The organism is Lentimicrobium sp. S6 (assembly GCF_013166635.1).
Classification (GTDB): domain Bacteria; phylum Bacteroidota; class Bacteroidia; order Bacteroidales; family UBA12170; genus UBA12170.
In genome coordinates this window covers 1-57,671 of the sequence record NZ_JABKBZ010000006.1, presented here as the reverse complement: position 1 = coordinate 57,671, position 57,671 = coordinate 1, and the positions used below count along the sequence as shown (strand labels likewise).

The window sequence follows — 57,671 nt, the reverse complement described above, 5'->3', positions numbered from 1 at the left end:
ATATTTGGACGAGTTTTTCTACCTTTTTCAACAGCAATCTTCATTAGGCTACCAACACCTGTTTGGTCAATAACTTGGAATGGATCTGCATCAAGAATTCCTTTGTCAAGATAAACAGGTAAGAATTTACCAGCATCATCTCTTGAATAACCAAAAGTCATCTGAGTTAAGTCATTAGTTCCGAAAGAGAAGAATTCTGCAGTTTCAGCAATTTCGTCAGCAGTTAAAGCAGCTCTAGGAATTTCAATCATAGTTCCAACTAAATAATCGATTCTATCATTTCTTTCTTCGAATACTTTTTCAGCAATAGATCTCACAATCTCTTCTTGCATCTTCAATTCAGCTTTAGTACCGATAAGAGGAATCATAATTTCTGGTTTAGCAGTAATTCCTTTAGCTTTTAGGTTTAAAGCAGCTTCGATGATAGCACGAGTTTGCATTTCTGTAATTTCAGGATAGGTATTTCCTAATCGACAACCACGGTGACCTAACATGGGGTTGAATTCGTGAAGATCTTCAACTTTTTGTTTGATATCTTCAACAGTAAGTCCCATTTCGTCAGCCATCTCTTTTTGGTTTTCTTCCTCGTGAGGAATAAACTCATGCAATGGTGGGTCGAGTAAACGAACAGTTACAGGAAGATCGTGCATCGCTTGGAAAATACCTTCGAAATCTTCTCTTTGAAGTGGTAATAATTTAGCAAGAGCTTCTCTTCTACCTGCTTCATCTTCTGAAAGAATCATCTCACGCATAGCTTTAATCTTATCACCTTCGAAGAACATATGTTCTGTACGGCAAAGACCAATTCCTTGTGCACCAAAGTCACGAGCTACTTTAGAGTCGTTAGGAGTTTCTGCATTAGTTCTAACTAACATTACAGAATGTTTGTCAGCTAATTTCATTAACTCACCAAAATCACCACTCAACTCAGGCTTGATAGTAGCAATTTTTCCTTCTAAGATTTCACCTGTTGTTCCGTTTAATGACAACCAGTCTCCTTCCTTGAAAACTTTACCATCAACAGTCATAGTTCTCTTCTTATAGTCGATACGAAGACTACCAGCGCCAGAAACACAACATTTACCCATACCACGAGCAACAACAGCAGCGTGAGATGTCATACCACCACGAGCAGTTAAAATACCATTGGCAACATTCATTCCTTCAAGATCTTCAGGAGAAGTTTCAATTCTAACTAAAACAGCGTTTTCATATTTTTCACATTCGTCAGCAAAGAAAACAATCTGTCCAGTAGAAGCGCCAGGAGAAGCTGGTAAACCTTTGGTAACAACAGTTCCGCTAGCAAGAGCATCTTTGTCAAATACAGGGTGAAGTAACTCATCTAATTTGTTAGCTTCAACTTCTAATAAAGCTTCTTTTTCAGAAATCATACCTTCTTTAAGCTTGTCCATGGCAATTTTAACCATAGCTGCACCAGTACGTTTTCCATTTCTTGTTTGTAGCATCCAAAGTTTACCATCTTGTACGGTGAACTCAAGATCCTGCATGTCTTTATAATGTTGTTCTAGTTTGTTTTGCAACTCATCTAGTTCCTTATAAATTACAGGCATTGCTTCTTCTAATGAAGGGAAGTTAGCAGCTCTGTCTTCTTCAGAAACACTAGCAAGAACAGCCCATCTCATTGAACCTTCTTTTGTAATTTGCTGAGGAGTACGGATACCAGCAACAACATCTTCACCTTGAGCATCAATTAAGTACTCGCCGTTGAAAAGGTTTTCACCTGTACCAGCATCTCTTGTAAAGGCAACACCAGTAGCTGAATTAGCACCCATGTTACCAAATACCATGGCCTGAACGTTAACAGCAGTTCCCCATTCAGCAGGAATATCATTTAATTTTCTATAGTAGATAGCTCTTTTTGTCATCCAGCTATCAAAAACAGCCATTACAGAACCCCATAGTTGTTCCCATGGATCATCTGGAAAATCTTGACCAGTTTGAGCTTTAACGGCAGCTTTGAAACGCTTAACCATTTCTCTCAAATCGTCAACGCTTAAGTCTTTATCGTCTTCAACGCCTTTTTCTTCCTTAATAGCTTCAATAATTTCTTCGAAAGGATCGATGTCTTCTTTAGATTCAGGTTTCATTCCCATAACTACGTCACCGTACATTTGTACGAAACGACGGTAAGAATCCCAAGCAAAACGATCGTTTCCAGATTTTTTTGCGATACCTTCAACAGCAGCATCGTTCAAACCTAGGTTTAAAACTGTATCCATCATTCCTGGCATAGAAGCACGAGCTCCAGAACGAACTGAAAGTAAACATGGGTTTTCTTTGTCACCAAATTTTGTACCCATCATTTCTTCTACTGCTTTAACAGCAGTCTCAACTTCTTCTTTGATTAGACTAACTACGTAATCACGACCTTTGTCGTTATAAAGGGTACAAACTTCGGTAGTAATAGTGAAACCAGGAGGAACTGGAACACCAATTAAATTCATTTCGCAAAGGTTAGCACCTTTACCACCTAATAGGTTTTTCATGGTAGCATCACCATCGGCTTTTTTATCTCCCCAGAGATAAACGTTTTTTTGATTTTTTTCTTTACCCATTATTATGTATTTTAAAATATATAAATTTCGTTTTTAGGACTGCAAATTTACAAAATTTATGCTTTCATTTGCGTTAAAATTTCATAAGGCAAATGATATTTTCGATTACTGAATTTCAAACGATTGCGGTGGTTTTTTGTGTTCTTATTTCATTTCTTTTTGATTCTATTGTTATCATTACTAATAAACACCACTACTTGTTCTATTGGTGGATGAAAAAAACACCGAATTTCATGTTTAGAGAGAAGGAAATAGTCAGTTGATTTGTGTGTTTAAGCCAAGAAATATTGTTCGGTGAACTTTTTTAAGCATATTGTTTTATTGGTTTATTCATATTTATGTGTTGAAAAGTAGCAATCTTTGAATTGTTCTATGAGTTGATTATTTGTATCTTGATGTACTTTTAAAAACCATTTCTATGATAACGAATATTAATGTTTTAGCCATATTTTTAATCGTTTTAATTACGATTTTGATCGTCTATTTGCTATTTCAATATAGGAAAATCAAGCAACTTCAAGAGGAGAAAGATCAAATCTTAAAAAGTGTAAATTCTACTAAAATGGAATTTTGGTCTTCCATTTCTCATGAGATTAGAACTCCAATGAATGGTATTTTGGGTTTAGTAGATTTATTGAAGAAAACAAAACTAGATAAAGAACAGGATGAATATTTGGTGGATCTTAATACCAGTGGAAGTAACCTATTAACAGCAGTTAATTCTCTTCTTGATAGAGCTCGTTTGGCTTCAGATACCATAGACTTGGATGAAGTACCATTTAATATTAATGATATTGTACACGGTGTTGCAGAGTATGTTCAACCGGAGATTAAAGAGAAAGAGATTGAATTGGTTGTTTATCTTGAACCTGGGATTCCTGAATTGATGTTGGGGGATCCTGTTAGACTTAAAGAGATTCTACTGAATTTTGTAAGGAATGCTGTAAACTATACTGTAAAAGGTGAAATAGTTATCTATGTGGAAACAGAATCGAGTCAACTAGATACGGTGACTTTAAAGTTTAGAGTAGAAGATACTGGTATGGGAATGAGTCCTGTTAAGCAAGAAGCGCTTTATAATACGGTAACCAAAATAGACAAAAAGCGATTCCTCGATTATAATGGCCCTGGATTAAGTTTGGCAGTTTCTAAGCGAATGAGTGAACTGATGGGTGGTGAAATGGGATTCAAGAGTGAGGAGGGTAAGGGAAGTAATTTTTGGTTTACTGCCCTATTTGTGAAAACCACAAACAAGATGGCTTTTAGTCATAGTAATTCTGGAATTACTTTTAGCGGATTGAAAGCCATAGTTATTGAAAAACATGAAATTAGCAGAAAGATACTCAAAGAATACCTACAAACCTTAAGTATAGAAGTCTTAGCTTTTACAAGTACTGGTGAGGTTATTGAGTATATGGAGAATAATAAGATTAGTGATGTTTTTGATTTGATATTACTAGAAAGACATTTTCAGGAAGTTACAGATAGGATGGAGATTAGAAGGTTGAAAGGAATGAGACCCTTAAATAGAGCTGAAATTATTTTAATATCAGCCTCAGCAAACCTTTATCATAAAGAAACTTTGCGTGAGGCAGGCTATTCAGGTTATCTAAACAAACCAATTGTCTTGTCGCATCTGGCCAATGAAATTGGAGCTGTTATTCCTGCAAAGTATAAGAAAGATATACTAATCACATCAAAGGGTTCAAAGGATTCTAAACTGAGGATTCTATTAGTTGAAGATAACCTGATAAATGAAAAAGTAGCTAAAGTCAGTTTAGACCGAATAGGTCATGAGGTAGAAGTAGCACGAGAAGGTAAAACAGCCATAGCTAAATATAGAGTTAAGGATTATGATCTCATTCTTCTCGATATTAAGATGCCGGGTATGGATGGTTTCGAAGTTGCAACGGAGATTAGGAACATCGAGAAAAACAATCCAAAGAAATCGGAAGTTAGAATTATTGCATTAACAGCTGAAGATTTTGAGGGTATAAAGACTAAATGTTATAAAGTTGGAATGAATGGTATGCTGCGTAAACCATTTAATTTTGCTGAGCTGTCTAATATTTTGAAGCAATAACTTAAAGCTTGCCTTGCTCTATTAACTGAACAATATATTCTAACTCTTTATCTCGTCCTTCTGGGTCGTAACGATCTTTTAAATTGAAGCCAAATAATCTGGCAGAACTTTGGTAGAATGTGGCCTTAAAACCTCCTCTCATATCTTTTACCAATTCATAACCCGATGTGTTAGTTTCTCTATCAATGAGTTTTAATAAGATTTCGCCTTGCATATAGGTGAGTTGCTTCAATTCATTTTCAAACTCCTCTTTTAATTCTTGCTCGGCTCGACGCATAATCTTTTTTCGATCTCGTTTCTTATCTGTTTTTTCGAGTATGGCTTCGTATTCTCTCATTTTTATTCCAGCTACTTTTGCATAAGGATATACCTTTTTTACATATCGAACGACTCTACTATATCGTTTAGCATTTCTTTTACTATCGAAAACCAATGGAGCTTTGACTTCAACTTCATTCAGAAACTCCACGTATATGGTATCTCCATTTTCAATATATGCAGGAATAACTCCATTTGTTTGAGAAAACAAATGAGAGTATCCAATGCTGAGAACGATAATAATGATAGCTCGAATCATAATTATTATTAATTGAAAACAAAACTAATCAAATTTTATACCATAAAAAAAGCTGCTTTCGTGTTAAAAGCAGCTTTTTGATAGTGTAAAATGATTTTTAGGCCACTTTATGTTTACTTATTCCATTTTCATTCAGCATGTCTTCAGCATACTTTTTTGTGATTTTAAGTTTGCTTTTGTCTTTTGAAGATGGAGCTTCAAACATGGCCTCTGTCATTATTGCTTCAATAATAGAACGCAAACCACGAGCTCCAATTTTGAACTCAATGGCTTTGTCAACTATATATTCTATAGCATCTTGGGCAAAACTAAGTTCAATGTCATCCATCTCAAAAAGTTTACCGAACTGTTTAGTCAAGGCATTTTTGGGTTCAGTAAGAATTCTTTTCAGTGCATCTTTATCCAAAGGATTTAAATAAGTAAGTATTGGCATTCTTCCAATAATTTCAGGAATAAGACCAAACTTCTTTAAATCTGTTGGAGAAACGTACTGTAAAAGGTTTTTCATATCAATTTGCTCTTTCCCTTTTTTAGCACCGTAGCCCAGCATATTGGTCCTTAATCGAGAGCCAATATGACGTTCGATTCCATTGAAGGCACCTCCGGCAATAAATAAGATGTTTCGAGTGTTGATTTTTACCATTTTCTGCTCAGGGTGTTTACGACCACCTTGTGGAGGAACGTTCACATCTGTTCCTTCGAGTAATTTTAGCAAGGCTTGTTGAACTCCTTCGCCAGATACATCTCTAGTGATAGAAGGGTTATCACTCTTGCGAGCAATTTTGTCCAACTCATCAATAAAGATGATGCCTTTTTCGGTAGAAGCTACATCGTAATCAGCGGCTTGTAGTAATTTTGATAGGATGCTTTCTACATCTTCTCCAACATAACCAGCTTCAGTTAATACTGTTGCATCAACAATGGCAAATGGAACTTTAAGGATTTTGGCAATAGTTCTAGCTAAAAGTGTTTTTCCTGTTCCTGTTTCGCCTACCAGCACGATGTTTGATTTTTCAATCTCAACATCTTTGTACTTCTTGCTTTCGGGCTGACCTATTCTCTTATAGTGATTATAAACCGCTACCGAAAGGATTTTCTTTGCTTCGTCCTGACCAATGACATATTCATCAAGAAACCCTTTGATTTCTTTAGGAGTAGGTATTTCTTCAGTAGGAATACCATTGTGGTCTCCTTTTACTTCCTCCTTAACTATAATATGTGCCTGTTCAACACAACTATCGCAAATATGACCTGAGAATCCAGCAATAAGAATACTAGTTTCTTCTTTTGGTCTTCCACAGAATGAGCACTTCTCTTCTGTTTTTTCTTTCTTTCCCATAATAAAAACTACCTTCCCAAAATTTCATCAATCATACCATATTCCTTGGCTTCCGCTGAAGTTAGCCAGTAATCTCGGTCGCCATCTTTTTCTATTTTCTTAATGGTTTGACCGCTATGACTGCTGATGATTTGGTAAAGTTCTTTCTTAAGTTTCAGGATTTCTTTAGCTGTGATTTCTATATCGCTAGCTTGTCCTTGTGCACCACCCATTGGCTGATGAATAAGAACTCTACTATGCTTTAAGGCTGTTCTCTTGCCTTTTTCACCTGCACATAATAGTACAGCTCCCATACTAGCAGCCATGCCTGTACAGATAGTAGCTACTTGAGGTTGGATATATTGCATGGTATCATAAATACCTAATCCAGCATAAACTGATCCCCCAGGGGTGTTTAAGTATATCTGTATATCTTTTTCAGCATCGGCACTTTCTAGAAATAGAAGTTGAGCTTGAATAATATTAGATACATAATCGTCAATAGGGACACCTAAAAAGATGATTCTATCCATCATTAACCTGGAAAAAACATCCATTTGGGCAACATTTAATTGGCGCTCCTCAATAATAGTAGGAGAGATATAATTCTGAACCATTGAAGTATAGCGATCCATGGTTAGGCTGCTAATACCCATATGGCCAGTGGCATATTTTCTAAATTCGTTTGGATTCATTCTCGTTGGTTTTTATGCCTGAGGAACTTCACTAGCTTTTTTAATGAAGTCTTCAAGAGGCATGGTTTCTATATCTAAAGATAATGATTCTTTAAATAGATTCAAAATTTTATTGTCGTAAAGTTGATCGTAGATTTTCTTTACTTCATCTTGATTTTTCAAGACATTATCAACAATACCATTCAATGAGCTTTCGAAAGCTTCGTTTTGTTCCATTCCGCCAAAATATTGACCACTAATGAAACCTCTAACATGATTTCTTATTTCCTCCTCACTAACCTGTAGATTATTGTCTGTAATGAGTTTGTTCTGAAGGATTTGCCATTTCAAAGAATTAGCATAGCTGTCATACTGAACTTCTAATTGTTCTGCAGTAAGCTCACCTTCGTTGTTTTCTAAAATCCAACGCTTCATGAACTCATCTGGTAATTTCATGCCAGCTTTTTCTATCAAAACATCCACAGCTTTTCCCATGAATAGTTTGTCACTTTCACCTGCAAATTGCTTTGAAGCATCTTCTTTAATGCGGTTTCTTAAATCTTCTTCAGTTTTAAGCTCTGCACTAGGATATGCTTTTTTAAATAATTCCTCGTTAAGTTCAGCAGGAGTAATATTAACTATTTCTTTTATTTCAACTTCAAATTCTGCTTTTAAATCTTCAACCATTAATTTAGCAACTTTAAGCATAGCTGCAACCTTGTTGGCATCTTTAAGAGCTCTCATGGGGTCTAACTTTACTGTTTCGCCAACAGCTTTTCCAACTAATAATTTAGTGATGGTTTTAAGTTTAATATCTTCTACAGCAAATGTAGCATCTTCAGAAGCTATTCCGCCTTCTATTGCATTTCCTTCTTCATCTAATTGTTTAAATGAAGCTGTAATTTTACTGTTTTCCTCTACATTTTCTGGATGAGTTTGTTCGCCAAAACGCTCGCGAATATCTGTCATATAATCATCCACCATGTTATCTGCTACCTCAATTTCACTGTACCCAACATGTATGTCTTTGTTTAACTCTAAATTGATTTCAGGAGAAAAACCAATATCAAAATGAAAAACAAAATCTTTTTGAGTATCAAAATTGATTTCGTCCTTTTGGTCAACACTTGGAAGGGGTTGTCCTAAAATATTTAGTTTGTTCTCAGTAATGTAATTGTTCAATGATTCGCCCAACATTTTGTTAACCTCATCTGCCAAAACTGATTTGCCATACATTTTATTCACAACGCCAAAAGGAACTTTTCCGGCTCTAAACCCAGGGATATTGGCTTTTTTTCTTAAGTCACCTAATGCTTTTTTTACGTTCTCTGCGTAGTCAAGCTCTGCAATTTCTACTTTAAGAACTGCTGTCAAATCTCCTGTGTTTTCTCTTGAGATATTCATGAATTTTCTTTTTATAAGTGTTTTATTTTCTTCAAATTAATTCAAAACAATACCTTCTTTATTTATTGTTTTGAAAGAGATCAAAGTCTCATCGATTTTTAGGGCTGCAAATATATAAAAAAAATCAATGTGGTATTGATGAAATTCGGTGTGTTTGACCTACTTAGCTAATTCTTTTTTTTATTCAGTAGGATTTAATGAGTTGTGAACATTTATTTATCATTTTTCGGATTTTTTTTTATCTTTATGAATGAAAAATTTAGATACTTTTGCCGCCGAAATAGTTCTTATCATAGAAAAAATGCCATGCTAAATAGAAGACATATCAGAATCAAGGTACTACAAGCCCTTTATGCTGCCATTCAATCTGACCAAACCGATGTATATAATGGACAAAAAAAACTAATGAGTAAGTTTGATAAATTATATGACTTGGCCATTTATCAAATGAGTTTTATGCTTGAAGTTAGAGACTTTTCTGAAAACCGTCTAGAAGAAGCCAAAAAGAAACATTTTCCTACAGAGGAGAATAAAAACCCAAACACTAGGTTTATTAATAATCCTGTTTTACTCCAGATTCGCGATAATGCAGATTTTAATCGCAGAGTTGATAATTTGGCCGTGAACTGGTCAACTGAGCCCGAAATGATTAGAAAAGTATTTATGAATCTTTTGGAAACTGAGTTTTATAACGATTATCTTCAGCTCAAAGATTCGAATTATAAGCAGGACAAAGAATTTGTTATTCGCTTTTTTGAAGAAGTAGTATTACCCCACGAAAGTCTTCATTCTTTATTTGCGGAGAAAAATTTGGATTGGACTGATGATTATAATTTAGCTGCAGAAGTGGTGATGATGATTATATCTAATTACAAACAAGGTTGGACTGAAGAAAGAAGACTTCCTCCCTTGTTTAAAGATGATAAAGAGGAGGGTAGAAGTCAAGATAGATCTTTCGCAAGAGATTTGTATAAGGAAGTTTTGGACAAGCAATTTGAGTATGATGAGTTGATTAAACCAAATATTAAAAACTGGGAAATTGAAAGATTAGCAACTATTGATAAAATTCTGATAAAGATGGCTTTAGCTGAGATACTTGAAATGCCAACTATCCCAATTAAAGTTTCTATGAATGAATACATTGACCTGAGTAAATACTTTAGTACCCCAAAGAGTAAAGTGTTTATCAATGGAATTTTAGATCACCTTATTGCTGAACTAAAAGAGCAAGGTAAAATTAAAAAGATAGGTAGAGGTTTAGTAAATTAAACTCTTTTCATAAATAAAAAAATGCCATCACTTTAATTAGTGATGGCATTTTTTTATGAGTAAAATTATACTAATCCTTGTAGATAGGCATCTTTACAATCTGAGCCTTTACTAAGTTTTTTCTAACTCTAATGTAAATTTCGCTACCAAATTTTGCATGAGCAGTAGCAATATATCCCATACCAATTCCTTTTTTCATCATTGGAGATTGAGTGCCAGAAGTTACTTCACCAATTACATTACCTTCTGCATCACAAATTTCGTAATGCTGTCGTGGAATACCTTTTTCTAACATTTCGAATCCACGTAATCTTCTGGTTACGCCATCGTCTTTCTGCTTTTGCATATAGTCACGATCGATGAAATCTTTGCCTTCAACAAATTTTGTAATCCAACCTAAACCTGCTTCAATAGGAGAAGTAGTATCGTTAATATCGTTTCCATAAAGACAGAATCCTTTTTCTAAACGTAGGGTGTCTCTAGCACCTAGACCAATTGGTTTGATACCATAATCTTCTCCGGCTTCAAAAATGGCTTTCCATAACTGGTCGGCATCTTTATTTGGAATATAGATTTCGCATCCACCAGAACCAGTATAACCGGTAGTGGATAAAATGACATTTGGAATGCCAGCAAACTCTATAACTTGGAAAGTATAGTATTCCATATCTACGATATTTACAGAAGTTAATTTCTGCATAGCCTCTAAAGCTTTAGGACCTTGAACCGCTAACTGCGCAATATTATCAGATGCATTTGTGATGTCTTTTCCAGCTTCTAAGCCCATGAGCTCTGCTTGTTTGGTACACCATTCCCAATCTTTGTCAATATTGGCAGCGTTAACCACTAATAAATATTTTTCAGCTTCAAAACGGTAAACCAAAAGGTCATCTACGATTCCGCCTTTTCCATTAGGAAAGCAACTATATTGGACTTTACCATCTTCTAAAGCAGCTACGTTATTCGACGTTATCTTTTGTAAATAATCAAGAGCTTTAGGTCCGTAAACCCAAAATTCTCCCATATGTGATACATCAAAAACACCAACAGAATTTCTCACTGTTTCGTGCTCAGTATTTAGCCCTTCGTATTGAATAGGCATTTTATAGCCTGCAAACTCCACCATTTTGGCGCCTAAACTCTCGTGGATGTGGGTGAAAGCTGTATTTCTCATTTTTAATATTTTTGAGTAGACATTATTTTATGCCGCGAAATTAATGATAATATAATTACAAATTTTCCATTTTGGTAATATTCAGTAAGCATGTCTCTTATTTAAACCAATTATAAAGTTGGATATTTAAAATTAGACATTTATATTATTCATGTATATTTGGAAACTCGAAAACACCTCAATGAAAGATTGGATTTTAAAATATAAAGTACCCCGCTGGACTGTATTTATTATTGATACGCTTATTATCGTTTTTTCTATTTTAACAGCCTATATGTTAAGGTTTAATTTCCGTATACCCGGAAGTGAAATAGCATATTTTAATATGGCTTTTGTCATTATTTTTACAGTTCGTGTATTCAGCTTTTTTGTGGCGAAAATGCATGCCGGAGTTATACAGTATACCAGTACTCGAGATGCCAGTCGGATTTTTATTATTTTGAGCAGCGGAAGTATTCTATTTGCAATCGCAAATATGATAAGTGTTCGTAGTTCTTTACAAATTCATTTAATCCCTTATAGTATTATTATATTGGAGTTTATTACTTCTCTTTTGTTCTTGGTAAGTTATCGTGTTTTTGTGAAGATAGCTTATATCGAGTTGTCAAAACCTCACTCTGGGTTTACAAAGGTAATGATATTTGGAGCTGGTGAGGCAGGTGTGATTACCAGCCGTGCGCTAGAGGCAGAGATTAATTCCAAAGTAAAAATCATCGGTTTTTTCGATGATGATAAATCTAAAGCTAAAAAAAGGTTGGGTGGAACTAAAGTCTATTCTGGCGATGATATTCGAAAGATACTTGAGGAAAAAAATATAGAGCAACTGATATTAGCAGTGCAAAGCCTACCTAATAACAGGAAACAGGAATTGATAGATATTTGTATGGAATTGAATGTGGTAGTTTTAAACGTTCCACCCGTGCAAACCTGGATTAACGGTGAATTGAGCTTGAAGCAAATTCGTAGTGTTAGAATAGAAGATTTATTGGGAAGGGATGAGATAAAACTTTCAGAAGCTAAGGTTAAAGGGGATTTACGCGATAAAGTGGTTCTGATAAGTGGAGCTGCAGGAAGTATAGGAAGTGAATTGGTAAGACAAGTGAGTCGGTTCAAGCCCAAAAAGCTCCTTTTGGTAGACCAAGCGGAGAGTCCTTTATTTCAACTAGAAATAGAGCAAAGTGCAACATTCCCAAACGTAGAAGCCCGTTATATATTAGCTGATGTAGCAAATACGGATAGAATGAAAGCTGTATTTGCTCGATTTAAACCCCATTATGTTTTTCATGCTGCGGCTTATAAACATGTCCCCATGATGGAAAAAAATCCTATGGAAGCCATTAGAGTGAATGTGCTCGGAACAAGGAATATGGCCAATCTTTCTGTGGAGCATAAAGTGAGCAAGTTTGTGATGATATCCACTGATAAAGCTGTAAACCCAACCAATGTAATGGGAGCCAGCAAGCGATTTGCTGAAGTTTATGTACGTTCCTTAGCATCAAGTTCTAAAACTCAGTTTATCACCACTCGCTTTGGAAACGTTTTGGGATCTAATGGTTCTGTTATTCCTTTGTTTGAAAAGCAAATAGCAAATGGGGGGCCTGTTACTGTAACTCATAAAGACATTACTCGCTTCTTTATGACTATTCCAGAAGCCTGTAGATTAGTTTTAGAAGCAGGCAGTATGGGGAAAGGAGGGGAGATATTTGTCTTTGATATGGGGAAATCAGTAAGAATTGTTGACTTAGCTAAAAAGATGATACGCCTTTCTGGTCTTGAGCTTAATAAAGATATTGCTATTGAATTTACTGGTTTACGACCCGGTGAAAAACTTTATGAAGAATTGTTGGCTGAAGAAGAAAATACAAAACCAACTCATCATGAAAAAATATTGATCGCCAATGTGCAGGAGTCTCAAATAGAGGAGATTAATAACACGGTCATGGCTTTTCAAGAAGCTTTAGCTCAACAAGATGTATTTGAGTTGGTTAAGCTCCTCAAAAAGATGATTCCAGAATATAAGAGTGAGAATTCCGAGTTTTCAGTTCTCGACTAAATCAATCCAATTGGTTATAAGACAATTGCTCAGGACAATGTTTCATAGCCATTTTATATAGTTTATGATTAAGCACCTCTTTTTTAAAAGGCTTACTCACCAAATCATTCATGCCTTGGTCAACCACTTTCTTTTTTGTTTCGGGAAAAGCATCAGCAGTTAGCGCAATGATTGGAATTCTGATATTGTTGATTCCGGCATTACCTTGCCTTATTCTTTTGGTGGTTTCATAACCATCCATTACTGGCATTTGTAAATCCATCAAAACTATATCAAAGGATTCTTTGGCCATTTTACCGATTCCAATCAAACCATTATCAGCCAATTGAAATTTACAACCCCATTTCAGTAGAATTTGAGATATTACTTTTTGATTGATCAGGTTATCTTCAAAAACCAGAATGTTTAAACCTGCTAAACATTTTTCTGAATAGTTGATGGCATCAAATTCTTTTGTGGCTGACTTGCTGATGGTGAAATCCAAATCGAAGAAAAATTTAGATCCTTTTTCTAATTCACTCGTTAACTGTATTTGGCCTCCCATAAGCTGGATGAGCTGTTTAGTGATGGAAAGTCCCAAACCTGTGCCTCCGAATTGTCTGGTGATATTAACGTCGGCTTGTGTAAAGCTCTCGAAAATTTCTTTTTGGCGATCCTCCGAAATTCCAATTCCAGAGTCCTCAACAGAAAAGTGAATACTGACTTGGTCTCCCACTTTTCTGTTTAATTTCACTTTAATATCCACATGACCTTTGTCGGTGAATTTTATGGAATTGCTGCAAAGGTTCAGGATGATTTGATTTAGGCGAAATGGGTCACCCAATAAAAACTCAGGAATATCACTATCAATAATTAAATTAAAGTCTAAATGCTTCTGTTGGGCTTTGAAAATCATGGTCTTTTCAATATGCTCCAATTGATAGATAAAGTTAAAGCTCGTTTTCTCAATTTTTACTTTTCCAGCTTCAATTTTAGAAAAGTCTAAAATGTCATTGATTACAACCAATAAATTATCGGCAGAATGTTTTATGGTTTTTAAATTATCTTTCACTAACTCAGTTAGAGGCTCTTGCAAAACGATGTCGGTTAAGCCAATAATCGCATTCATTGGAGTTCTGATCTCATGACTCATATTAGAGAGGAACTCTGCTTTAATTTCCAAAGCTTTTTCGGCTACTTCTTTGGCATTGGCAGATTCTTCTTCTACTTTCTTGAGATTAGAGATATTAATAGTTGTTCCAATAATTTCTTTTACATGTCCATTTTTATGTCTACTGAAAATAGAATCTTTATTGAAAAACCAAACCCAGTCTCCTTTGGAATTCTTCAATCTGAACTCCAGTTCGGAATTTTGATAATCGGGATTTTCAGCAATTTCCTGCATATATTTAAAAGCAGCTTGAGCATCTTCTTTATTCATTTGCTCAATAATAGATTGATAGCCTGAAACCTCATCCTCAGAAATTTCAAAACCCAAGTCATTTAAAATATTTCTATTGGCATAGGTGAATTCTCTTTGTTCCATATTAAAAATATAGATGATGTTAGGAGAGGACTGGGTAATGCCTTGGAGAAATAGTTTGTGCTTTTGTAGTGATTTCTCTACTTGTGATTTTTCATTTTGGATTTCATTATATTGCAATATTGAATTAATTTTTTTCCTCAATTGCTCAGCTCTCACCTCTGACTTTGGGAAATAGTCAAAAGCGCCTTCCTTCATTATCTCCACAGCTAGTTTTTCATCTCCGTGGGAGGTGATTACGCTTACAGGAATAGATATGTCTAATTCATTTATTTGTCTTAGTAATTGTAAGCCATCAACACCTGGTAATAGGTAATCAATGAAGATACAATCATAGTTTGTTTTATGCTCAGTAAGGTGAATTAGGGCTTCTTTGGCATAAGTAAAGGAGGTGATGGAATGTGAAATTTCAGCTTTTTTAAGTGCTCTCTTAAAAGCCATAATATCAATCTCATCATCGTCTACCAATAATATTCTTATTTGTTCGGCGTCTTTCATTTGGTTTAATTTGGTGGGAATTCGCAAAGCTTCCAATAACTCTTTAAAGTGGAGACAGCGTGGATAAACTGATTCATTGAAAGAGGTTTAAGTATATAGCCTGCAACATTTAGGTTAAAGGCTTTTAGTTTATCACTTTCCTCATTACTGGTAGTCATAATAAAAACGGAGATGGTTTTAAGCTTCTCGTCTTTTCGCATTTCCTCTAGAAACTCTAATCCTCCCATACGTGGCATATTTAAATCTAGTAGGATAATGCGAGGAAAATGGATTTTTTGTTCGTGGGTTCCCCTGAGTTTTTCTAATGCTTCCACTCCATCGTGGGCTATGTATAGTGGATTCTCAATATTGTTTTTTTTGAATGCTCTTTTCACATTCATGATGTCCACTTCATCATCTTCTATAAGTAGGATGTTAATAATTGTATCTGTCATGCGTTAAAATATTTCGTTTTTTATAATAATGGGCCAGCTAAATTTGAAAGTACTTCCTTTCCCAATTTCACTGTTTACAGTAATTTCTCCACCTTTGTCTTCAACTATCTTCTTTACTATGGCTAAGCCTACACCGGTGCTTTCAATTTTATCACGGGCTTGGAGTGTTTGGAAAATAACAAATATTTTCTCCAAATACTCTTCAGCTATTCCGGGGCCATTATCTGTTACACTAAAATAGTAAAATGGAGGATTGATTTCAAATCTAATTTTTACTTTAATCGATTCGCTGATGTTGTATTTGATGGCATTGCTAATGAAGTTTTGTAGGACTTGATATAAAGTGACCCGCTCAGTATGAATGGTTGGCATATTCTGAGGAATGTCAAATTCAATATGTTTCTTGGTTTGGTTGGCTTCTTTTAATTCATGGAAAAACCGATTGAGTTCTACATGTGAAATTTTTGCTTTGATCCTACCCACCCGGCTGTATTCTAGTATTCCATTAATAAGGCCTTCCATTCTTGTAACACGCGAGCGTAATAAGTTCATGTTGTTCTTCGTATCTTCATCCATGGCCTCTTCCATGTCTTCTTCAATCCATTCCGAAAGATTATTAATGGCACGTAAAGGTGCTTTTAGATCGTGTGAAACCACATAGGCAAATTGGTCTAATTCTTTGTTGATTTTCTCCAGGTTTTTAGCATAAGCCATGGTTTCTTGTTCAGCATCTTTAATCTTTGAAATATCAATTTTAAAGGTGATATATTTTGTGGGTTTACCAGCTGAATTTAAAAATGGAACAATGGTGGTATCTGTCCAAAAGTATTTACCGTCTTTTGTAATATCTCTAATTTCACCTTTCCAAACATTCCCGTTAATAACGGTTTTAGCCATTTCGTCATAAAATACAGAGCCATGATAATTGCTATTGAACTTCTGATTTCTTTGGCCAAATAATTCACTCTTATCATATCCTATAGCTTCAATAAAGTTATCATTTGCAAAGGTGATGACTCCGTGAAAATCGGTAATAAAAACCATAGATGTTTTGCTAATAGCATTTTTGAAATCGCTTAATTCTTTAAAGGATTCTTTAGCACTAATTTCTAAGGTTCGTTCTAATTGCTGATAATCTGAATCAAAATTTTTATAGGCGGTATTTACTGCTTCAATAAAATCATCGAGCAGACCTGATTCATTCAGATCTGCTGACAATGTTTTTTTGATTTGTCTTTTTAATAAACGGTGCATTGAGTAATTTGAGTTTTATGGGTTCTATTCAGCAAAAGTGGTAATGGTCATGGTTTGGTTGTGAAGCTCACATTTTGCACCTTCGAGGAAAGGGGCCATTTCTCCATAGGAATAAAAACCTGTGAGGATGGCGTTTTCGCCAACTACTTCTTGAACAGCTTCTACTTCTTCTTCTACCATTTGCTTAAGAACAAGTTTTCGCCCAACACAACTAATTAATATAGCCAATTGTGCTGTTTTATCAGTCAATGGATTTACGCTCACCTCAGCAGCATTTTCTGCACCATTGATGAGTCTGTCAATATTGGCTTTCATTAGTTTAATAAAGGATCCTTCAGGAATATCACCAGCAAAAGTCAGACTTTGTTTTTCTTCATCAACGGCAAGTATGGTTCTTACAACAGGCTCAGCCCCAGCCTCAGTTCGCATGCTGAGTGGAAAGAGTAGGCCAGAAGCAGGTAAGTCTTTCGCTTTTTCACCTAAGAAAGATTTGTATAACTCTAAAGCTGGAAGATTGTCAATTTCGTATAAAATATTTCCATCCGATTTGGTCACTGAACGTTCGATTCCAAAGCTATCCCAGCCCCCGAGGCTTCCATAACCTATTTGAATGTCTTTCCCATAAAATCCGATGGCAGTAATCAGACCGCTTTTAACTTCACCGGAATTTGAAACCACTACAGTTTTTTCAAATAAAGCACCATCTCCAGCCAAGCCTCCTGTGGTATTTATGCCTTCTGGTAATCCGGCTCTTACTCCATTTACTAATTCTGTCCCGTTTACTTGCAAACCTTCAGATAATACAAATACATGCTTCAAGTCTTCGGCTACTAGTCCTTGAACTAAATGGGTGCCAGCCTCAGCAGAACTCTTGAAGTCGCCAATATTTACCTCGCTATATTTTAGTTTTGTTTTATCAAATTTAATTGCAGTTGCAGTCAGACTATTGTCATTTACATTGACTCCATTAATTTCACCACTAGTGCTACAACCAGTGATGATAGCTTTTGGATAAGCTTTTTTGAGCATATTCACCAATGGAGTATCAGCAAACATGGACCTACTGGCAAAGATTAAAATCAGATCAGGGTAGAAATTAAATTTTTGAATATTGCATTTGGCTTCTTGTCGTGGGAAGTAAATAAATTGTTGAGTCTTCATTTTATGTCATTTTATATCATATCATCTATCTAGATTGTATGACTGTGGTTATAGGTGAATAACTTGTTTAATAATTGTGGATCTAATATAAGGTTTTCTGTTTTAGTAAGCAAGGAGTATAAATGCATTTAACACTTAAGGCAGTATTCTGAACATAAAAAAAGCCGACTTCATAGTGAATTCGGCTTTCAAAATATATTATTTCTGGTTTTATCCAACCACTTCTTTTACCAATCGAGCAGCATCTTCTAAAGCAATAGCTGAAGATACTTTTAATCCTGATTTGTCGATGAGTGCTTTACCTTCGGTAGCATTAGTTCCTTGTAATCTTACAATGATAGGAACTTTAATATCACCAATATTGGCATAAGCATCAACAATACCTTGGGCTACTCTGTCGCAACGAACAATTCCACCAAAGATATTAACCAAAATAGCTTCTACATTGGGGTCTTTTAAAATGATACGGAATGCTTCTTCAACACGTTTTGCATTTGCGGTTCCTCCAACATCAAGGAAATTGGCAGGGTCACCACCGCTCATTTTAATCATATCCATAGTAGCCATTGCTAGTCCAGCTCCATTTACCATACAACCTACGTTACCATCTAGTTTCACATAGTTAAGGTCGAATCGGCGCGCTTCTACTTCAATAGGATCCTCCTCTGTTTCATCGCGTAGTTCTTTAAAATCTTTATGACGGAATAATGCATTATCATCTAGAGTTACCTTAGCATCAACAGCAAGAATTAAATTATCTGAAGTCTTTAAAACAGGATTGATTTCAAACATGCTAGAATCAGTTCCTTCGTAAGCAGCATATAATGCATATACAAATTTCACCATTTCTTTAACGGCACCACCAGTGAGGCCTAAATTAAAAGCAATTTTTCTAGCTTGAAAAGCTTGAAGACCAACTTTAGGATCAATTTCTTCTTTAAAAATAAGATGAGGAGTCTTTTCAGCAACACCTTCAATGTCAACACCACCTTCTGGGCTGTACATGATGATATTTCTTCCAGTATCTCTATTGAGTAATACGCCCATATAATACTCTTGAGTTTCAGATTCTCCAGGATAATAAACATCTTGGCCCACTAAAACTTTTAAAACTTTTTTGCCCTTTGGACCAGTTTGGTGTGTGACCAACTGCATTCCTAGTATTTGATCTGCAATTTGTTTAACCTCATCTAGGTTTTTAGCAAGTTTCACTCCACCGCCTTTACCACGGCCACCTGCATGAATTTGAGCTTTAATCACCCACCAGCTAGTTCCTGTTTGCTTTTGTAATTCTTTGGCGGCTTCTACTGCTTTGTCGGGAGTAGCAGCTACAATACCTTCTTGTATTCTAACGCCAAAACTTTTCAGAATTTTTTTTCCTTGATACTCGTGTATATTCATTTGTTAGGTTTTTTTGATACTTGTATAGAAATACGACTCCAAAATTAAAAATATATTCGCAGAAAAGATAGTTTCTTAAAAAATATTATGTTTAGAGAGTTTAAATCTAAATAATGATAAAAATGTGTTAATATATAAGTGTTTATTGAGATTCTATATACTTTTGTGTGAATAAAATAACAATAATGGTCGCAGAAATATTTGTAGAAAACATAAAGTGTAATGGTTGTAAAAATACCATTATAAAAGAGGTGAAGAAGCAAGAAAAGGTGAGCCAAGTTGAAGTGGAAATTGAAACTGGCAAAATCACTCTTGAGTTTGAAGGGAAAGATACTGTAGCGCGAATTAAGTCGAAGTTAAAGAGAAAAGGTTATCCTGAAAAAGGAAAAAATAATATAAAAAGCACTGTTGTTTCTTACGCAAGCTGTGCCATTGGAAGAATAAATGGTCCTACCAAATATCAGGTTAAGAATTTTGATGTGGCAGAGGATTAGAACATATATTATTTAATCCGCTTTTCTGATTCATAGTTCTATTAGATTTTTAGAATCTTAAAGATTTCTGAATGACCCTCTTTATTATTAAGCTGAATCATATAAACTCCATTTTCTTGAGGAAGTTCAAGCTTTACTAATTCTTGATTAGTAAGCTGAATGTTTGAAATAAATTGACCATTGGAATGGTAAATATCGATTTGCTCCCAATTTTGATTATTCTCAATAAAGACATAGCCTTGGCTTGGATTAGGGTAGAACTTGGGGAGGTTTTCCAACTTATTTATAGTAGTTTCAAGACTGATAATTTCTTTTGTTCCCATTAAAACTGGACTTTTATCTGAAGCTTCATACATTCCTTCAAATAGGTCAATATCTTCACTGCTTTCATTAAACATATCTTCCAGCCATTTGGAGCCTACCGTTTGATAATAAACTTTTGCCGTGACCTTTAATTGGCCTTGATATTGCTGGGTTGGAATATGGTATTTAATCAAATCTCCACCTTGTTCTGAAGGGTTGAATGTTTCATCTGAAGCTGCAAGACCAGCAATAATAGTCGTATCGTAGCTGGGGTGACTGGTGCTAAAGCCCATTGGAGGAAGTCGATTGTCCTTTAATGGATATGCGGCATGAAGCAAGGTTGTAGTTACCTCATCTTCTACATTGGCCATTACGGTTTGATAGATTTGTACTTGGTTTTCATTATTGATCATGGAATAATGAGGTTCATATTCCTCATCTTCGTTTATTATTTGGAAGTTCTCGTCTAAGCCACCACTCAAGAAAATAGTTTCATAGGCTTCATTTTGTACCTCCAATTGCACAAATACTTGTCGACTCGGATAACCACTTGGGACTTTATGACCAGCATAATTGAGGATTCTTAAAGATAAGTATAGGCTATCTTGGTCACGCTCCTCTATATTTAATTCTAATTGTAGGCTGAGTTCTTGAAGTTGATGGAGGGTACGAGAAATACTAGCATCAAAATCTTCTGCTCCTGCTGTGAGTTCTAGCTCATCAATATTATCGCGCAAAAGGCGAAGCATAAAAACATTTCCACCAACTAATTCATGCTTTCCAAAAGGTGTTTGCCCAGTTAGCCATGGAGGCATAGTGCTGATCACAATGGACTCATCAATCTCTGGTAAATGACAGTCTTGGCAACTGACACCATTGGTAAAGGACTCCGAATTTTTCCATTCTTGATAAACCGATTGTTCTACAAATTCACCTCCTGTAAGCTGACCATTTAAATCTACGGTAGGAGTGAGGAGGGTGTGGCAATTAGCACAGAGCTCCGAATCTTTAATATGAGTGCTATAAGTAGGGGTATAGCCAGTCGTATTAATCATGGGATTTGGGAAGATATCAGAATATGGGCCGTATATTTCATGTGCGCTATTAAATTGAATGTTTCCACTGAAATTGCCATGAGACTCTTCCATTATTTGATGACAGGTTGTACAAGATACACCATCTTTTGCTAATGGATCCATATTCAACTCTGCTATACTATAATGTGTTTGCCCATTATGTTGAGCTTCAAAGTTTCCTTGTGGAGCGTGGCATCTGGTACAAGTGGTCTCAATCTCTTCTTGTAAACCTGGGTTGATGATGGTTTCAAAGCTTACCTTGGCTTTCCAAAATGGATCTTTGGAAGCATTCCCCATCATCGTTGATTTCCATGCGTCTAATATCCCAATATTATTTCCATCGGAATCTATCATAGAATTATGGCATTGCAAGCATTCGCCAGAACCTGCAAATAGGGTGTTATAGCCTGTGGGCAGGGGAAGCTCTTCAGTTTGACTTGGGGATTTTGTTTTTGAGGAATCTTCTGCTTGGGCAATAGTTAAGCCTAAAAATAAGGAAATAAATAGGAGAGTTCCGAATAGGAATTGATGACTTTTCATGGGTGTTTATTTGGTTTTTCTGGGTAAAGATAGTGAAAAATAATTTATTGAACGGTGTTCAATAAATTGAGAGGTTTGGGTGACGTGTCGGGCTTTCAGCCCTTAGGCTTGCCTTGGCTTTGCCAAGGTCTTGCCCCCTCACCTGCGCTTTGCTTGTTGAGGGTTTTGACGTGTCGGGCCTTTGGCCCATGTATAGATCAAAGAAACCGGAATTGACTTTGTCGATTCCGGTTTCTTATTTCTTTTTCTTGATTAGAATGGCAAATCACCAAACTCTTCTTCTGCTGGTGCATCACCGGCTGGAGGTGGCGGAGGAGTTGATGAAGAACTAGCTTGTGGCGCTGGAGCTCCTGCTGAAGCTCCTTCAATTTTCCAAGCATCTAGGTTTACGAAATAACTCGTTTGACCATTTTTCTCCCATTTATTACCTCTAATATTGAAAGCAACATTGATATCGTTGCCCAATTCGTAGCTGTCTAATAAATTACACTTGTCTTGTGTCAATTGGAATTTGATAGTATCAACAAATTCAAATCCATTAGGGCTGGATTCTTTTTTCTCGATCACAAATTCTCTTTTCTTAAATCTATCGCTAATCACTTGCGTGTCGTTTTTAACGATTAATGTTCCTTGTATTTCAAAATTCATCTCTAATTGTTTTTGTCCATTTTCCGAGGCAAGTGGGATGTGTAAGTGCTTCATTGAGGATAGATAAAAAGTCTTCTCGGGCAACGTTTTGTGCTCCTAAACTGATTAAATGTGCTGTTTCAACTTGTCCGTCAATAAAATGAAAGCCCCATTTGCTTAATTCTTGGCAAAGATAGTAAAGAGCTACTTTAGATGCATCTCTTTTTTTAAAAAACATACTTTCACCACAAAAATATTTTCCTAAAGAAACTCCATAAAGTCCTCCCACCAACTCGTCATGCTCATAAACTTCTACACTATGCGCAAGTCCACGCTCATGCAATTTCATATAAGCCTCTTTCATCTCGTTAGTGAGCCAAGTTCCTCCTTGGTCTCCTCTAGGTACTTTTGAGCAGGCTTCTATCACTTCAGTAAAACGATGGTCGAATTTAACCACGAATTGTTTCTTTTTTATCACTCTTTTTAGTGATTTTGATAGCTTGAATTCTTGCGGTAATAATATCAATCTTGGATCTGGCGACCACCATAAAATAGGATCTTCTTCATTAAACCATGGAAAAATTCCTAATCCATAGGCTGTTAGTAGCCATTTGACGCTTAAGTTTCCTCCCGTTGCTAGAATTCCGTCTTCATTGGCTAAATTTGGATCTGGAAAACCTGGTTCCGCATTTTCTTCTAAATAATAAATCGCCATTATTGATCCATATATTCTTGAAATAATACTTGAAGAAATGCTTTTCCTTCATTGCTTATACTATCTTTTGCAGTTGGAGGAGTCGTATTATAGTGTAGTCTATCGAATCTTTTCTCATAGGAAATTGATCCAATAGGTCGTTTCCAAGCAAAGCCTTCTTCATAGGAAGTGTAGGCAAATTCTGGAGCATAGTGATTTAATAGGTTTTTACTCCAAGGATATGCTGTGGCATCCATATTTAATTGTCCCAATAGCGTTGCTGGAATATCTGTTTGGATACCCAAATGTGAAACCGTTTTTCCGCGCCAAGCACTGTCAATCACATTTCCATAAAACAGCAATGGGATTTTTTGATATTCAGGATTGCTCATGGCTAAATTCTTATAACTATTATGGGAGTGATCGGCCACAAAAATGAAAAGAGTATTCTCAAACCAAGCTTCATTTTTTGCTTCATCAATAAATTTACCCATGCTATAATCGGTGTAGTATGCAGAATTTAAATATTGCTGCTCATTCTTTCCCCAGCTAATTTTTTCCTCCATAGGTTGGTCGTAGGGAGAATGAGTGCTCATGGTAAATAAGGAAGCAAAGAAAGGTTGTTGATCTTTACTTAAATCTTCTTTCATTTCATGCAAAGTATATTCATCATGAATTCCTAAACTGCCTTGAGGTAATTCTTTATTAAAGTCGTATACTTCTTTAATTCTATCAAACCCATTGAAAATAATAAAGCTCTTTATATTTCCATAAATCAATTGTCCACCAAAATAAAAAGAGGAGGCATAACCCTTGGCTTTAAAGTCTTTTACCATACTGGGAAGCTTCTGGTATTTGTCAGGCTGAACAGTGATGGATGAGATGGGGTGAGCAGGAAATCCACTAAAGATACTTGCCATTCCTTGTTCGGAGCGTGGTCCTGTGGAATAAATATTATCAAAATATACCCCATCTTTCATTAATTCATGAAAGCGAGGGGTAACTACTTTTTCATCTTCTGGTGTGAATATTAAATCAGCCGACCAACTTTCCATAATGATCAATACAATATTTGGTGTTTTCTGATTCACTATTTGGGTGGTGCTGTCTTGGCTAGTTTTGTATATGTTGGCGACGATTTGTTTTGCTTTAACATCCTCCATTTCTTTAAAAGGGTTCTCGTTTAAACTCTTTTGGTTCTCATGAAAACTAATATAAAGGTTGAAAACAGAATTGGTCGCCGCTGTATTTAAAATGGCATGTTTGCTATAAAAGCTCTGGCTTTGATTAATAGGGATTTCTTGTAATCCACCTCTTGCTCCAAGTACTAATAGGGGAGGCATAATGATAAAAAATAGGAGGCTAAGAACAGGTGGGGTATGTATTCTAATTAGCTTAGAGTGAAAGAATCTATTATAGAACCAAATTCCAAAAAGACTAAGTAATATGGTGAGTAGTGAAAAACCGATGATTTGATTGGTTTGCGCCGTATTCATCACCTCTGAAGGGTTCTGAAGGTATAGAAGTGCTTTATAGTTTATTTTGGTTTTCCATTCTGCATATATGCCTAATTCACTACTAATTAAAGAAGAGTAGGCTATGATAAGTATGCTTTGGTATATCTGATTGATTCTACTTATAATAGGGGCGCTATAAAATATGGTGACTAAATGCAAGACAAAAGGAAACATCATAAAATAGCAAGTGGTGGCTAAGTCAAGCTGAAAACCATTGGAGAAACTCATCAGGATTTCACTAAAAGTATCAGCGGCCGTTAAAGCTTCGCTTCCATAATAGATCAGAAAAACCGCTCTGCCTAGAGCAAAGAACAAGAGCCAGAATAGTGCTTGCTTAAAAAACGATGTATAAAGTCTTAGCATAGGATTAAATTCAAAGGAAGCACAAAAATAAGAATCTTTTTGTGATGCTTACTGATTTTGTAGGAATTGGATGAGTTTGGCAACAGCACGTCCTCGATGACTGATTTTGTTTTTATCATCAAGACTCATTTCAGCAAAAGTGAATTCATTCCCTTCTGGTGCAAAAATCGGATCATAGCCAAAGCCATCTGTTCCACTTGAAGTTTCTGTAATACTGCCATCCACTCGTCCTTCGAAAAAGAATTCTTGGCCATCTATAATTAAGGAGATAACTGTTCTGAAATTGGCATTTCGATTTTCTTTTCCTTTGAGCTCCTCTAAAAGTTTGTTTACATTGTCTTGGAAACTGCAATCAAGGCCTGCATAACGAGCTGAATAAACTCCAGGAGCACCACCGAGGGTGTCAACCTCTAGTCCAGTATCATCAGCAAAGCAGTCGAAACCAAAACGGTTAAATATGGTTCTTGATTTGGTTTGTGCGTTTTCTTGCAGGGTTTCGAAGGGCTCTGGGATGTCTTCGTTAAATCCGATGTCTTTTAAACTTAATATCTTGTATTGCCCTTTAAGGTAGTGTCTAACTTCTTCTAATTTGTGGGCATTATTGGTGGCAAAAACTATTCTTTTTAAACTCATACAGCTTGTTGGTCATACATGTTAAATGCTTTTTTCTTAGTTCTAAATTTACTAATGAATTTACCGATATAACCAATAAATCCAAAAATGTAAATGAAGGCCACAAAGCTAAAAATATTTAAAAAGTACCAAACGTCACCATTTGAAGAAAAGGAAAAATTTCCATTAGAAAAAAAAACAGGGTTGATAACGAATATAGTAATCAGTAGAAATGCCATAAACAGCAGGAAAATAATCAGCTTATTATAGAAGCTAGAAGATCTTAAAGAAAAACTTGGTTTCTTATTTAAGTTATTCCATGTTTCTAATTCCCACTTTTGTTTATAAATAGCAATTTTTTTAAATTTAAAATCGCGGCTTTCTAGGATTCTCGCGGCAAGGTAGCGCTCCTCCTTGGGTCGATGAATAGGGTATCCACAATATATGTGGAATAACTCCTTATCCGACATGGTGGATAATTCATCTTTGCATTTGTATAAACGAACCATTTTGACTTTTGTTTTTGATATTATTCTAACGAATGTTAAAGCGATTTTATTGTGTAGAATTGTTACAATAAATTCAAGAAACAATAACGCTACTATAAACCTATAGACCTAAGTTTCATAGAAACAGTTGTCTATGCTTTGTAAAATATTTTAGAAAGTTTTGAATGTTTATTTGAAAACTCCCAGTTAGAAGATGATTATTTACTTTTTTAAGTTCGTTTTTATATTTATAATTCAATTCTAAGTGCTTCTTGAATCATGAGGTCAAATATTTCACGAGTACTTGAGCCGAATTCTCTAATCTGTTGTGGAATAAGGCTTTCGGCAGATAGACCAGGTACGGTATTCACTTCTAGAAAATATAATCCATTTAAACTATTGATATAATCAAAACGCACTACACCTCTCAAGTGTAGAACCTGATATAGTTTAGTGGAAACCTCCTCAATTTGTTGTTTCAAACTGATGGGAATTTGTGCTGGTGTGATTTCTTGATTTAATTCAGGATTGTATTTGGCCTCAAAATCGAAGAATTCTTTTTTACTGATGATTTCAGTTATCGGAAAGGTGATGATTTCATCATTTAGTTTTATGGTTCCTATGGTTAACTCTCTGCCTTCAATAAACTCTTCCACCAATACTTCTGTATCTTCGGCAAAAGCTTTTTTAAGTGCAGGAAGAATTTCATCTTCAGTTTTAACCTTACTCATTCCTACACTCGATCCTCCTTGATTAGGTTTAACAAAACAGGGGAGGGTAATATTGGTTAATATATCCTTTGTCGTATAGGTTTGTTCTTTGAAAAGGTGCATAGAGTTGGCCACATTAAAACCTGCATTTTTCACCACTTGATTACAGAATGCTTTATTAAAGGTGAGTGCGGAGCTGATAGAGCCAGTTGAAGTAAATGGGATTTTCAGCATTTCAAGAAATGCTAATATTTTACCATCCTCACCAGGTGTGCCATGAATCGCATTAAAAACCACATCAAAACTAATTTTTTTATCATTTATAGTCAATGAGAAATCGTTTTTGTCAATATTGATTTTACCTAGTGATTCATGACGATAAATCCAATCGCTACCTTTAATCTCGATTAAATAAACCTCATATTTCTCTGAAGGAATATTTTGAGCCACTATGGATGCGCTTTTAATTGAAATCTCATATTCTCCAGAATCACCACCTGCTATTAAGGCCACTTTTTTCATAGTATTTTTTTTATCAAATTTCAATAATTTATCATTCTTTATACCTTCATATTCTATAACTTTTTCACAAATTTTTGGTGAAAATCATAATGGAATTTTAAAATTTAGTAAATTGGTACCCAAATACTAATAAAGCTAAATGAAAAAGATTATTATTCAAAAAAGAAAATGGCTAATCCTTGTTAGTTCTTTTCTAATTTCCATTTTTATTATTCCTGTTTCAAATGCTGTGAATACTGATAGTTTGGAGTTGATAGTGGAAGATTTAAGTGGAGAGCAAAAGATTAAAATACTTTCCGATTTGTGTTATTATCTCAGTTATTCTGATGTGGAGAAATCGGAGAAATATGGTTTGCAATGTTTAGATTTGGCTCTAAATCATGGGGATTCTGTACTTATTGCTAATGCTTATAATGATTTAAGTATCCTTTATACCTTAAAATCGGATTATAAAAAAGGCTTAGAATATAATATTGAAGCCTATAAAATCAGGAAAAACCTTAACAATCCTGCACAGTTATTATCGAGTTTAAGTAAGCTTGGAGTTTGTTATTCTGAGTTAGGAGAATTTGAGGATGCTACCAAATATCTTCTAGAAGCCATAGAGATTGTAGAATCTAATCATTGGGAAGAAAGATATTTTCAGGTTTATGATAATTTAGGTGGTGTTTTTAAGGAAATGAATCAATATGAGACGGCATTGATTTATCATCAGAAAGCCTATGATTATGCTCTAAAATCGAATAATACTCGAGCACGATATACCATCTTGGTGAATGTGGCGGGCGCGCATCGGAATTTGGGTAATACTAAGAAATCGATTGATTTACACAAGGAAGCAGAGCAAGGAATTAAAGAGGCTAAAGATTTTCGTGCTTTAGCTTTGGTCTATTCTAATCTTGCCTCTTTATATTCTATGGAACATGAATTTGATAAGGTATTATTCTATTCTAGGAAATCTATAGATATATACGAGGAGCTTCAAAACATAGATGGTTTGTCCTTAGCCCATAATAATATTGCTCTATTCTATTTGGAGAATCAATTGTTGAATGCTGAAAATGCAAATGATGTAGAGAATGAATTAGAATTAGCCCAGAAATATGCCTTGGAGTGTAAATCAATGCCAAGACAATTACAAAATTATGATGCCTACTTTCAGTTTTATCTGGTTTTGGGAAATTATGAGGATGCTATGAATTATAAGCTTAGAGCCGATTCTGTTTCTGATCAATTATTTACACTGGAGAATAACAAAATGGTTGAAGAGCTGAAGACCCAGTACGAAAGTGAGAAAAAAGAGAAAGAACTTATTCAACAAGAATCTAAAATCCGACAGAAGAACTATCAATTAATTATCAGTCTTGGAGTTTTGCTTTTTATCATTATTGGAGCTATTGAGAACTATCGAAAGTTCAGATATAAAAGAAAGAAATTACAAGAAGAAATTCAATTGAAAGAAGAATTAGCAGAGGTTAAAATAAAGAGTCAGGTGCAAGAGGAACGTTTAAGAATCAGCCGAGATTTGCATGACAATATTGGTTCCCAATTAACTTTTATCATTTCTTCTCTCGATATGGCTCAATATGTGGCACAAAAAGAGGATGTAATTGTATTGGGAAAAAAGCTCAATGAAATTAAAGAGTTCTCCGCATCTACCATCGCAGAATTTAGAGATACCATTTGGGCTTTAAATAAAGAGAATATTACACTGAAAGATTTAGAATTAAAACTCACTTCCTTTATATCTAAAGCAAAAAGTTTAGTTCCTAATATTTCATTTCAGTTGGATTTTCTGGCTAAGCAAGAGTTAGTATTGGATAGCGAGAAAGGAATTAAGGTGTTTCGTATTATGCAGGAAAGTGTGAATAATGCCATAAAACATTCTGAAGCAGATAAAATTATTTTATCATTTATTGATATAGAGGAGGCCATTATGATCAAAATAGAAGATGATGGAAAAGGAATGGACATTGATGATTTAGAGCGTAAGAATGGATTAGCTCACATGGAAGTAAGAGCGGAAAAAGCAGGAGGGAATTTGAGGATTAGCAGTGAGCTCAATAAGGGTACACAAGTTTGTTTGACTCTTCCAGTTCAGTAAATGTTTATTAGTCAAACGCCGTATTGTTCCTTCAAATAAGATACTATAATTTTGTCGAGATGACTCAGAAACTAAAAATAGCCATAGCAGAAGACAACAGCTTTTTGTTGCAAAGTATTATAGATAAACTATCTTTTTTGGATAATGTTCAGATAAAACATTGTTCCGAAAATGGAGAATTATTACTTAAAAAACTAGAGGAATATTCCCAAATCGATGTGGTATTGATGGATATTCAAATGCCTAAGATGGATGGAATAGAAGCCACCTCTATTTTAAAGTCAAAGTATCCTCAGATAAAAGTGGTGATGTTGACTATTTTTGATGATGATGAAAATATTTTTAAAGCCATTCAAGCTGGAGCCGATGGCTATTTGCTCAAAGAAACGGGCCCCGCTGAGTTGGATAAAAGTTTAAAAGAAACTATAAATGGAGGAGCACCCATGACTCCCATTATTGCCAGTAAAGCCTTGCAACTGCTTCGCTTTACTCCAGAATCTTTCCTGAAAAAAGAAGAAAACCCACTCAGTAATCGAGAAACTCAAGTGCTTGAACAACTCTCTAAAGGACTCAATTATCAAGAAATAGCAGAGAATTTAATTATTTCACCCTCCACCGTACGCAAGCATATTGAGAATATCTACAAAAAACTTCAAGTCAGAAATAAAATGGAAGCCGTAAATAAAGCAGATAAAAATGCTTGGTTAAAATAAGCTCATTTGCTCACTCGTGGAACTTTAAACATTGAACTTTAATCTTTTTTACGACATATGTCGTATTGTTTCAATCTCCAATCTCCTATAGTTTTGTCTCAGAAAAAAATTAGAAATATTCATCAAAACCTAATATTATGAAACGAGTTCAATTTTTATTTGTAGCCATTTTATCTATCGTATTATTCTCATTCTCCAGTTGTAATAAAAGCGAGGATGATGTTACACCCGATAACCCATTATTGTCAACAGGATCCATCAGTTTAAAAGTGGATGGAGCCAGTTGGAATGCTTCATTGGCAGTGCAAGGAATCAATACAAACGGTGTGATTAATGTAACTGGCAGCGATTCAGATGCCAAGCAAGCTAGTCTGATTTTATATGGTGTATCAGCGCCCGGAACTTATACTATTGGATCAGGAAGTACTCATCAATTACGCTGGACAGAAGGTTTGGGACAAACAGAAACCTATTCTGCTAATGGAGTTATTGGTTCTGGTACTATTACAGTTACAGAATTAAGTTCCACCAAGATTAAAGGAAGCTTTTCTTTTACAGGAATGAACACTGCTCAAGCTACAAAAAGCATCACTGATGGAAGTTTTGAAGCCACTTTTTAAAACGCATTTCCCCACTAACCTGAGTTCGACAGTAAATATCACCACAGTTTCAGATAATTAGTTCATATACGACTCAGATTTCTAAAGAGCTATCGGGATAACTCAAGGAAATTTGAGGAAGAAGATGAGCTAATTATAGAAATCCACCTGTGGAAAAGCCAATAACACATCATCTTTCATCTAAAAACCATTTGATATAGCCCGCTATAACTTCATGATTTTTAGACTTAAATCTAATGCGTTATTGGCTTTCTGTGGTAGCTATTTAATAATCGAACTCAGGTTACTATTTATTAATGTATCTTACATCAATTTGGATAATTAACCCTTTTTCTATGAAATTGGGTTTTTTTTATGGCTATTGATTAAAGAAAGCATGCATCACCTGTGACTAGAAATATTATCTTTGCCGTTTACAATAAATTAGGCCTTTGGGCAGTTAAGTATTTGATGATTTAAATCTTATGAGTCTTAAATCTTTTTTAATAAGTAAAGCGTTTTTTAAAAGCTTGGCCATTGCCTTCGTAGTAGTGGTGATTATGATGTTTGTGACCATCAAAGGATTGGGCTATTATACTGATAATGGTTCTTTTATTTTGGTTCCAAAGTTGGCCCATCGCGATTCCGATTCTTTAAGGGTACTGTCTTCTGCCGATTATTTGCAATATGAAGTAATTGATAGTATGTATGCTGATGATTATATGCCTGGTACTGTGGTATTGCAAAATCCAACTCCAGGAGCTAAAGTGAAAAAAGGAAGAAAAGTTTATCTTTCCATAGTAGCTAAAACTCCTGAATTGGTTAGTATGCCGAATCTTCTTGATTTGAGTATCAGAAGAGCCATAGATGTGGTTCAGTATGCGCATTTGAAAGTAGAAAGAATTGAGTTTGCTGACGATATTGCTCTGAATGCTGTGATAGAGCAATTATACAAAGGCGACACTATTGCACCTGATTCTCTCTTGCCAAGTGGAGCCAGTATTACCCTGGTGGTAGGTAATGGATATCGTAAAACAGGAGCAACAGTTCCTTTTGTTTTAGGGAAGAATTTGACACAAGCACGTAAAGCAATTTTGAAAGCCTCATTTAATATGGGTAGAATAGATACTTTGCAAGAAGATTACGAAGGTCGTTGGTTTGTATATGAGCAAAGTCCATTTGCTGACCCGCTTCATCCTTCAAAGGCTCCTCTAGGCTCAAATATTTCATTGAAATTGCGCTCCTCACTGGATTATAATTTCGATTCTATTATTGAATTTTATAATTCGCCAGATAGTGTGCGTTACGATAGTTTAATGTTCCAAAATGAATTGACTGATTTTTAATTATGCGTTATATATACATCTCAATTATCATACTATTAGGGAGTGTTTTTCATCAATTGAAAGCACAAGAGCAACTATTGCCTCTTCAAATCGATCCCAGCCTAAATAATTATCACAGAAGCAATCAACTTCTATGGAAGAAAAAAGAATCTACAGAACCTATGTTCTTGCCTTTCTTCGACGATTTTAATCAAGCTGGCTATAGACCAAATGCTGATTTATGGGAAGGTGATAATGTTTATATCAATAAGAAATTTCAACTATTCCCACCTAATATTGGAGTAGCAACTTTTGATGCCATGGACGGAAGTGGAAACATTTATTCCAATGCAAGTCAGTATGCATTTCCTGCAGATACTTTGAGCTCTCTGGAAATACGATTAGATAGTTTGCAGGATCCTACTTTACGACCTTTGTTAATCAAAGATAGTGTTTACTTCAGCTTTTATTACCAGCCACAGGGAAGAGGAAATGCACCTGAAGAGGGCGATATTTTAAATTTAGAGTTCTATTCTCCACCTACCGATCAATGGGAAAATGTTTGGTCATCCGAAGGAATGACTTTAGATACTTTTCTGGTTCGTGAAGACCTGCTCGATAGTTTAATAATAGGTAGGGATACAATTCCAGGAGGAAGTTTCACTAAGCAAGTATTTATTGCAGTTACTGATAGTGCAAAATTTTTTCATTCTGGATTCCGGTTTAGATTTCATAATCATGCCAGTTTAGCTGGAAATAGTCAGCCCGATTGGCAAAGCAATTGTGATCACTGGAATATTGATATGGTATGGTTAGATAGAGATAGAACTAGAACGGATAGTAGCTATCGTAAAATTTCATTTGTGAACGATCCTCCATCTATGATTAAAAGATATCGTTCAATGCCATATCGTCAATATAGAAATGACCCTACTAATAGTATGATGGATTCCATTCGTTATATGTTTATCAGAAATATGGATAATGTAGCCTATCTGGCTACTTATAAATATACCATATCAAATCAAACTACTCAAGATTCTGTATATCAAACAGCTGCATTTCCAGCAGATTCCAATAGTATAGTTGAAAGTATACGTTCTGCAAAGCCACCAATCATCAGTTATTTCTCCATTTATAATGAACTTTTCAAAACCTTTAAAGTCACTCATATAATCAATGATATTGGTTTGACAGGTGTAGGAGATACTATTGAAAGTGAACAAGTATTTGCTAATTATTATGCCTATGACGATGGTACTCCAGAGGCAGGATATGGAATGAGTGCAAGAAATGGAAAAGCAGCCATCCAGTTTCAGCTCAACACCAAAGACACATTACGCCGAATTCAGATGTATTTTAATCCAACTCTTACTTCTGCCAACGAGCAGTACTTCAATTTGATGGTTTGGAAAAACATAGAACCTGAGGAGGTGATTTATAAAAAACGAGTGAAAGTTACTTTTAGTGAAGGCTTGTATAATTTTTACACCTTCGATTTAGATACAAGTATAGTTTTAGCCAATGAGTTTTATATAGGCTTCCAACAATTATATGATGAGAATCTTAATATAGGCTTCGATTATGCTTTAGATAGTAAGCAGTATCTATATTATAATATTGGTGTTGGATGGATTCCTACAATCTATACTGGATCATTAATGATGCGTCCTTTATTTGGTGAGGTGATGCCTACAGCAACTAATGACATTAAACCCATACCAAAATCAAGTTTTGTGTTGTATCCAAATCCAGTAAATGGCGATATTATACATTTGGATTGGCCGAAAGCTGATTACCATACAATAAAGGTCGAAATATATAATATCACTGGTCAATTGATGTTGCGTAGAAATGATGAGCGAGATATTAACGTTTCTGAATTAGGAAATGGTGTTTATCTAGTGAAAATGACCGATACTGAGACAGGTGAAAATACCACTCAGAAAATGATTAAACGAAAACTATAGTAGAGCGATATGAGCGAGGAAAAGATAGAAGAAAATTTTGATAAAGAAGAAAATGAGGAGAAAGACTTATACGAGCATTATCGCTTTGAAGTAGACCCTGGTCAGGAGCCATTGAGAATTGATAAATTCTTGATGTCTCGGATTATGAATGCTACCAGAAATAAGCTTCAAGAAGCTACTAAAGCAGGTAATGTTTTAGTTAATGAGAAAGAGGTAAAATCAAATTATAGAGTTAGACCTAATGATATTATCAAGATTGTTTTAACCTATCCAAAAAGAGATACTACTGTTTATGGGGAAGATATTCCTTTAGATATAGTTTATGAGGATGATGATTTGCTTATTGTCAATAAGCAAGCTGGATTGGTGGTACACCCAGGTCATGGTAATTTTACCGGTACTTTATTAAATGCATTGAAATTTTATTTCGAGCAAAAAGGGGAGGATACTGAAGGACTTTTAGTCCATAGAATAGATAAAGATACTACCGGATTGATGGTGGTGGCGAAGAACGAGATGGCACAAGCAAGACTAGCCAAGCAGTTCTATGATCATACCATTGAAAGAAAATATCAAGCCTTGGTTTGGGGCGATTTTGATGAAGAAGAAGGAACTATTGAAGGACACATTGGCCGTAATCCTAGTAATAGGCTGCAAATGGCCGTTTTCCCTGATGGAGAGCAAGGCCGTCATGCCATTACTCATTATAAACTCGTCAAACGATTTGGCTATGTTACCCTTATCGAATGCCAATTAGAAACTGGACGTACCCATCAAATTAGAGCACACCTCAAACATATAAACCATCCTCTATTTAACGATACTCGTTATGGTGGGGATAAAATCTTAAAAGGAACCACTTTCACCAAATACAAGCAGTTTGTGAGTAATTGTTTCTCATTAATTCCTCGACAAGCTTTACATGCAAAATCTTTAGGATTTCAACATCCAACAACTGGCGATACCATTTTCTTTGAAAGTGAATTGCCAAACGATTTAAAGCAAGTAGTGGAAAAATGGGATGGTTACAGTCAACACTCTTTGGGAATTGAGAGAGGAGAGGTGTAAAACTTCTTTTGTTGAATTTGAATAAAAATATTGAGGTGTTCAATTACTTACTTTAATGATATCTAATTCAATAAGCTATAAGTTTTTTGTTACTAAATTATAGAACTAATTGTTTTTGGAGCATACTTTTTTTCGCTCCCCTTTAGGTTGGGGCAAACGAAAAAAGCCTAAATAAAAATATTTTATTCCTTATAAATGAATCTCATCCTTCAAGGTGGGATTTTTTATTGGCCCCAGGGCAAACTCATACTTTTAATTTGGTTAGTTTTTTTGACAGGGCTTGTACGGATTTGCAATCCGTACGGTTAAAATAGGCTTTTTTCGCTACTGTATTCGCACGGAAAACATTTCCGTGCTAGCTTTTTATGTTATAATAGGATCTATTCATGCATTTGTAGCATTTTTGAATAAGTATGAGTTTGCCCTGTTATTGGACCTATCATTCTTGTTTTGTAAGGTATAATGACTTATATTTACTAAGCAATTGTCTCTCTTAAACATATTATTACATTTAGTATTCTTAAACTAAATGTTCCGAACTCTGTTAATATAAATGTTGATGAAAGATAGTGATCAGAAAAACCATAGTACTAAAGGATCTAAAAAAATTGATAAGAGGATACTATTTAATACCCTTCTTGTTTTTGGACCTATCTTTTTGCTGGTGCTACTGGGTTCTATTTTTATACTAAAGACTCAAGAAAGCCTAGAAATAAAGCTTATCAAAGATGTCGAAACAAGTATAGTTGACAATAAACTTAAAAATATTGAAGAAGAAATAGGACATGTGATCCACGATCTTTTGATTTTAAAATCTAATAGATCTATTGAGAAATATTGGGAATTTCAAAATGAAGAATTTGTTAACGATTTAAGTGATGAAATCCTAAGTATTGTTGAATATCAACAGGTATATGATCAGTGTAGGATTATTGATATTCATGGTGTAGAAGTTATTAGAGTCAATTATAATAAAGGCGAACCCGTCCTCGCTCCTAAGAATCAACTTCAAAACAAAGCTGATCGATATTATTTTAAAGATGCCATTAAATTAAATAAAGGAGAGGTTTTTGTTTCTTCCATGGATCTGAATATTGAAAATGGGGAGATAGAATTGCCATTAAAACCAATGATTCGTATCGCTGCACCCATATTCGACAATGATGATGAAAAAAAGGGAATCATAATATTTAACTTTTTTGGAGATAGAATCCTACACCAACTTGGAGATAGTACAAATTCTATGGTATATAGTGAAGTAATGCTATTGAATTCTAAGGGTTATTATTTGCAAGGGCCCTCTCCCGAAAAAGAATGGGGCTTTATGTTTGATGGTAAGAAGGATATTACCTTTCAATATGATTTAAAAAATGAATGGGAAGAAATTTGTGATAATGAGGCTTCTTAGTTCATTAATGATAATGGCTTATTTACATTTAAAACAATATATCCGCTCCTCGAAGGACAAAAAAACAACAAGTCTAATTGGTCAGATTTTGTTTCTAGCGAAATGTATATGAAATCTAAAGACTATTATTGGAAAATTGTTTCTTTTGTACCAATTGAGGTTATTGAAGATAAGTTTATTTATAGAAGAATCTGGGTCGCCGTGCTTATTATACTATTTTCTTTGGGTCTTTTATTTGTTTCATGGAGATTAGCCGAAGCTCAATACTACAGACGTTTGGCCATGCAGTCTTTGAAAATTAGTAATGAATCAAAAGACAGGTTGTTTTCAATAATAGCACACGATTTAAAAGGCCCTTTTAGTTCCTTATTGGGATTTAGTAATATGCTCGAAGAAGAGCTAAATGAAGGTGACCTTTCCAATGTGAAAAAGTATAGTAGTACTTTAAATACTACTTTAACTAAAACATACTACTTGTTAATCAACCTCCTTGATTGGTCGAGCTCTCAAACAAATAGAATAAGTTTTGTCCCTGAAAAATTCTGTTTTAATGACCTTGTCGACGAAATATTTCATTTTCTGGATCTGCAAGCTCAAGATAAAGAAATAGTCCTTAAAAGAATAATTGATGGTCAGATATTCATTTCTTCTGATAGAAATATGATGAGTACAGTTATCAGAAACCTAATATCAAATGCCATAAAATATTCTAATAAAGGTGAAATAGAACTAAAAGCATATTTTATCAATAATGATTTGTATTGTTCTATCAAGGATTGTGGAACAGGAATTTCAAAAGAAAAAATGAATACTCTTTTTCAAATTTCAGAAATAGAAAGTATCCCAGGTACCAATAACGAAAAAGGAACAGGCTTAGGATTGATGCTGTGTAAAGAATTTATAGAAAAACAGAATGGCGAAATTGGAGTGGAGAGCGAACTAGGTAGCGGTTCCGTTTTTTGGTTTCGAATTCCAAATTCTGAAGCTTAGTGTTTTATTATAAAAGCTTGTAAATGAGTCTCTCTGCAAACCCATTAGATCAAAAAAAGCCATCCTTTATAAGGACAGCTTTTTGGGTGAAAGACCGGTCTCGAACCGGCGACCTCCGGAACCACAATCCGGCGCTCTAACCAACTGAGCTACAATCACCATTTTTGAGAGTGCAAAGATAAGCGAATTCTTATTTCTATCAACAGTATTTTTTATTTTTTTGAAAAAAATCTTCGTAAATTGGTCGAATCAAAATAGGAAAGCTAAAATATAAATCGAAAATCTGGTCAGGATTGTTTAGAGATAATACCTCTAAATACTTGATTATCTATTTGTTGTTTCTCTGTTCTTTGGCGGTTTTGGGCTATCTTATCACACCTGATTCCAGTTCATTTGCTAATAATCAACATCTAGAAATTAGCATGAAATCGCCCGGATATTCCTGTTATTTCTATTCAGAAGAGGAAGAACCGGCTGCCAATATCTTAAAAACCCTAGTTTTTGGAAAAAGGGAATATCGCTCGGAGCTGGCCATTTCTTCTTATAAAATACAAAATGACTCTATTCATCTTTTAGTCATCGATCCCCTTTTGGCCAATAATAAAGAAATATTGAGTTTTCTAGTCCAAGATAAAGCCCAAACTTTCATTACCGAGCATATTGCAAGGAAAGTATTTTGGCTAGGAACCGACCAATTCGGAAGAGATGTATTAAGCCGCTTAATCATTGGTTTAAGAATCAGTTTATCGGTAGGCTTTATTTCAGTATTAATTTCTTTATTAATTGGAGTCAGCCTTGGTGCCATTGCTGGATATTATGGCAGATGGGTCGATCAATTAGTGATGTGGTTTATCAATGTCATTTGGTCTTTACCCTCCTTATTGCTCATCATTGCCATTAGTTTTGCATTAGGAAAAGGATTTTGGCAAATGTTTATTGCCATTGGCTTAAGCATGTGGGTGGAAGTAGCGAGAGTAGTTAGAGGACAAGTGATGTCCATCAAGCAGAATGAGTATATTGAGGCTGCTCATGCTTTGGCTTATTCCAATACTAGGATCATCACCAAGCATATCCTACCAAATATATGGGGTCCCGTGATTGTGATTTCTGCAGCCAATTTTTCTACAGCCATATTAGTAGAAGCAGGATTAAGTTTCTTAGGTTTAGGTGTAACTCCTCCCATTCCAAGTTTGGGTGGAATGATTCGAGAATCATATATAGGTATCTTTTTTGGATATCCATGGCTTTCCTTTTTTCCTGGAATGCTTATTGTTTCTATAGTTTTCTCATTTATGATGATTGGCCGTGTACTAAAAAGGTATATATAGTATTTAACTCTCGATTTTTTTTCTAGAAAAATTCCTAAAAAATTCTTAATTTTATGTTGAAAAGCATAAACCTTTTGAGCTATTTTTACGTAGAAATCATATCAATTAAATATCCGTATGAGGGATAAATAAATTGTTTATATTTTTCTTCGTTGAGAAATAAAATATTTGCATAGCCAAGCTACGGAAATATTTTATTTTGAAAAGAAAGAGAAATAGAAACGATTTATATCACTCAATATGGTTTTTATTTGATATAAATTATCAAAATCAATTTTTTTGTTTCAGGGGGAATGCATTTAATTGAAGCGAACAAATTAGAATGTATTAAACAACAAATTATCTATTATGAGATATAATATCTATACTCGACTCTTTTCTAAACCTAGATTTTTAATTATTACTTTATTGTGCCTTATTCCTGGTGCTTTGTGGGCGCAAAGTTTCGATCCATTACCAGACATATGCCATACCTCAACTACGCCTATTAACCTTAGCGATTATGTAGGAGGAAATAGTGGATTTTCTATGAGTCCAACTACATCAGGTACAATAACTTCGACATCGGGTGGGGCTCCTTATTTTTTTACGCCAAATGGAACTCCAGGGACAATAACCTTTACCTATCTTCAAGGAGGGAATCCAACACAAATCATGCAGATTGAGAGTGCTCCTGTCATTCCTACAAATATAACCTCAACACCTGATAAATATTGTGAAGATTATGCCGATGGTTTCACAACAATAACTCTAACTGCTTCTGGGGGTTCTGGTACTACATACAATTGGTACGATCTTACTAGCAGTCTCGGCACGGGAAACTCTATTGTTCTCACTGCACCCAATACCGCTACTTTTTATGAGGTTACTTATTCTAATACTTGTGGGGAATCAGTGGCTTTGAACTATACAGTGAAACCAGTTCCGATTTCTCAATCAGATTTAGGTATTAATGTTCTACCTAACACATATTGTAATGACGCAGCCAATGTCAATGTAACAGGAGTTCCAAACACTGTAACCGGTGGAGGTCTTTCTACGGTTTTTACTCCTCACTCTCCTCCTGGAATAACAGATAATGGAGATGCGACAGCAACAATATCACCAACTTCGTTAGGAAATGGAAACTATTCATTGACATATACAATCAGTAAAGATAATTGTACACTATTTATTACAGAACCATTTGAAGTTTTACCTCCGCTAAATGTATCATTTTCAGGTTTAAATGGACCTGTTTGTGCAGGGGATGGAATACAAAATCTACTTGGTAATCCTGTTCCTCCACCTGGGACAGGTACTTTTACCGGTTCTGGAATAACTGATTATGGCGATGGAACTGCTGATTTTGATCCAACAGGATTAGATGGAACTTATACCATCAGGTATACTTATATCGATGGGAATGCTTGTGAATCATATGAAGAACAAACTATTGTTGTTCATCCATTACCTATTCTAAATATCTTAAATCTTGATGCTCATTACTGTAATGGTGATGCTGCTGTTACTTTAACGGGTAATTTTGCACCCGATGGTGAATTCTCCATTTCCCCAGCTAGTTCTGGATTTACTAATAATAGTGGTTTTGGCACAGCAACGTGGGATCCTACCAGTGCAGGAGTGGGTTCCTATGATATTACCTATACTTATACTGATGGAAATACTTGTACAGATTTTATTACAGAATCTACAGAAGTACATGCTATTTTAAGCCCCAATATTACAGGAACGGGTAGCCCATGTCAAAACGATGAAATAACCTATTCCACTGAAGCTGGAATGAATAATTATAATTGGGTAGAATCAGGAGGAACTGTAATTGCTGGAGGAACCGCTAGTGATAATTCCATAACTATAAGATGGATCAACGATGGTGCTGAAACATTATCAGTTGAATATAATGATTCAAATGGAGGATGCCTTTCTTCTACCACTACCAAAAATATAACAGTAAAGCCTCAACCAACAGTGACATTAGATCCTTTCTCAAATGTTTGTTTGCAAAATGCGTCCTTTACAATAATAGGAGGAAATGGAAACCCAAGTGGTGGAATTGGTGTTTATGATGTGGATGGAACTACACGTACAGACTTCGATCCTGCACTTGAAGGGATAGGACCTCATACCATCACCTATACTTATACCAATTCTGCTCCTAACTCATGTACAAATGCTGATTCACAAGGAATTACCGTTTTAGATTTGGCCGCCTCTATTTCTAGTTTGGATGCTGATTATTGTCGACTTCAAGCGGATGAAACTATTATAGGAAATAATACAGATGCTGCTATTGGAAGCTTTTCGATAAGCCCTGTTCCTACCAATGCTACAACATTAATAGATAATGGAAATAACTCAGCAACTTTTAGTCCAATTAATTGTGATCCTGCTGATTATAATACTGTTTTTACCATCACTTATACCTATACTAATGGAACTTGTACTGCCACCGATCAAACCACCACATTTGTCTATGGTTCACCTACTGTTACTATTAATGGTTTAGCTGCTAGCTATTGTACTGATGATGGTATTGATGCTTTTACAGGAACTCCATCAAATGGAATATTTTCTACAACAGCTCTAGGGGGATTAACAGATGATGGTGCTGGTAATGGGACCTTTGATCCTGGAGTTGCAGGTGCAGGAAACTACGATATCTCATACTATTATGAGGATGCGGCTGGTTGTAATAATACCGATATTATTCCAGTGACTGTAAATCAGACCCCAGATGCTGTTCTACTAAGTAGTGATGCAGATAATATTATTTGTGATGGTGCTTCAATAACATTTACAGCCAGTGATAATGAAGGTGTTGCGGACACCTACGAATTTTTTGTGGATGGTGTGAGTGTTCAAGGCCCTGGAGCAAATAGTACTTATGTGACATCCACCTTAAGTGATCAAGAAATTGTAACTGTAGACCTATCTGTTGCTGCTTCTGTATGTAATGATATCAGTACTGGTATAACGACCACTGTTATAGATTCTCCAGTGCCAACAATCACGGGAGATATACTTGTTTGTGAAGGAGATATGGGAGAGGTTTATACTACAGAATCCGGAATGAATAATTATTCTTGGAATGTTATAGGAGGAACTATAACAGCAGGTGGTGGAATTAATGACGAAACAGCAACCGTAACTTGGAATACTCCAGGAATGCAAAATATAAGTGTGAATTATGAAAATTCAAATGCTTGTTCAGCTTCTAGCCCTACTGTTTTAAATGTAGATGTTATAGCCTTACCAGCAGATGATTTAGCTTTAAGTGATGATGAAATTTGCTCGGGGGATGTTGCATTGATTACTTTAAGTGCTTCGGAATTAGGGGTGACCTATCAATTAAGACTCGATGCTGATAATTCTTCAGTAGGAGGAGCATTAAATGGTACTGGAGGAGATTTAAACTTTATTGTGACTCCTCTAAATACTACTACCTATAACATGATAGCCTCCAATGCTACAGGTTGTTTGGTTGAGTTATTAGATAAACCTGTTGTTATAGCAAATCCAAATCCAGTAGCTGGTTTAATAAGTAGTGATGTGGATAATACTATTTGTTTAGGTGAAAGTATAAGCTTTACTGCTTCTGGTGGAGATGTTTATGAATTTTTTATTGATGGTAGTTCAGTTCAAGGACCAAGTATTGTAGATGTATTTACCACTACAACTCTTGAGGATGGTGAAGAAGTAACCGTTGAAGCTTCTTTTGGATTAACCAGTTGTACTGATATCAGTGCTGGAATTATTACCACAGTCAACCCATTACCTATACCAACAATAGCAGGAGACCAAGATGTTTGTTTAAATGCTAGTGGTTTTGTTTATACTACAGAAGCTGGAATGAGCGATTATGTATGGAACATAGTTGGCGGAACTATTGATGCTGGGGGAACTGTAAATGACAATACAGCAACGGTTACTTGGACATCAGTGGGAGCACAATCTATAAACGTAAATTATAATAACTTAAATGGATGTACTGCTCTTGCTGCAACAAACTTGACTGTTAATGTGAATGATTTGCCAGACAATAGCCTTGTGGTAAACGATGATGAAATATGTATTGGTGAACAAGCAACTATAGTATTAGAAAGCTCCATTCCCGGCATTACTTATCAATTGCGATTGGACTCAGATAACTCTAATGTTGGGCCTACTTTAAATGGTAATGGAGGAGATTTAAATTTCCCTGTAAGTCCATTTACGACGACTTTATATAATATATTGGCATCAGATGCAAATGGTTGTTCTGATCAGTTATTGCATCAACCTACAGTGACGGTCAACCCTCTTCCTATTCCCCTTCTAAGCAGTAGTGATGCAGATAATATAATATGCTTAGGAGAGAGTGTTACTTTTACTGCTTCCGGAGGAGATGCATATGAATTCTTTGTGGATGGTATTTCTGTTCAAGGACCAAGTAGTGTAAATACATATACCACAATAGGTTTATTGGATGGGGAAGAAGTGACAGTTGAAGTAGAAAGTGTTTCAGGCTGTACAGATATCAGTTCCGGGATTATCACAACAGTGCATGAACTTCCAGTCATTAGTTTGACAGGTTCACAAGAAGTTTGTTTGAATGAGTCTGGTGTAGTCTATACAACGGATGCAGGTATGACTAATTATAGTTGGGCTGTGGTTGGTGGAATTATAGATGCAGGTGGAAGCGCTAGCGATCATACCATAAGCATCACTTGGACTTCCTTAGGTGTACAATCAGTATCCGTTAATTATGATAATGCAAATTCATGTGAAGCTGTAAGTTCACAATCACTTGCTGTTCATGTGAACGACTTACCTGATGATAGTTTTACTTTCACCGATGTAGTAATCTGTGAAGCTAATATAGCGCTTATAGAGCAATCTAGTTCCGTGTTAAATGTCAGCTATCAGTTACGATTAGATAGTGATAATTCTTTAATAGGAGCTCCAATAATGGGAACAGGTTTAGCGATTACCTTTCCTGCAAGCCCACTTGTCACATCCACCTATAATGTTTTAGCTACAAATGCATCATCTTGTGATATTGAAATGATTGACAAGGCTATAGTTTATGTAAATCCTCTTCCAGATAATAATTTGGGAGTCATGGGAAGCACAGTATGTTTTGGGGAGCCTGGCACCATCATTATCCAAGCCTCTGAGCTAGGAGTGAGTTATCAACTTCGATTAGATAGTGATGATTCGCATCAAGGAGTAGCATTAATTGGTACAGGAGCTGATTTAACTTATAATGTGGCACCAATAGCAACGACCACTTATAATATTCTTGCGACAGATGGAAATTCCTGTTCCGTGGAAATGGCTACCAAGCCAGTGGTGACTATTAATCCATTACCAGATAATTCTCTGGTTTTATCTGATGAAGAAATTTGCCTCGGAGAAACGGCTTCTATTGTTTTATTTAATTCTTTACCTAGTATCAGTTATCAGTTGCGATTAGATGCTGATGACAGTCCTGTAGGAACGGCACAACCTGGAAATGGGGCCAACCTTCTTTTTAATGTTTCTCCTATCAATACAACGTCATATAATATATTGGCAACAAATGCCAATATGTGCTCAAATGAGATGATAGACAAATCAGTGGTACAAGTGAATCCAACACCAGATGTTACTTTAGGACTTACTAGTCCTTCAGCTTGTGCTGGCGAATCAACTGTTATTACCTTGTCTAACTCAGTAGCTGGTGTAACTTATCAATTACGATTAGATAGTGATAATACCAATATTGGAGCTGCCATTCCTGGAAATGGGAATGATATTAATTTTTCCGTTAGCCCAACATCAACAACTATTTATAATGTTTTAGCAACTTCTTCTAATAGTTGTTCGGCAGAGTTAATCACTAAATCGACAGTAACTGTTTTTGATGCACCAGATGCTCACTTAATTGTGGATGATGCCAATGTGTGTTTTGGTGAAACAGCTTCTATTACACTATATAATTCTGAATTGGGAGTAACTTATCAATTACGATTAGATAGTGATAATTCTAATGTTGGAGTCCCTGTTTCAGGTACTGGAGGAAATATTCTATTAAATGTGAATACCAATATTTCTAATACATATAATGTGTATGCCTATAATGTAAATGCATGCGCAGTGGAGCTCATCGATAAACCTAATGTAACAGTTAACCCATTGCCAGATCATACGCTAACTGTCGGTGACGATGCCATTTGTTATGGTGAACAAGCTGATATTGTATTATTCAATTCTGTTTTGGGAGTGAATTATCAATTACGATTAGATAGTGATGATTCCAATATAGGAAGTTCTCTATCAGGAAATGGTGGAACACTAGTTTTCCACGATAATCCATTAACAACAAGCACTTATAATATTTTAGCATTCGATGCCAATGCTTGTTCCATAGAATTAAATGATAAATCCATCGTACAGGTATATCCTTTGGCTAACAATACGCTAACAGTTAGTGACCCTACCGTTTGTTTTGGTGAAAATGCTATTATTAGTGTGGATAATTCAGAGCCAGGAGTTAGCTATCAATTGCGTTTAGATAGTGATAACTCTAATGTTGGGGCTGCCATTTCTGGAAATAGTGGAACAATTACTTTTAATGTTGCTGTTAATACTACCACATTATTTAATGTATTGGCTAATACTAGCAATAGCTGTGATACTGAATTATTAGATAGAGCTTTAGTAACAGTAAACCCATCACCAGATGAAACCCTAGCGGTGAGTTCTCCTTCAATATGTGAAAATGAAATTGCAGAAATTATAGTTTATACTTCTGAGATAGGAGTTTCTTATCAATTGCGCTTAGATAGTGACAATACTCTTGTTGGAATTCCTCTCAATGGAAATGGCGGAGATTTATCTTTCTATGTGACTCCATCTGCTTCTACCTTATATAATGTGTTAGCCACTGGTGGAAATTCTTGTAGCGTTGAATTAAATCAAAAAGCAGATGTGACTGTTTATCCATTACCTGATGCCAGTTTAATTGTTGATGATGCTACCATTTGCGCCACTGAAACGGCAAGTATTTTACTTTATAATTCTGAAATTGGAATCAGCTATCAGTTACGATTAGATAGTGATGATAGCCCAATAGGAACGGCGCAAACAGGGGATGGTAGTATTTTAACATTCGATGTTAATCCAACAACCAGTACTGTTTATAATATTTATGCTACAACCAGCAATGCTTGTAATATTGAGTTATTAGATAAATCAGTGGTGTCTGTTCTTCCAACTCCCGATTTAGATTTAACAGTGACTAGTGATGAGATTTGTGTGGGAGAAACAGCTTCAATTATTATTCTAAATTCTGAACTTGGGGTTAGCTATCAATTGAGATTAAATGCTGACAATAGTAATATTGGAACTGCTATTCAAGGTACAGGTTTCGACTTAGAATTCTTTGTCAGTCCAACTCTAACTACTATATATAATGTATTGGCGACTGGTGGAAATGCTTGTGCAGGTTCATTAGTTGAATTAAGTACAGTAACGGTAAATCCTCTTCCTGCTCAACCTGTGATTACAGCAAATGGACCAACTACTTTCTGTGAAGGAGAGAGTGTTGATTTAACATCTTCTGTTGCTGATGAGTATTTATGGTCAACTGGAGAGACAAGTCAAACCATTACAGTTGGCACAGCAGGAACTTATACCGTTATGATTTCGGATCTTAATATGTGTGCCAGTCCTGTATCAGATCCAATTATTATTAATGTAAACCCTCTTCCTTCTGTAAGTTTTAATGGATTAGATATTAGCTATTGTCACGATGCTTCTTCTATTATATTAACAGGAAATCCTCTTCCTTCAGCATTAAGTACTGGTTTGTTTTCAGGTCCTGGTATTACTGATAATGGAGATGGAACTGCTATATTCGATCCTATAGCAGCAGGAATCGGTGGACCCTACGATATTATGTATTCCTTTTCGGATGAAAATACATGTACAAATACTGACACACAACAAACCACCGTATTTCCAGCACCTAGTATTAGTATCTCTGGTTTAGATATTGGGTATTGTGTAAATGCAAGCCCAATCTTAATTACCGGTAGTGAAGCGCCATTTGGACAGTTTTCTGGTCCTGGGATAACTGATAATGCTAATGGTACAGCCATATTTGATCCTGTTTCAGCCGGAATTGGTGGTCCCTATGATATTGAGTATTCTTTTACCAATCCTGATGGCTGCTCAAATACTGTAATTAGTCAAACTCAAGTATACGATTTACCTACAGTTACTTTTGGAACTTTAAATCCTGAATATTGTGTTGATCATTCAGAAGTAATATTAACAGGAAATCATGCTCCAGGAGGTAGTTTTAGTGGAGTTGGTATTTTTGACAATGGAGATGGAACTGCTATCTTTAATCCATCCTCAGCAGGTATTGGTGGACCTTATGAAATTACTTATACCTATTCTGATGGTAATTTATGTAGCAATACATCAATTCAACAAACCATTATTCATGCTTTACCAACAGTTTCATTTTCTGGACTTAATACTGATTATTGCATTGATGGAACCACTTCTACTTTAGTGGGTAATCATGCACCAGAAGGTATCTTCACTGGTTTAGGAATAACAGATAATGGTGATGGAACTGCAAGCTTTGATCCTGCTTTGGCTGGAACAGGCTTGAATATTCAAATTACTTATATCTATTCTGACCCTAATTTCTGTGATAATTCAGAAATACAATTGGTAAATGTTCATGCTTTACCAATTGTACAAATTCTAGGTTTAGAATCTAATTATTGTGTAAATGATGGAGATATTCTAATCACAGGAGATCCATTACCAGATGCACAAAGTTCTGGTTACTTCACTGGAAGTGGTGTCACAGATAATGGAGATGGAACCGCATTGTTTAGTCCTTCAAGTTTGATAGAAAATAATATTTATTCCATATCTTATACTTATAATGATTTAAACTCTTGTGAATCTACATATTTCCAAGATGTAAATATCATTGAGCTTCCAAATGCACCAATAGCAACTGATGTGGATGTTTGTTTTAGTGAAACAGTTCCAGATCTAACAGCTCTAGGGGAACCTGGATTCCAATTAATCTGGTATGATAGCCTTGGTGATTCTATCCATTCTGGAAATACTTATGCTACTGGAATGACCAATGTTGGAGTTTACGAGTATTCAGTAACACAAATTCATACTATTACCGGTTGTGAGAGTAATCCTACTCCAGTTAGTTTAAATATTATTGAACTACCTATAGTAGAACTACCTCCTTATGCTGATGTTTGTATTTATGATTTCATTCTCTATTTAAATACTGGAACACCAAGTGGAGGTACCTATACAGGGAGTCCAGGGATTATATTATTACCAACTGGTGATTATATTTTCCATCCAGAATACGCTGGAGCAGGTATACATGATATTATTTACACCTATACCAATCCTATTAGTGGATGTTATGATACCGCTATGCAAACTATAACAGTACATGACCGACCTATAGTTGAAATACTAGATTTGGAAGCCATATATTGTATTGCAGGAGCAGAAGTTACCATCAATGGAAATTATCCTGGATATGGAATTTTTTCTGGAGCTGGTATAACTGATAATGGAGATGGTAGCGCTCAATTTCTACCTTCTGTGGCAGGTATAGGGTATCATGATATTGTATATCAATACCAAGATATAAATACAGGTTGTTCAAATCAATATACAGCCACCACATTAGTAGAGGGAGCTCCTCAAAATGTTTCTGTGATTCAAATTAGTGATCCAGAGATTTGTGTGAATTCTATAGAAACAATAACCCTAGAAGCTATTGGAGGAAATGGAACTTGGGTGAATTGGTTTGAGACCTCATGTGGAGGTAATAGTCCAGAGATTCTAACTGCAAATGGAGATTCTTCATTAATTGTAATACCAGCTCCTGAAGTATCCACTTATTATTTTGCACAGTGGGAAACAGAATGTGGAGTTAGTGATATATGTGCCGATAATTATATTGTGGTGAATCAGAATCCAACTTTACCCGATAACGCTTGGGCGACTCCAGATGTGGTTTGTAATGAAGATCAAGATTCTATTGCCTTATTTATTACAGGTGGTAATTATGGTTCCATTTTAGAATGGACTCAAGATTCTTGTACTGGATTAGTAGTGGGCCAAACCAATGGTGCCCCTTTACATATCCCAACTCCTGATACTACTACTATTTATTTTGCCAATTGGATTAACGACTGTGGTGAGTCTGGTTGTACAGAAAGTGTAAGAGTAAGAGTTACACCGCCAGCTGAAGCAGTAGCTATTGCTGATGCTGATTCTAATTTCTTCTGCAGAAATACATTAAACAAATTACAATTAAGAGCTTTCGGTGGAAGAGGAGATTCTGTAATATGGCATTACGATTCTTTAGGATTATATCCGTTACCAATAGATAGTATTTTAAATGTAATGAGTGCTTCTGGTGATACTATCGAAATTATTCCTCCAACAGTAAATACAATATATTATCCATTCAGAGCTACTCCATGTGAGCAGGTAGGTGGAAATATTGCTGTAGAGGTTTATGTTTTTGCAGATCCAATAGCTGCTGATACAGCCTATACTTTCCCCTCAACCATTTGTTTTGGTTCTGCAGATTCTATTACATTAATTGTAGAAGGAGGAAGTGGTGTTAAAATTGAATGGTATGCTGGAAATTGTAATAATGGAGTTTTCCTAGGAAATGGTAATGATTTTAAAGTGCCTCCTCCAAATGTAAATACTACTTATTTTGCGAAATGGGTGACTCCATGTGGAGTCTCTGCATGTAAAAGCACAGAACTTATCATTTATCCTCCAACTACTGATCCTATCACCATCATCAGTGATACCAATGCTCTTTGTGCGGGTAACTTGTCAGAAATTCAATTGGTAATGAATGGTGGTAGTGGAGATTCTGTAGTTTGGTTCTCCGATTATTGTGGAGGGATTGAACTTGATCCTAGTTCTTTCTATTATCAATCTCCTATGCGAGATACCATTGTTATTCCAGCTCCAAGCACAGATACTACCTTCTACGCTTATTGGGCCACACCTTGTGAAGTTTCAGAATGTGTTGATATTGATATTTCAGTATATCCACAACCCATAATCATGGATAGTGTTTATACTAGCCATAATAATTTCTGTAGTGGTTCGGTAGCAAATATTACCTTAACAGCAGTAGGAGGGGAGGGTGATGAAATAACCTGGACTAAGGATAGTTGTGATGGTCCTATAGTTGCAGTGACTAATTTAAGCTCTATTAGTATTCCAAGTCCACAAGATACCACCGTATATTTTGCCAAATGGAAAACTATTTGTGACAGTACAGACTGTATAACCATTCAAATAAATGTACCTCCAACTCCAATTGAACCCATTCAAATGCACGTGCTTGAGAATTTAATTTGTGATAATACTATTGATTCTATTACTTTGGTATTAGAAGGTGGAAGTGGCTTCGAAGCAGTTTGGTTCTATGGTCCCTATTGTGGTAATGATACTATCCCTGAGGTAGATATGAAAAAACTATCTCCAAAAGGCGACTCCATAAGAATTGCTCGTCCAGCTCAGTCCCAAGTGTTTACTGCAAATTGGGCTAGTTATAGTGGAGTATGTGGCTCATCAGACTGTGTCAGCTTAGATGTTTTTGTTTATGAGGCTCCTCAAGCTAGTTTCCAAATTACTGGTGGTGTGGAATGTGAAAATACTTTATTGCAATTTTCTCCAACATCCGATGCCGGAACAGGTTTGATTACCCAACTGGTTTGGGATTTCGGAGATGGTGTAGTCGTAGATACCAATCTACAAGTAAATTTATTCCATGCTTATGAAAATTCAGGGGAGTATCTCGTGGAATTAATGATTACAAATACTTATGGTTGTAAAGATACTACTTGGGTTCCATTAACCATTTCTAATGGGCCATCAGCAGCCTTTAGCTACGAAACATCTTGTTTAGGCACGCCTATTCAATTTACAGATGAATCCATTTCAGCCGTAGATAGTATAGCCGCTTGGTTCTGGAACTTTAATGATCCAACTAGTTTAAATGATACTTCAAGTCTTCAAAATCCAACCTACACCTATACTGAAGCTGGAATTTATGATGTGATATTAACTATTACCGATACATCCGGCTGTTCGGGTGAGATTATCCAAGAAGTGATTGTTTCTCCGGCCCCAACTGCATTCTTTAAATTAGGAAATGCAAGTTGTCAGAATGTGCCCGTTTTATTTAGTGATTCGTCGTTTACTGAAAATAATGAAATAGTTACTTGGGTTTGGGATTTTGGTGATGGTTCTGATGAGTTAGTCATTAATGCACCGGAAAACCCTAATGTATTCCATAGCTACGAAAATATAGGTGATTTTACAGTCTCACTCTCCGTTTATGATACACTAGGATGTCAAAGTGCCTACTTCTATCGTTATTTTGAAGTTCGACCTACTCCAATCGCTGGCTTTATACATGCAGATACAGCTTGTCAAACTGGAATTATTCACTTTTTCGATACTACTGCACACCTTGCTGGAACAAATGGAATAGCTTGGCAATGGAATTTTGGTGATGAAGCTTTCGCTTATAACCAAAATCCAGTGCATTCTTATATTGAAACAGGGCAGTTTTATGATGTGGAAATGATTATAACAGATGAATTTGGTTGTCAAGATACCGCTATGAATACAGTGGAGGTAAAACCAAGTATGGAAATAGCATTCACTTCCAATATAGTTTGTGAAGGAGAAGAAACGCGATTAATTGCTGAGCTCATACAACCTGAGAACGATCAGGTGGCTACATGGCAATGGTTCTTTGGTGATAATACCGATACTATTGTTCATAGTGATACTATTTATCATCAATATCCTGCTGGAGGAACTTTCTATGCTACCTTAATTGGAGTAGATGATGGTGGATGTGAAACCATAGTTATCAACCAGGCAGTGAAGGTTTATCCCGCTCCAATTGTTGATTATTTTATTCCAGAAGCCAGTTGTAGTGATCCTAGTAAGTTTTATAATCATTCTATAGCCAATGCTGATTCTATTATCCTTTACCATTTCGAATATGGGGATGGTACCTATGAAACTTTTAACTCTAGTAATTATCCAGATCCTCTCGAACATAACTATCCAGCAGGAGCAAATGAGTATATAGCTTCTATAAGCTTAACCAATTCTAATGGTTGTATTCAAACTACTGAGTTTGTAGTTGAACGAGAGAGTTGTATCGATTTGAGTTTCCAATTTAGCAATCCTGCTTGTTTAGGACAAGAAGTTCAATTTATCAATCATTCATTTGTGAATAATGAAGGAGTAACTATTGATTCTATCATATGGAACTTTGGGGATGGAGTTATCTATGAATTACCTATTGAGTCAGGTGATACTGTATATCATACTTATACAACTGTTGGAATGAAGGATGTGCAAATGAAACTAATTGCCACCAACGAATTTGGTGATTTTACGGTAGGAACCACAAAAGGGCTTTATGTAAATGAAACGCCAAATGCAGCTTTTGACATTCAAGAGAATCTAATGTGTAGTCGCGATTCCATCCATTTTATTGACCATTCATGGGTGTTTAATGGCGAAGTTGTAGGCTGGAGATGGGTTTTCGGAGATCAGTATTCCGAAAGAGATACATCATATTTACAGAATCCTGCTTATTGGTATGAGTATGGTGGTTTATATCAACCCAGTTTAATTGCGATTTCAGATTCAGGATGTACCAATTCAACAGATAGGGATATTAATATTAATCCTTCTCCATTAAATCACTTATTTGCCGATCGAGACTTTGGTTGTGGGCCAGAAAATGAAATATTTTTCCGAGATACGGCCTTATTAGAGGAGGGTAATATTGCTTATTATCAGTGGATATTTGGCTTCAATGACACCGTTTATACTGATGTGGACAGTTTGCATCATCAATTAGAGATTGGTAATTATAATGTTATTTCGAGAGTGGTGAGTGAATTAGGTTGTTCAGGTATTGATAGCATTAGTGGTTTCAACGTTTTCGACAAACCAATTGCTGACTTTGGATATTACCCTGAAGACCCAAGTATTAGAGAGCCTGAAGTTTATTTTAATGATAGAAGTATGGGTACAGTTTCACCTGTAGAATACTATCATTGGGATTTTGGTGATAATAATGATACCATTGGCTTAGATCCAATGCATATTTATCAAGATACTGGAAGCTTTAGAGTTTTATTAACTATCCAAGATCAGAATGGATGTGTGGATACTATATCTAATACCTTATTCGTTGATCCGGTATTCTCATTCTATATGCCAAATGCTTTTTCACCAAACGATAATGGATTGAATGATGCGTTTGGGCCAGTAGGTTCCTATTTCCAAGGTACTGATTATGAGTTTTTAATATATAGCCGTTGGGGAGAGTTATTATTTGAGACTAAAGATCCATTGGAGCATTGGAAAGGTGATTTCCAAACGTCATCAAAAGAGCAAGCACCTTTGGGAGTTTATTCTTGGATTATTAGAGTAAAGGATTCGTTTAATAATGAGCATCTATATAAAGGGATAGTCACATTAGTGAGATAATTTTTGCACGGCCTGATATTTATCAGGCCGTTTTTTTACATTTGCAAAAAAAATACTCATGAACGCTGGATATACAGATTTATTCACAGTCGCTTTATTATACTTCACAAGCTTTTTTAGTTTGATTAATCCTTTGGGATCCATGCCAGTATTTCTGACCATGACAGCGAACTTGAATAAAAAGGAGAGGGCAAGAACGGCATTGAAAGCTGTTATTACTGCTTTTATTACTTTATTAATATTTGCTTTTGGAGGACAAATGCTATTTCAGTTTTTTGGTATATCTGTAGATAGTTTTAGAGTTGTGGGTGGAATTATATTCTTTATGATGGGTTATGATATGTTAAACGCTCGTTTGAGTTCTTTGAAAAGCATAAATCCCAATGAAGTAAAGGAATATGTAGATGATATAGCGGTAACTCCCCTTGGAATACCTATGATTGCTGGACCTGGGGCAATTACAAACTCTATTGTATTGATGCAAGATTCTGATACGCTTATGCTAAAGGCTATTCTAATAGGGACAATTATAATAACCATGCTATTAACTCTAGTTATTTATATCAGTGGTGGAACGATTATTAAATTCCTTGGGGAGACTGGAAATAAAATTATGCTGAAGTTAATGGGATTGATAGTGATGGTTATTGCGGTTGAGTTTTTCTTTGCAGGGTTAACACCAATTATTCAGGGGATTCTCAAAATTCAATAATCGAATGTGTTATTTCTCTGTTCCTAACTTTTGTGCAGGAGTGAGTTCCTGAACCCATGAGTTATCATATAATTTCCAATCCTGAAAACTTTTCAGTTGAGATAGAGGGATTTTTCCATCGATATATTTGGCTAATAATTTGAAATGCATTGGTTTTTCCTTTTTAAGAATCATTAGAGTCGTATTGACTGAAGATTTCATGGCAATTAAAATCCCGCCACCTAAATCAGCCCAATGACCACTTTGATAAAGGTTTTTATAGGGTGTTTTATAGGAAGCTACATTGGCTTGCATATTTTTCTTACCAGGCTTTTGTCCCATCATGCTACCATTTCTATTTCCAGTATATCTGAGCAGTGTAATAGGAGTGGCTACATCCAAATATTCAATATGATCTCTAATATTAGGTGCAATGGAATCTCTAACTCTATCTATTAAAATATTGGCATATTCAGCTTTCAAATCTCTATAAGCTTTTGTTCTTTTAAATTGGCCATGTTCGTCTCTAACACAAGCCCAATAATTATTCTGCTCAATCCAAGCTGGGATAAATAAGGTGAGTGTGCCCTTTGATAAAGGAGCCAATGATTTATCCCTGACCGATGATGCAATTATATGCATTCCGCTAGTTTTAGGATCTCCACTATCCAATTCAGCCCTATTTAATGAGGAGTCTGCCAAATAAATATTTTCTTCACCAAAACCTAAATCCTCAGCCTTACAATCTAATCCTATAGAAACACTTAGTGCAGATGCATACATTTCTGAATCTTCTATTTGCTTAGATTTTTTTTGATTTTCTTCAGTACTCGGAAGAAGCTTGGAATATAAGGAACTTGCATCACAGGCAGCAACTACATATTTGGCATTTATTTCCCTAGTTTCTGATTTAAATTGGACTTTCACCCCCTTTACATTATTCTTTTGAGTTAGAATCTCTATAACTTTTGATTTTAGACATATCTCAGCACCCATTTCTTTACTTGAATGAACTAACCATTCAGGAAAGCTTTGACTACCACCAGTTGGAGGAGTCTGGAAATTATTGGAATAGGCCCAAGAAATTGGAATTAAGCAGGATAGTAAGTCTGGTTCCGTGCAGAATACACTTTGTAGTTTAGGATTAGAAAAGTATTTTGATAGGCCTTTGCTAATGCCCTCCTCTCCTGAATATTTTAGATGTGGTATAAATGGGATAGCAAATTTCAACATTTTTAATCCATAAATACCTTTTTCAAAAACGCCCATGGTATCCATAGTCCTACTCAAGTTGATATAATCATCAAAAGACTTTGAAATCCTTTTAGCATCTCGAAAAAATCGAGTAATTCCTTTTTTGTCTTCAGGGAATTCCTTTATCCATTGATTTTTGAGATTATCAGGATAATTTGTGACTAAATAGTCAAAGTCTTTAGAGATGAATCGTCGGATGTTCTTTTGTATTTTTGCTTTTGGATAATCATCACCAATAATATCAAAAATCCTTCCTACCCATCCTTCAGCGGCGCAGTTATTTAACCAGTGGATAGAAGAATCGAAGCGAAATGCACCTCTATCAAAGCCAGCTAGATATCCACCAGGTCTAGCATCCATTTCGATGACACAGCACGATAAACCTACCCTTGACAATAAGGCAGAGGATGTAAGTCCACTGATACCTCCACCAATGATTACTACATCATATGAATCTTTTAAGCAGGAATTGTTTTTACTCATAATATGATGTAATGTAAAAAAAAAATTTGACAAAGGAACTAGTTAATTCTATTAATTATCAAGGGAAGTTAACAATCGTTAAAATGCAGTTTTTAATCGGACACTGACGTATTTATGATCTTTACCTGTTCTGAATTCTTTGGACTTCCAATGTTGAATAAATTGTAATTCAAAACGACCATAAGATAGAACTAACCCTCCTGTTCCTTCAATGACAAATCTATTTATTTGCCCTGGAGGAATAACATAAACACTTCTTCTGTCGGTAACTCCGCCTTGTAAAGTGGCATCATATCCAATTAATTGTGTCTCTATTTCTATAAGGAAATTAAAGCGTATTTTTCTAGGGAAAGTAGGTGATAATCTTTTTCGATTATAGGCCGTTATATCTTGGTAGAAAGGAATAAAACTTCCATATTTCCCTCCAAATCCCCATTTCAGATTATCTCTAAGTGTACCAATTTGAGCTCCCGCTATTAAATAGGATTCAAATTGATAATTTTCATAGAGGAGGCTTCTTAATTTATATTGGTAATCTATGATATAATCTGTATTAATTTGATTATGCCACCCTTGTGGAGGTGAGTTATTGGGTAAGATGGTATGAACCAAGTCTTGTATAAATCCACCTCCACTATAAGGGCCTACTACTCCAAAGTTGATTTCAGAATAATGTTGCATCTTGTTTTTTGAGTCAAAGGATATTAAGTTTTGCCCCAACATGGTATAAGCTGCCCATGGTCTGTCATCTGGCACAATGGAATCTACTTTAGGTTGAATTCCAGTATACATATTTTGTACAAGTGTGATGCCATAGTAATCTATACCGCTTTTCCCATTTGAAACTAGTAAATAGGAGAGAGGAGATTCTACAAAAAATGGATGGCTATAGCTTAAATATACTCCATTTGTATAGTAATAATCGGTATAGTCCCAAAAATCATTATCAAAGCCAAGCTCAATAAATTGATTATAATTGAGAAGAGGATAATATAAACTTCGATCTGCTAATTCTAGTTCTTGTTTCTTTTCGAGGGATCTTTTTATGGTTGGAATATCCAATGATCCAATTGTTTTAGACTTGATGGATTCGTAAGCAAATAATATTCTTTCTTCAGCCTTTATTGGTGTTTTTTCGTCAATTACAGTTTGTGAAACATGATGGGTTTTTTCTAGAATATAAGTATCTTTATTTTGAACTAAGTCTGAAAAGAAAAATGACCTACTCTTATTATAACCTTTTCTATTGCTAAGAAATGGAGCCTTATTTCTATTAAAAAATATAATAGGTTCTTTGCTGTAAATTTTTTCTATTGAAAATTGAATACTATCGCCTTGTGATGTAATAAAAATAATTTCTTTAAAATGGCTAGGGAGTAATTCTATATGAGGTTCTGTCCTCAACAGACTATCCAACGGGATTTCCTCCCAATTCTTATTTAAAAGATATATACCACTTTCCTGTATGTAAAACTTTGGAGGAGTTTCAACCATTGGTATTTGAGGTGCTTCTTGAGGATGTTTTTGATCAGGTTCGCAGCTTCTCCATAATAATATGAAGAGAATGATAAATAAAAGACTTATGATTATTTTACGCTGCAAGTTTTTACTTTTAGCGAGCAAAGATAGTGCTTTGAGCTTATTCTAGTTGTGAAAAAGAATAAAAAAATAGGGGTATAAAAAAAGCAAGTTCAAAAAAATTGAACTTGCTATTATAAAGGAGTGGCGACGACTTACTCTCCCACCATTGGCAGTACCATCAGCGCTAGCGGTCTTAACTTCTCTGTTCGGAAAGGGAAGAG

The 57,671-nt window shown here is 35.4% G+C and carries 35 protein-coding genes, 1 tRNA gene and 1 rRNA gene (1 of these 37 running past the window's edge); 15 read left to right on the top strand and 22 right to left on the bottom strand.

What is annotated here, in order from left to right; genetic code table 11:
• Positions 1-2,576, bottom strand: the 5' portion of a protein-coding gene (ppdK, locus tag HNS40_RS03960; protein ID WP_172277904.1) for a pyruvate, phosphate dikinase. Its footprint begins 364 nt before the window's first position; 2,576 of the gene's 2,940 nt are visible here — the first part of the coding sequence; it begins with the start codon at positions 2,574-2,576; its stop codon lies beyond the left edge, outside the window.
• Between the two features lie 418 nt (positions 2,577-2,994).
• Here ppdK and HNS40_RS03955 point away from each other — a divergent pair, with 418 nt between their 5' ends.
• Positions 2,995-4,659, top strand: coding sequence for a response regulator (locus HNS40_RS03955; RefSeq protein ID WP_172277901.1), 1,665 nt, complete (start codon positions 2,995-2,997; stop codon positions 4,657-4,659).
• A gap of 1 nt (position 4,660) precedes the next feature.
• On the opposite strand, the gene HNS40_RS03950 is transcribed toward HNS40_RS03955, so the two are convergent.
• The 4 genes from HNS40_RS03950 to tig all read right to left on the bottom strand — a co-directional run bounded on the left by HNS40_RS03950 (position 4,661) and on the right by tig (position 8,632).
• Entirely contained in the window at positions 4,661-5,236 is a 576-nt protein-coding gene (locus HNS40_RS03950; protein WP_172277899.1) for a DUF4294 domain-containing protein, read from the bottom strand.
• A 97-nt stretch (positions 5,237-5,333) separates the two neighbouring features.
• Complete coding sequence (gene clpX, locus HNS40_RS03945; RefSeq protein WP_172277897.1) at positions 5,334-6,575, bottom strand: ATP-dependent Clp protease ATP-binding subunit ClpX; 1,242 nt, start codon at positions 6,573-6,575, stop codon at positions 5,334-5,336.
• 8 nt (positions 6,576-6,583) lie between these two features.
• On the bottom strand, positions 6,584-7,249 hold the full coding sequence (clpP, locus tag HNS40_RS03940; protein ID WP_172277895.1) for an ATP-dependent Clp endopeptidase proteolytic subunit ClpP: 666 nt from the start codon (positions 7,247-7,249) through the stop codon (positions 6,584-6,586).
• A 12-nt stretch (positions 7,250-7,261) separates the two neighbouring features.
• Entirely contained in the window at positions 7,262-8,632 is a 1,371-nt protein-coding gene (tig, locus tag HNS40_RS03935; protein WP_172277893.1) for a trigger factor, read from the bottom strand.
• A gap of 306 nt (positions 8,633-8,938) precedes the next feature.
• Between tig and nusB the strand changes: the two genes are divergently transcribed.
• Complete coding sequence (nusB, locus tag HNS40_RS03930; RefSeq protein ID WP_172277891.1) at positions 8,939-9,901, top strand: transcription antitermination factor NusB; 963 nt, start codon at positions 8,939-8,941, stop codon at positions 9,899-9,901.
• A 70-nt stretch (positions 9,902-9,971) separates the two neighbouring features.
• Here the strand turns inward: nusB and gcvT are convergent, their stop codons facing one another.
• Positions 9,972-11,075, bottom strand: coding sequence for a glycine cleavage system aminomethyltransferase GcvT (gcvT, locus tag HNS40_RS03925; RefSeq protein ID WP_172277889.1), 1,104 nt, complete (start codon positions 11,073-11,075; stop codon positions 9,972-9,974).
• 181 nt (positions 11,076-11,256) lie between these two features.
• Between gcvT and HNS40_RS03920 the strand changes: the two genes are divergently transcribed.
• The gene (locus HNS40_RS03920) at positions 11,257-13,128 is read left to right on the top strand and encodes a nucleoside-diphosphate sugar epimerase/dehydratase (RefSeq protein ID WP_172277887.1); all 1,872 of its coding nucleotides are present in this window, start codon (positions 11,257-11,259) and stop codon (positions 13,126-13,128) included.
• 1 nt (position 13,129) lies between these two features.
• Here the strand turns inward: HNS40_RS03920 and HNS40_RS03915 are convergent, their stop codons facing one another.
• From HNS40_RS03915 to sucC, 5 genes are all read right to left on the bottom strand, one after another.
• Positions 13,130-15,148, bottom strand: coding sequence for a response regulator (locus tag HNS40_RS03915; protein WP_172277885.1), 2,019 nt, complete (start codon positions 15,146-15,148; stop codon positions 13,130-13,132).
• Between the two features lie 5 nt (positions 15,149-15,153).
• Entirely contained in the window at positions 15,154-15,582 is a 429-nt protein-coding gene (locus tag HNS40_RS03910) for a response regulator (protein ID WP_172277881.1), read from the bottom strand.
• 3 nt (positions 15,583-15,585) lie between these two features.
• A complete protein-coding gene (locus tag HNS40_RS03905) occupies positions 15,586-16,800 on the bottom strand; it encodes an ATP-binding protein (RefSeq protein ID WP_172277879.1) in 1,215 nt (404 codons plus the stop codon).
• Between the two features lie 60 nt (positions 16,801-16,860).
• Positions 16,861-17,997, bottom strand: coding sequence for an FIST signal transduction protein (locus tag HNS40_RS03900; protein WP_172277877.1), 1,137 nt, complete (start codon positions 17,995-17,997; stop codon positions 16,861-16,863).
• A gap of 210 nt (positions 17,998-18,207) precedes the next feature.
• Positions 18,208-19,398, bottom strand: a complete 1,191-nt coding sequence (sucC, locus tag HNS40_RS03895; protein WP_172277875.1) for an ADP-forming succinate--CoA ligase subunit beta — start codon at positions 19,396-19,398, stop codon at positions 18,208-18,210.
• Positions 19,399-19,583: 185 nt separating this feature from the next.
• Here sucC and HNS40_RS03890 point away from each other — a divergent pair, with 185 nt between their 5' ends.
• Positions 19,584-19,892 (top strand): heavy-metal-associated domain-containing protein, encoded by a 309-nt coding sequence (locus HNS40_RS03890; protein ID WP_172277872.1) that lies wholly within the window; start codon positions 19,584-19,586, stop codon positions 19,890-19,892.
• 41 nt (positions 19,893-19,933) lie between these two features.
• Here HNS40_RS03890 and HNS40_RS03885 read toward each other — a convergent pair whose 3' ends face one another.
• The 7 genes from HNS40_RS03885 to HNS40_RS03855 all read right to left on the bottom strand — a co-directional run bounded on the left by HNS40_RS03885 (position 19,934) and on the right by HNS40_RS03855 (position 27,344).
• The gene (locus HNS40_RS03885; protein ID WP_172277870.1) at positions 19,934-21,811 is read right to left on the bottom strand and encodes a T9SS type A sorting domain-containing protein; all 1,878 of its coding nucleotides are present in this window, start codon (positions 21,809-21,811) and stop codon (positions 19,934-19,936) included.
• Positions 21,812-22,063: 252 nt separating this feature from the next.
• The gene (locus HNS40_RS03880; protein WP_172277868.1) at positions 22,064-22,459 is read right to left on the bottom strand and encodes a DUF3127 domain-containing protein; all 396 of its coding nucleotides are present in this window, start codon (positions 22,457-22,459) and stop codon (positions 22,064-22,066) included.
• Positions 22,449-23,153 carry a leucyl/phenylalanyl-tRNA--protein transferase gene (gene aat, locus HNS40_RS03875; RefSeq protein WP_172277866.1) on the bottom strand — a complete coding sequence of 235 codons (705 nt, stop codon included), beginning with the start codon at positions 23,151-23,153 and terminating at the stop codon, positions 22,449-22,451. Before aat ends, HNS40_RS03880 begins: the two co-directional genes overlap by 11 nt.
• Positions 23,153-25,012, bottom strand: coding sequence for an LTA synthase family protein (locus HNS40_RS03870; protein WP_172277863.1), 1,860 nt, complete (start codon positions 25,010-25,012; stop codon positions 23,153-23,155). Before HNS40_RS03870 ends, aat begins: the two co-directional genes overlap by 1 nt.
• A gap of 48 nt (positions 25,013-25,060) precedes the next feature.
• Positions 25,061-25,645, bottom strand: coding sequence for a non-canonical purine NTP diphosphatase (locus HNS40_RS03865; protein ID WP_172277861.1), 585 nt, complete (start codon positions 25,643-25,645; stop codon positions 25,061-25,063).
• A complete protein-coding gene (locus HNS40_RS03860; protein ID WP_172277858.1) occupies positions 25,642-26,133 on the bottom strand; it encodes a hypothetical protein in 492 nt (163 codons plus the stop codon). The genes HNS40_RS03865 and HNS40_RS03860 overlap by 4 nt, the downstream gene beginning before the upstream one ends.
• A gap of 227 nt (positions 26,134-26,360) precedes the next feature.
• Positions 26,361-27,344: a D-alanine--D-alanine ligase gene (locus tag HNS40_RS03855; protein WP_172277856.1), complete on the bottom strand. Its 984-nt coding sequence runs from the start codon at positions 27,342-27,344 to the stop codon at positions 26,361-26,363.
• A 139-nt stretch (positions 27,345-27,483) separates the two neighbouring features.
• Between HNS40_RS03855 and HNS40_RS03850 the strand changes: the two genes are divergently transcribed.
• From HNS40_RS03850 to HNS40_RS03815, 8 genes are all read left to right on the top strand, one after another.
• The gene (locus HNS40_RS03850; protein ID WP_172277854.1) at positions 27,484-29,448 is read left to right on the top strand and encodes a sensor histidine kinase; all 1,965 of its coding nucleotides are present in this window, start codon (positions 27,484-27,486) and stop codon (positions 29,446-29,448) included.
• A gap of 59 nt (positions 29,449-29,507) precedes the next feature.
• Entirely contained in the window at positions 29,508-30,161 is a 654-nt protein-coding gene (locus tag HNS40_RS03845) for a response regulator transcription factor (RefSeq protein WP_172277852.1), read from the top strand.
• Positions 30,162-30,298: 137 nt separating this feature from the next.
• Positions 30,299-30,781, top strand: coding sequence for a DUF6252 family protein (locus HNS40_RS03840; RefSeq protein WP_172277850.1), 483 nt, complete (start codon positions 30,299-30,301; stop codon positions 30,779-30,781).
• Positions 30,782-31,245: 464 nt separating this feature from the next.
• The gene (locus tag HNS40_RS03835; protein ID WP_172277848.1) at positions 31,246-32,106 is read left to right on the top strand and encodes a PASTA domain-containing protein; all 861 of its coding nucleotides are present in this window, start codon (positions 31,246-31,248) and stop codon (positions 32,104-32,106) included.
• Positions 32,107-32,108: 2 nt separating this feature from the next.
• Entirely contained in the window at positions 32,109-34,055 is a 1,947-nt protein-coding gene (locus tag HNS40_RS03830; RefSeq protein ID WP_172277846.1) for a T9SS type A sorting domain-containing protein, read from the top strand.
• Between the two features lie 9 nt (positions 34,056-34,064).
• Positions 34,065-35,123, top strand: a complete 1,059-nt coding sequence (locus HNS40_RS03825; protein ID WP_172277844.1) for an RluA family pseudouridine synthase — start codon at positions 34,065-34,067, stop codon at positions 35,121-35,123.
• 559 nt (positions 35,124-35,682) lie between these two features.
• Positions 35,683-36,531: a cache domain-containing protein gene (locus HNS40_RS03820; RefSeq protein WP_172277842.1), complete on the top strand. Its 849-nt coding sequence runs from the start codon at positions 35,683-35,685 to the stop codon at positions 36,529-36,531.
• A 108-nt stretch (positions 36,532-36,639) separates the two neighbouring features.
• Positions 36,640-37,521, top strand: coding sequence for a sensor histidine kinase KdpD (locus HNS40_RS03815; RefSeq protein WP_172277840.1), 882 nt, complete (start codon positions 36,640-36,642; stop codon positions 37,519-37,521).
• A gap of 84 nt (positions 37,522-37,605) precedes the next feature.
• Here the strand turns inward: HNS40_RS03815 and HNS40_RS03810 are convergent.
• Positions 37,606-37,681: transfer RNA gene (locus HNS40_RS03810), tRNA-His, on the bottom strand.
• Positions 37,682-37,814: 133 nt separating this feature from the next.
• Here HNS40_RS03810 and HNS40_RS03805 point away from each other — a divergent pair.
• The 3 genes from HNS40_RS03805 to HNS40_RS03795 all read left to right on the top strand — a co-directional run bounded on the left by HNS40_RS03805 (position 37,815) and on the right by HNS40_RS03795 (position 54,153).
• Positions 37,815-38,849: an ABC transporter permease gene (locus HNS40_RS03805; RefSeq protein ID WP_216664153.1), complete on the top strand. Its 1,035-nt coding sequence runs from the start codon at positions 37,815-37,817 to the stop codon at positions 38,847-38,849.
• A gap of 348 nt (positions 38,850-39,197) precedes the next feature.
• Positions 39,198-53,441 (top strand): PKD domain-containing protein, encoded by a 14,244-nt coding sequence (locus tag HNS40_RS03800; protein ID WP_172277838.1) that lies wholly within the window; start codon positions 39,198-39,200, stop codon positions 53,439-53,441.
• A gap of 58 nt (positions 53,442-53,499) precedes the next feature.
• The gene (locus HNS40_RS03795; protein ID WP_172277836.1) at positions 53,500-54,153 is read left to right on the top strand and encodes a MarC family protein; all 654 of its coding nucleotides are present in this window, start codon (positions 53,500-53,502) and stop codon (positions 54,151-54,153) included.
• 9 nt (positions 54,154-54,162) lie between these two features.
• On the opposite strand, the gene HNS40_RS03790 is transcribed toward HNS40_RS03795, so the two are convergent.
• The 3 genes from HNS40_RS03790 to rrf form a co-directional block, all read right to left on the bottom strand.
• Positions 54,163-55,869 carry an NAD(P)/FAD-dependent oxidoreductase gene (locus tag HNS40_RS03790; protein WP_172277833.1) on the bottom strand — a complete coding sequence of 569 codons (1,707 nt, stop codon included), beginning with the start codon at positions 55,867-55,869 and terminating at the stop codon, positions 54,163-54,165.
• Positions 55,870-55,947: 78 nt separating this feature from the next.
• On the bottom strand, positions 55,948-57,471 hold the full coding sequence (locus HNS40_RS03785) for a lipid A deacylase LpxR family protein (protein WP_172277831.1): 1,524 nt from the start codon (positions 57,469-57,471) through the stop codon (positions 55,948-55,950).
• Between the two features lie 118 nt (positions 57,472-57,589).
• Positions 57,590-57,671 (bottom strand): 5S ribosomal RNA (rrf, locus tag HNS40_RS03780); the annotation flags it as partial.

What these genes read in the sequence shown, in the direction of transcription:
- HNS40_RS03955 (WP_172277901.1), top strand. Translation starts at nt 2,995, where the DNA reads ATGATAACGAATATTAATGTTTTAGCCATATTTTTAATCGTTTTAATT.
- HNS40_RS03950 (WP_172277899.1), bottom strand. Translation starts at nt 5,236, where the DNA reads ATGATTCGAGCTATCATTATTATCGTTCTCAGCATTGGATACTCTCAT.
- clpX (WP_172277897.1), bottom strand. Translation starts at nt 6,575, where the DNA reads ATGGGAAAGAAAGAAAAAACAGAAGAGAAGTGCTCATTCTGTGGAAGA.
- clpP (WP_172277895.1), bottom strand. Translation starts at nt 7,249, where the DNA reads ATGAATCCAAACGAATTTAGAAAATATGCCACTGGCCATATGGGTATT.
- tig (WP_172277893.1), bottom strand. Translation starts at nt 8,632, where the DNA reads ATGAATATCTCAAGAGAAAACACAGGAGATTTGACAGCAGTTCTTAAA.
- nusB (WP_172277891.1), top strand. Translation starts at nt 8,939, where the DNA reads ATGCTAAATAGAAGACATATCAGAATCAAGGTACTACAAGCCCTTTAT.
- gcvT (WP_172277889.1), bottom strand. Translation starts at nt 11,075, where the DNA reads ATGAGAAATACAGCTTTCACCCACATCCACGAGAGTTTAGGCGCCAAA.
- HNS40_RS03920 (WP_172277887.1), top strand. Translation starts at nt 11,257, where the DNA reads ATGAAAGATTGGATTTTAAAATATAAAGTACCCCGCTGGACTGTATTT.
- HNS40_RS03915 (WP_172277885.1), bottom strand. Translation starts at nt 15,148, where the DNA reads ATGAAAGACGCCGAACAAATAAGAATATTATTGGTAGACGATGATGAG.
- HNS40_RS03910 (WP_172277881.1), bottom strand. Translation starts at nt 15,582, where the DNA reads ATGACAGATACAATTATTAACATCCTACTTATAGAAGATGATGAAGTG.
- HNS40_RS03900 (WP_172277877.1), bottom strand. Translation starts at nt 17,997, where the DNA reads ATGAAGACTCAACAATTTATTTACTTCCCACGACAAGAAGCCAAATGC.
- sucC (WP_172277875.1), bottom strand. Translation starts at nt 19,398, where the DNA reads ATGAATATACACGAGTATCAAGGAAAAAAAATTCTGAAAAGTTTTGGC.
- HNS40_RS03890 (WP_172277872.1), top strand. Translation starts at nt 19,584, where the DNA reads ATGGTCGCAGAAATATTTGTAGAAAACATAAAGTGTAATGGTTGTAAA.
- HNS40_RS03885 (WP_172277870.1), bottom strand. Translation starts at nt 21,811, where the DNA reads ATGAAAAGTCATCAATTCCTATTCGGAACTCTCCTATTTATTTCCTTA.
- HNS40_RS03880 (WP_172277868.1), bottom strand. Translation starts at nt 22,459, where the DNA reads ATGAATTTTGAAATACAAGGAACATTAATCGTTAAAAACGACACGCAA.
- aat (WP_172277866.1), bottom strand. Translation starts at nt 23,153, where the DNA reads ATGGCGATTTATTATTTAGAAGAAAATGCGGAACCAGGTTTTCCAGAT.
- HNS40_RS03870 (WP_172277863.1), bottom strand. Translation starts at nt 25,012, where the DNA reads ATGCTAAGACTTTATACATCGTTTTTTAAGCAAGCACTATTCTGGCTC.
- HNS40_RS03865 (WP_172277861.1), bottom strand. Translation starts at nt 25,645, where the DNA reads ATGAGTTTAAAAAGAATAGTTTTTGCCACCAATAATGCCCACAAATTA.
- HNS40_RS03860 (WP_172277858.1), bottom strand. Translation starts at nt 26,133, where the DNA reads ATGGTTCGTTTATACAAATGCAAAGATGAATTATCCACCATGTCGGAT.
- HNS40_RS03855 (WP_172277856.1), bottom strand. Translation starts at nt 27,344, where the DNA reads ATGAAAAAAGTGGCCTTAATAGCAGGTGGTGATTCTGGAGAATATGAG.
- HNS40_RS03850 (WP_172277854.1), top strand. Translation starts at nt 27,484, where the DNA reads ATGAAAAAGATTATTATTCAAAAAAGAAAATGGCTAATCCTTGTTAGT.
- HNS40_RS03845 (WP_172277852.1), top strand. Translation starts at nt 29,508, where the DNA reads ATGACTCAGAAACTAAAAATAGCCATAGCAGAAGACAACAGCTTTTTG.
- HNS40_RS03840 (WP_172277850.1), top strand. Translation starts at nt 30,299, where the DNA reads ATGAAACGAGTTCAATTTTTATTTGTAGCCATTTTATCTATCGTATTA.
- HNS40_RS03835 (WP_172277848.1), top strand. Translation starts at nt 31,246, where the DNA reads ATGAGTCTTAAATCTTTTTTAATAAGTAAAGCGTTTTTTAAAAGCTTG.
- HNS40_RS03830 (WP_172277846.1), top strand. Translation starts at nt 32,109, where the DNA reads ATGCGTTATATATACATCTCAATTATCATACTATTAGGGAGTGTTTTT.
- HNS40_RS03825 (WP_172277844.1), top strand. Translation starts at nt 34,065, where the DNA reads ATGAGCGAGGAAAAGATAGAAGAAAATTTTGATAAAGAAGAAAATGAG.
- HNS40_RS03820 (WP_172277842.1), top strand. Translation starts at nt 35,683, where the DNA reads ATGAAAGATAGTGATCAGAAAAACCATAGTACTAAAGGATCTAAAAAA.
- HNS40_RS03815 (WP_172277840.1), top strand. Translation starts at nt 36,640, where the DNA reads ATGAAATCTAAAGACTATTATTGGAAAATTGTTTCTTTTGTACCAATT.
- HNS40_RS03800 (WP_172277838.1), top strand. Translation starts at nt 39,198, where the DNA reads ATGAGATATAATATCTATACTCGACTCTTTTCTAAACCTAGATTTTTA.
- HNS40_RS03795 (WP_172277836.1), top strand. Translation starts at nt 53,500, where the DNA reads ATGAACGCTGGATATACAGATTTATTCACAGTCGCTTTATTATACTTC.
- HNS40_RS03790 (WP_172277833.1), bottom strand. Translation starts at nt 55,869, where the DNA reads ATGAGTAAAAACAATTCCTGCTTAAAAGATTCATATGATGTAGTAATC.